Genomic DNA, 57,671 nt, shown 5'->3' with positions numbered 1-57,671 from the left:
TGCTGGCCGGTGGCGCGATAGCTCAGTGCGTCTTCGTCCCAGCGCGTCACCTTGTCGGCTTCGGCGTGTGGAATGCTGGTGCGGCAACCATAGCGCGCCTGCAAGGCGGCGTTGCCGCCGCAATGATCGGAGTGCAGATGCGTATTGATCACGCGGTCGAGCTGCGGCGCGCGGCCGCGTTCCTTGAGCACATGGTCGACCAGCGCCAGGGTTTGCGCCGCGTGGGTAACGTAGCCGGTGTCGACCAGCGCCGTCTCCTGCGTACCCAGAAACAGCACGTTGTTGGAGGATAGCCAGCCGCGTTCCAGCACATATACGCTGGACGGCAAACCGTAGGGATGGGCTCGCATCAGTGATTAGTGATCAGTGACCGTTCAGCCCGGCGTGAACGCCAGCAATTGCGCGCCTTCCGTCACCTGGTCGCCGACTGCGTACAGCAGCTCGTCGATGACGCCGTCAGCCGGCGCGGCAATCGTGTGCTCCATCTTCATCGCTTCCATGATCAGCAACGGCGCACCCTTGGTCACGCCATGGCCTTTTTCAACGAGCACGGCGACGATCTTGCCTGGCATCGGCGCGGTCAGGCGGCCGCCTTCGCTTTCAACGTGGCCGGCGTGCGCCAGCGGATCGTCCCAGGTCAGCACTGCGTGCCGGCCCTGATGGAAGACGTGGAAGATATCGCCGTCGCGCACCACGTTGCCGGCGACGATGTTGTCGTCCAGCGTGACGCGCAGGTCGGTGTCGCCCTGACGTTCAAAGCGCAGGCCATGTTGCGCGCCGTCGCGATGCAGGATCCATGTCTGATCGCCGCGATACTCGACGCCGATCCTGTACTCACCGGCGTCGCCCGCCTCATCGGCAAACCGTAATACGCGCAACAGGCTGCCGTTCATGCGCCAGCCGCTGGTCTGCGCCCATGGATCGCGAGCGTCGCCGGCGTCTCCGGCTTCCTGCGCCAGCAACAACGAGGTCGCCAGCGCCAGCGTGGCAGTCGACGCCGGCTGCAGTGTCGGGAACAGTACATCGTGATTGCGTTCGATCAGTCCGGTGTCCAGATCCGCGGTGGAGAAGGCTTGTCCTGCCACCAGTCGTTGCAGGAAGCCGATATTGGTGGCCAGCCCGACGATGCGGTACTGCGCCAGCGCCGCTGCCATGTTGGCCAGGGCGGCGTCACGATCCTTGCCCCAGACGATGAGCTTGGCGATCATCGGATCATAGAACGGCGAAATGGCATCGCCTTCGCGCACGCCGGAATCGATGCGCACGGCAGCCGGCGTCTGCACATGGCTATCAACGCGGAAGTGGACTGCCGGCGGCGTGTGCAGATAGCGCAGCGTGCCGATAGCCGGCAAGAAACCTTTCTCCGGATTCTCCGCGTAAATACGCGCCTCGATGGCGTGGCCGTTGAGTTGCAATTGTTCCTGGCGCAGCGGCAGGTTTTCGCCGGCGGCCACGCGCAATTGCCATTCGACCAGATCAAGGCCGGTAATCATTTCGGTGACCGGGTGTTCGACCTGCAGGCGCGTATTCATTTCCATGAAATAGAACGAGCCATCCTCGCCGTTGGAATAATCGGCGATGAATTCGACCGTGCCCGCACCGACGTAACCGACTGCCTTCGCTGCGGCTACGGCCGCGTCGCCCATGGCGCGGCGGCGTTCTTCGCTCATGCCCGGGGCCGGCGCTTCTTCCAGCACTTTCTGATGACGGCGCTGTACCGAGCAATCACGCTCGAACAGGTAGACGCATTCGCCGTGGCTGTCGGCGAAGACCTGAATCTCGATATGGCGCGGGCGCGTCAGGTAGCGTTCCACCAGCACCTTGTCGTCGCCGAAGCTGTTGATGGCTTCGCGCTTGCAGGACGCTAGCGCAGCCTTGAAATCTTCCGATTTCTCGACGATGCGCATGCCCTTGCCGCCGCCGCCGGCGCTGGCCTTGAGTAGTACCGGATAGCTGATGCGGTCGGCTTCTTTCTGCAGGAAGTCAGCCTCCTGGTTGTCGCCGTGATAGCCAGGCACCAGCGGCACATTGGCTTTTTCCATCAAGGCCTTGGCCGCCGACTTCGATCCCATCGCATGGATCGCCGACGCCGGCGGGCCGATGAAGACCAGCCCGGCCTTGGCGCATGCTTCGGCGAAACCGGCATTCTCGGACAGGAAGCCATAACCGGGATGGATCGCCTGCGCACCGGTGGCCAATGCCACCGCGATGATCTTGTCGCCGAGCAGATAGCTCTCCTTGGCCGGCGCCGGGCCGATCAGCACGGCCTCGTCGCAGGCCGCGACATGCTTGGCGTGCGCATCGGCTTCGGAATACACGGCAACTGTCTTGATGCCGAGCTTGCGCGCAGTCTCGGCCACCCGGCAGGCGATCTCGCCGCGATTTGCGATCAGAATTTTGCTGAACATCTTGTCTCCTTTTTTGCATCTTCTGGATAGAAGAATTATTTTCCCGGTTCAGTCGGGGGCATTATTTTTTGTGCCGCCGCCGTCTTCGTATTTCGATGAGACGCAATTTCCGCCAATAATTGCCGACGCATCAGCTCCCGTTCGGCGGCATCTGTTTTCCAGACGATGTGATCATCGATTGCGTAGGGATAGCAATTTGATTTCGCCAGATTCTGGCAAGTGATCAGCGCAGAAGCGAGCGCGTCTTTTCCCGTGCGATACGCCCAATGTCCATTCTCGGAAATGACAAAGCTGCGTGGCAAAGGACGTGTGAGATAAAGGGCGTAGCTGTCTTTGGCAAATTGACCGACATAGGGGATGGCCTCGGCGTTGGCCAGTTCAGCAAAGCCGGTATCGAGAGGAAGTGCGAATTCGCTTTGAAGCGGTTGTTTCGCCGCTTTGCGGCTGGCCTCAATCTTTTGCTTGTTTGCCTGGCGGATATCCGTGAAGTCGGTCTTTCCCATCATCTCGGCAACGGCCAGTTCCGTGAACTTGTTGTAGAGCCAGTTGATGCGTGTACTGTCTCCTCCAGCTATACCACCCAGGCCATACGAGGCCGTAACGTCGAAGGCATGGACTTGTTTATTGCCGCTGTCGAAGATGCGGACCTTGCCGTCGATCGAATCCGCCCCTGCCATGATGCCCCACATAATTGCGTTGAACGCAGAGCGGATCCGGAAACGGTTAATGGTGATTTCTGCGCGATAAGGCGAGTCAGCTTTCACCAAATCCAAGCCGCCGAGTTTGCGTTCGATGAAATCCAGTAACTCCTTCTGGCTGAAAATAGGATTTTCGGCTTGCAACAACGTTGCCTCTTCCGACAATTTCAGTTCCACGGAATTGATGGAGGTCGTAGCGAAAGTAGCTTTCATGGAGCCGTTTTCCCTCTGTATCGTGCCGGCGCAGCCGGACAGCAATGCGACGCACAACAAAATCAGAGCCCAGTAATTTTTCATTTTCCCCTGCCTTTGTTATTGGATTTTGAGTATTCATTCTACATACGAAACACACCGAACTTCGTCTCTTCAATCGGCGCATTCAACGCTGCGCTCAGTCCCAGCCCAAGCACCGTGCGCGTATCGGCGGGGTCGATCACGCCGTCGTCCCACAGGCGCGCCGAGGCGTAGTAGGGATGCCCCTGGTGTTCGTACTGTTCGCGGATGGGCGTCTTGAAGGCGGCTTCCTCTTCCGCCGTCCAGCTGCCTCCCTTGGACTCGATGCCGTCGCGCCTGACGGTCGCCAGCACGCTGGCGGCTTGCTCGCCGCCCATCACCGAGATACGCGCGTTCGGCCACATCCACAGGAAGCGCGGCGAAAAAGCGCGACCGCACATGCCGTAGTTGCCGGCGCCGAAACTGCCGCCGATGATCATCGTCAGCTTCGGTACGGCGGCGGTCGACACCGCCGTTACCATCTTGGCGCCGTTGCGCGCGATGCCTTCGTTTTCATATTTCTTGCCGACCATGAAGCCGGTGATGTTCTGCAAGAAGATCAGCGGGATCTTGCGCTGGCAGCACAGTTCGATGAAGTGCGCACCCTTGAGGGCGGACTCCGAAAACAGGATGCCGTTGTTGGCGATGATGCCGACCGGCATGCCGTACAGATGCGCGAAGCCGCACACCAGCGTGGTGCCGTAGCGCGCCTTGAATTCATCGAACTCGCTGCCGTCGACCACGCGTGCAATCACCTCGCGCACGTCGAAGGGTTTGCGCGTGTCGGTCGGGATCACGCCGTACAGTTCGCGCGCCGGATACTTCGGCTCACGGATTTCGCGCATGGCCAGCTGCTGCGGCTTGGTGCGATTGAGGTTGCCGACGATGCTGCGCGCAATCGACAGCGCATGCAGGTCGTTTTGCGCCAGGTGATCGACCACGCCCGACAGGCGCGTGTGGACGTCGCCGCCGCCCAGATCTTCCGCCGTGACGACTTCGCCGGTGGCCGCTTTCACCAGCGGCGGACCGGCCAGGAAGATGGTGCCCTGGTCCTTGACGATGATGGATTCGTCGCTCATCGCCGGCACATACGCGCCGCCGGCGGTGCAGGAACCCATCACCACCGCGATCTGCGGGATGCCTTTGGCCGACAGGTTGGCCTGGTTGAAGAAGATGCGGCCGAAGTGATCGCGGTCGGGAAATACCTCGTCCTGGTTCGGCAAGTTGGCGCCGCCGCTGTCGACCAGGTAGATGCAGGGCAGGTGGTTGAACTCGGCGATCTCCTGCGCGCGCAAATGCTTCTTGGCGGTCATCGGATAGTAGGTGCCGCCCTTGACGGTGGCATCGTTGCAGACGATCACGCATTCCTGGCCGGCGACGCGGCCGATGCCGGTGATGATGCCGGCGGAGGGCGCCGCATCCTTGCCTTCCTTCTCCTGATACATGGCGTAGGCGGCCAGTTGCGAGAACTCGAGGAAAGGCGTGCCCGGATCGAGCAGCATCTGCACGCGGTCGCGCGGCAGCAGTTTGCCGCGCGCCAGATGTTTGTTGCGTGCGGCCTCGCCGCCGCCTTGCGCGATGACGGCGATTTTCTCTTTCAGATCGTCGACGATGACTTGCATCGCCGCCATATTGCTCTGGAAATCTTCACTGCGCGTATTCAGTTTGCTGTCGAGTTGCGGCATGGTGATCCCTTTGTCTCAATATATTCTTATTCGTCGTCGGGAAAGGCGCCGTCGACGTAATACCAGCGCGCCACGCCGGCGGCGTCCGGCTGGCGTACAAAACTGCTGACTTCATGCAAACGATGTCCGCGGCCGCCGACCTTGAAGCGGGCGACGAATTCCACCGTGGCTTCATCGGTGTCTTTCACATGTTTGTGCTTGATCACGTCGAGCCCTATCCATTTGACGTCGCTCTCGGCGGTGATCGGCTCGTCCGGCAGCGTGTCGGGATGCCAGGTCGCGCGCAGATATTCTTCCTCGCGCAACGAGAACGCCGTATAGCGCGAGCGCATCAATTGCTCCGCCGTCGCCGGCACCGCTTCACCTGCAATGAAGCGCCCGCAGCAGGCGCCGTAGACGCCTTTGCCGCAAGGACAGGCTTGTTTGTCTGCCTTTCCAGCCATCAGATTTTGCCGTTCTTCAGGAATGCTTCGAGCTGGTCGAAGCGGTCGAAGCCCCAGAACGATTCGCCGTCGACGATCACGAACGGCGAGCCGAACACGCCGCGTTCGATGGAGGCGGCGACTTCCGTTTTCAGCGCGTCCTTGACGGCGTCGTCATTGAGCGCCGCCGTCAGCTTGCCGATGTCGATGCCGTTATCGCCGGCGATGCGCACGACGGTCTCGAGTTTGCTGATGTCGATGTTTTCGGTGAAGTAGGCGCTGTAGAAGGCATGGATCAGGTTGATTGCTTTGGCCGCTTCGTTTTGCTGCACCCACAATATTGCGCGCGCCGCATGTTGCGTGGCGATCGGCATGACGTCGGGATGGCGGAACAGGATGTTGTGGAAGCGCGCGCTGCGCTCCATGTCGTGGCGCGCATAGTCGCCTTTCAACGGCACGTTGGCGATCGGCGCGATGTTCATGGTCTTGAACACCGGGCCGAGCAGGATGGCGCGCCAGTTGACCGTACGGCCATATTTCGCCGCCAGTTTTTCGATCTCCAGGGAGGCGAAATAACCGTACGGCGAGCTGAAGTCGAAGTAGAAATCGACGGGTGTTTTTTGATCGCTCATTGTTGGTCCCGGAGTGAGTTACAGCAATTCAATCGCCAGCGCCGTGCCTTCGCCGCCGCCGATGCACAGGGAAGCGACGCCGCGCTTGCCGCCGGTTTTCTTCAATGCGCCGATCAGCGTGACGATGATGCGCGCACCGGAGGCGCCGATAGGATGGCCCAGCGCACAGGCGCCGCCGTGGATATTGACCTTGTCGTGGGGGATGCCGAGTTCCTTCATGGCGGCCATCGGCACGGCGGCAAAGGCCTCGTTGATTTCAAACAGATCGACGTCGGCGGTGCTCCAGCCGATTTTCTTGTACAGGTTGTTGATGGCGCCGATCGGCGCGGTGGTGAACCAGTTCGGTTCCTGCGAGTGGCGCGCATGGCCCACGATGCGGGCGATCGGCGTGCTGCCGAGTTTTTTCGCGGTCGATGCGCGCATCAGCACCAGCGCGGCGGCGCCATCGTTGATGGAGGACGACGAGGCAGCGGTGATGGTGCCGTCTTTCTTGAAGGCGGCTTTCAGCGTCGGGATCTTTTCGATCTTGGCCTTGCGCGGACCTTCGTCGGTGTCGACCACGACGTCGCCGGCGCGCGTGGCCACGGTGACGGGCGCGATTTCCCATTTGAACGAGCCGTCGGCGGTGGCTTGCTGCGCGCGCTTGACCGAGGCGATCGCGAACGCATCCTGGTCTTCGCGCGTGAAGTGATATTTCGCCGCGCAGTCTTCGCCGAAAGTGCCCATCGCACGGCCTTTGTCATAAGCGTCTTCGAGGCCGTCGAGCATCATGTGATCGTAGATCATGCCGTGGCCGATGCGATAACCGCCGCGTGCTTTCGGGATCAGGTAGGGAGCGTTGGTCATCGATTCCATGCCGCCGGCGACGACCACGTCATTGGTGCCGGTGAGGATGGAGTCGAAGCCGAACATGGTGGCCTGCATGGCCGAGCCGCACATCTTCGACAAGGTCACGGCCCCGGCCGAGACGGGGATGCCGGCCTTGATCGCCGCCTGGCGCGCAGGCGCCTGGCCTTGTCCCGCCATCAGGCAGTTGCCGAACAACACATCCTGCACCTGGTCCGGCGCGACGCCGGCGCGTTCCAGCGCGGCCTTGATGGCGGCGGCGCCGAGATCGCCGGCGGTCAGCGCCGACAACTCGCCCTGGAAGGCCCCCATGGGAGTGCGCGCGGCGCCGACGATAACGATGGGATCTTCAATGCGGTCTTCAATACGGTCTTGCATGTTCTTCTCCTGCTGGAATGGATGAGTCAAAAAAAGCTTACATGGTCTCGGCAAACAGTTCGCGGCCGATCAACATGCGGCGGATTTCACTGGTGCCGGCGCCGATTTCGTAGAGTTTGGCGTCGCGCCACAGGCGGCCCACCGGGTATTCGTTGATGTAGCCGTTGCCGCCCAGCGCCTGAATCGCTTCGCCGGCCATCCAGGTGGCTTTTTCTGCTGAGTAGAGGATGGCGCCGGCGGCGTCCTTGCGCAGCGCGCGCACCGCGTCCGGCGTCTTGGCGCGATCGCAGGCCTGGCCGACGGCATAGACGTAGGCCTTGCAGGCCATCATGGTCGAATACATGTCGGCGATCTTGCCCTGCATCAGTTGGAACTCGCCAATCGACTGGCCGAACTGCTTGCGGTCATGCACGTAGGGCACGACGACGTCCATACAGGCTTGCATGATGCCGAGCGGTCCGCCGGACAGCACCGTGCGTTCGAAGTCGAGACCGGACATCAGCACGTTGACGCCGCGACCGATGCCGCCCAGCACGTTTTCGGCCGGCACTTCGCAGTCCTGGAACACCAGTTCGCCGGTGTGTGAGCCGCGCATGCCGAGCTTGTCGAGTTTTTGCGCGACCGAGAATCCCTTGAAACCCTTTTCCACCAGGAAGGCGGTCATGCCGCGCGCGCCGGCTTCCAGGTCGGTCTTGGCGTACACCACCAGCACGTCGGCGTCGGGGCCGTTGGTGATCCACATCTTGCTGCCGTTCAATACGTAGCGGTCGCCTTTCTTGTCGGCGCGCAGCTTCATGCTGACGACGTCGGAGCCGGCGTTGGGTTCCGACATGGCGAGCGCGCCGATGAAGTCGCCGGAGATCAGCTTCGGCAAATACTTGTTCTTTTGCTCGGTGCTGCCGTTGCGCTTGATCTGGTTGACGCACAGGTTCGAGTGCGCGCCGTAGGACAGGCCGACCGAGGCCGAGGCGCGCGAGATTTCTTCCAGTGCGACGATGTGCGCGAGATAACCCATGGCGGCGCCGCCGTATTCTTCGTCGGCGGTGATGCCGAGCACGCCGAGGTCGCCCATCTTCTTCCACAAGTCCATCGGGAACTGGTCGCTGCGATCGATTTCCGCTGCGCGCGGGGCGATTTCAGCCTGGGCGAATGCGGCTACGCTCTCGCGCAATGCGGCAATGTCTTCACCGTGATCGAAGGTCAAACCTGGCAGATGGATCATGTTGTGTCTCCTCGTTTGGATAATGTCGTTATGGTTTGGATGCGGTACGTGGCGCTTTACGTTAACGTCAATTCAATTGCGAATTATGCCTAAATAATGGGCAATGCGTATTCATGGGGTCAGGCGGATTTTCGTGCGGCGGCGGTGCGGGCGCTGCGTTTTGCCGGCGCTTTGAGCGGCAGGTCGGTTTCCAGCAAGTGCAGGCATTCGGCTTCGTGCGCTGCGATTTCTTCCAGCGTCACCTCGAGGTCTTCGCGCTGGCGTTCCAGCTTTTCGCGATGTTGCGCGAGCACGCCGAGGAAGCGCTGCAGTTGTGCTTCGGTATCCTTGGGCGACTCGTACATGTCAACCAGGTTCTTGATCTCCGAGAGGGTCAGGCCGAGACGCTTGCCGCGCAGCGTGAGCTTGAGGCGGGTGCGTTCGCGCGCGGCATAGACCCGGTTGCGACCGCCGCTGCCTTCGCGCTTCGGGCTCAGGAGGCCCTGGTCTTCATAAAACCGGATCGCGCGCGGCGTGATGTCGAATTCCTTGGCCAGCTCGGTAATGGTGTAGGTCGGCATGATCTCTTTGGGATGACGCGTTGCGGTTTCTGGATCGGTCGTGGCACTTTACGTTAACGTAAAGTATATTGTAGGCTTGTCTGCAAAAAATGAAAATATTTCTTCGTGTTTTGCCAGTTTGATAACGCCGGGCAATCTTCCGATCACAGTCAGGACCCCATGAACGCTCTTGAATCCCAGCTTGAATACGCCTTCGGCGACACCTTGCCCGCCGTGGGCGCCACCCTGGAAGTCGCGCCCGGCATATTGTGGCTGCGCATGGGCTTGCCGTTCGCGCTGGACCACATCAACCTGTGGCTGCTGGAAGACGAGATCGAAACGCCGCCCGGACGCGTGCGCGGCTGGACTGCGGTCGATTGCGGCATCGCCACCGACGCCACGAAGGAAAGCTGGGAAAGCATTTTCGCCACGCAATTGCGCGGCTTGCCGATCATCCGCGTGCTGGCCACGCATTGCCATCCCGACCACGTCGGCCTGGCGGACTGGCTGTGCCGGCGCTGGAATGCGCCGCTGTGGATGAGCACCGGCGAATATGGTTTTGCGCGGCTGATGTCGGCCGGCTTGCCGGGTGCGGACGGCACGTCGGCGGCGCCGCATTTCCGCCGCCACGGCTTGGTCGATGAAGAGTTGATCGCCAAGCTGTCCGGTCGCAACAACTATTACCAGAACCTGGTGCCGAGCGTGCCGCTGGCATACACCCGTATGCAGGACCAGCACACGGTGCGCATCGGCGCACGCGACTGGCGCGTGATCACCGGCTTCGGCCATTCGCCGGAACATGTTTCGCTGTACGCCGACGAGGCGCGCCTGCTGATTTCCGGCGACATGGTGTTGCCGCGCATCTCGACCAACGTGTCGGTATTCGCCATCGAGCCGGAAGCCAATCCGGTGCAGCAATATCTCGATTCATTGAAAAAATATACCGGCCTCGCCGACGACACGCTGGTGCTGCCGTCGCACGGCAAGCCGTTCCGCGGCTTGCATACGCGCATCACGCAACTCAACGATCATCACCGCGCGCGCCTGGCGGAAGTGCTGGAGGCATGCGCCACGCCAAAGACGGCGGTCGAGATCTTGCCGGTGATGTTCAAGCGTCCGCTGGATACGCATCAGCTCAGTTTCGCGCTGGGCGAGGCGGTGGCGCATTTGCACAAATTGTGGTTCGACGGCGTGCTGCAAAGACGGCTCGGCGAGGACGGGATTTTCCGCTTCAGCGTCGCCTCCTGATGCAATCAAAAACGGCCCGCAATCTGCGGGCCGTTTTGATGATGCGCTGACGCTCGGGTGAAGACCCGAATCCTTATCCGCGCTTCAGTTCGCGCTCTTCCTTGAGCATCTTGGTCTTGATGCGATTGCGCTTGAGCGGCGACAGATATTCCACGAAGACCTTGCCCTTGAGGTGATCCATTTCATGCTGGATGCAGACTGCCAGCAGGCCGTCGGCTTCCACCTCGAACTCCTTGCCGTCCGCGTCGAAGGCGCGCGCCTTGACGCGTGCCGGACGCTCGACGCCGTCGTAAATTCCCGGCACCGACAGGCAGCCTTCGTCGTAGACCTGCTTCTCGTCGCTGGCCCAGGTAATTTCCGGATTGATGAACACGCGCAGTTCGTTGTTGGTGTCGGACACGTCGATCACGAGCACCTGCTCATGCACGTCGATCTGAGTTGCCGCCAGGCCAACGCCGGGCGCGTCGTACATCGTTTCAGCCATATCGGCGACGAGTTTCTTCAGCCGCTCGTCGAATACGGTGACGGGCTTGGCGACCTTGTGCAGGCGGGGGTCCGGGTAACGGAGGATATTCAATAAGGCCATACTTTTCTGCTCACTGCGCTATCTGCGCTCTACAGCGATAGCTGAGGGTTGTTCTTGCCAGTTCAAGGAATTGTCGGCAGAATCAGTGTTTGTTGTCTTTGTGTCAACATTGTCGTGTAGACCGATTCCTCTGATTTGCCGCGATTCGTCGCTTTTTGGGCGCGATTTTTGAAAAATTTTATCATAGCCGCCGTACTCCTCCTCTCGCCGGGCCTGTCCGGGGCGGTCGCGGTCACGCTTTCGGAGGACGATGAAACAGTCGTGTGGCTGACGCCCGCGGTGCGCCCAAGCGTGTTGCCGCAGATCGCGCAGGGTGTGCGACACCCTGTTCCCGTGGCGCCGCTGCTGATCGACACCGTGCAACTGGCGCAAGCCCCGCGCATCGTTGCAACGCCCGACCGGCGAGCACTGATGGGCAAGGGCGACCGCATCGTCGTGGAAGGCGATCTTCACGGAGTCGCCGAATTCCGCATCGTGCGGCCGTCGCTGAAACTGCGCGATCCGCTGAGCGGCGAGCATCTTGGCGATGAAGTCATCCCGCTCGGCAAAACCCTGCTGCAACGTGAAGGCGCAGGCGGCGCGCACAGTTTCATCATCACATCATCGACACAGGAAATTACGCCGGGCGACTTGCTGATCCGGGATGCCGCACCAGTTGCAAATTCCATCGCCATCCGATCCGGCGCGACGGTGGATGCACGGATTATCTCCATAGCCGGCGGCGTTGTGCATGCGGCGCAGAATCAGGTAGTGGGCATCAACAAAGGCGGACGCGACAACGTCGCCGCAGGCATGTCGCTGGCGTTGTACGCAACACCGGAGCCGCAGCGTGCGGCCGCAAAAAATGCGCAGCAGCAAGCATCAGGGCCGCCGGAAAATGAGAGCGGCCGCTTGCTGATCTTTCGCGTCTACGACCGCGTTTCGTACGGGCTCATCACCAGCTCCGTCGAAGCGCTGCAGGTAGGGGACAAGGCGCTCGCGCCATCAACGGAATACACACCACATTGACCATTGCCAATCTCAATGACGCAGCCGAGCTGCGTGACTGGATCCGCTTCATGCAAACCGATGGCGTCGGCGTCGACATGGCGCGCAGATTGCTGTCCACCTTCGGCCTGCCGGGAGACATTTTCAGCGCCGGCTTCGACGAGCTGCGTGCGGTCGCGCCGGAACGCATCGCACGGGCGTTGCTGCAAGCGCCGACCGCGATGATGCAGAACCGGCTTGAACTGACGCTGGACTGGGCCGCTCAACCGGGCAATCGCATTCTCACGCTGGCCGATGCCGATTATCCGCAAGCCTTGCTGAATATTGCAGACCCGCCGATCCTGCTCTATATAAAAGGCCGCAGCGAACTGTTGTCGGCGACGTCGCTCGCCGTGGTCGGCAGCCGCAACGCCACGGTGCAGGGCGTACAGAACGCCGAGCGATTTTCCGAAGCGGCCAGCCATGCCGCGTTGACGGTGGTGTCGGGGCTGGCGCTGGGCATCGACGCGGCCGCGCATCACGGCGGCCTGCGCGGCAGAGGTTCCAGCGTCGCGGTGATCGGCACCGGCATCGACATCGTCTATCCGATGCGCAATCGCGGGTTGGCGCAACGCCTGGCGGACGAGGGTTGCATCGTCAGTGAATATCCGCTCGGCATGCCGCCGGTGGCGGCCAATTTCCCGCGTCGCAATCGCATCATTTCCGGACTGGCGCGTGCGGTGCTGGTCGTCGAGGCGGCGGCGCAATCGGGTTCGCTGATCACGGCGCGCACGGCGGCCGAGCAGGGCCGCGACGTGTTTGCGATTCCCGGTTCGATTCATTCGCCGTTGTCCAAAGGATGTCATCAACTGATCAAGCAGGGCGCCAAACTGGTCGAGTCGGAGCAGGACATCCTCGAAGAACTCGGCAAGCTGCCGCTGCTCGCGCGGCAGTCACCGGCGCCCGCCATTACATCTGCAGACAAGCACGCCGACGACTTGCTCGGCGCCATGGGTTTTGATCCGGTCGATGCGGATGCGCTCAGCATGCGCAGCGGTCTCGACGCGGCTGCGTTGAGCGAACGATTGCTCACGCTGGAGCTCGACGGGGCGGTGGAATGCCTGCCGGGAGGACGCTACCGGCGCGTGAATTGAAGCGGATAAATCGCGCTGACATCGGCGCCAAAAACCGACGTCAAATAATGACTCGCACAATCAGATAACGGTCAGACAACAACTCACAAGATATTCTGCGCAAATCTCAAAATCCTGCCATACTGGATTCGTAGACTTGTGTTGTGTCAACCTTCGCGATAGAGTAGAGCCATGTTTGACGTCCTTGTTTATCTGTACGAAACCTATTATCGCCCTGATGCCTGCCCTGAACCAGCGGCCTTGGTCAAGAAATTGACCGCCATTGGTTTTGAGGACGAGGAAATTACCAGGGCGCTCGGTTGGCTCACCGATCTGGAAGAAGCCAATCACGAGTTCGCTGATCAATATCCGCAGCAAACCGCCTTCTCCTTCGGTATCCGCATTTACGCCCAGCAAGAGATGGATGTGCTCGGCACCGAAGCTGTCGGCTTCATCCAGTTCCTCGAATCCGCCAAGATGCTCAACGCCGTGCAGCGCGAAATCGTTATCGAACGCGCTCTCGCGATCGGCGATGCGCCGGTGTCGCTGGAGAAGCTCAAGGTCATCGTGCTGATGGTCTTGTGGAGTCAGGGCAAGGAACCGGACGGTCTGATGTTCGACGAGCTGTTCTTGGACGAAGACGACGCCGAACCGCGGCTGTTGCATTGAGTCTTTTCTCGCCTTGCATTGAATGCAACAAAAAGACAGCGTCCATTGCGGCGCTGTTTTTCATGGTGCGGGCGCTTCATGCGCCGGTTGCAAAGCACATTGGCGGATGTACAGCGCCGCCTCGGATCGCGCTTGTTTTTTGCGGATTCGCCTGCAGATTGTCCAAAACCTGCTCGTCCCCGGGGAACCACGGCCTCACTGCGGCGCTTGCCGTTTGTTCTGCAACGCGCTTATCATTCCCCCGCACTGCTCAAATATTAGCTACTATATAAAAAGCATATTGCCAATATGCAATAGAAATTGCGCTTCAGCGCCACATTTTGGCGCGGCCGGGCAGCAGCCTACGACCCCTTTGCATCCTCTTTTGAGACCACATTTATGAGCAAGACCCTCATCATTGCCGAGAAGCCCTCTGTCGCGAACGACATCGCGAAGACGCTCGGCGGCTTTACCAAGCACGATGAGTATTTCGAATCCGACGAATACGTACTGTCCTCCGCCGTCGGTCACCTGCTGGAAATCGCGGTGCCCGAGGAATACGACGTCAAGCGCGGCAAGTGGACCTTTACCCATTTACCGATGATTCCGCCGCACTTTGCGCTCAACCCGATCGCCAAGACCGAGTCGCGCCTCAAGGCGCTGAACAAGCTGATCAAGCGCAAGGACGTCACCGGCCTGATCAACGCCTGCGATGCCGGGCGTGAAGGCGAACTGATTTTCCGCCTGATCGCGCAATACACCAAAGCCAAGCAGCCGGTACAGCGCCTGTGGCTGCAGTCGATGACGCCGGGTGCGATCCGCGACGGCTTCGCCAACCTGCGCAAGGATGAAGAGATGCTGCCGCTGGCCGATGCCGCCCGTTGCCGCAGCGAAGCGGACTGGCTGATCGGCATCAACGGCACGCGCGCCATGACCGCGTTCAATTCGAAAGAAGGCGGTTTTTATCTGACCACCGTCGGTCGCGTGCAAACGCCGACCTTGTCGATCGTGGTCGAGCGTGAAGAGAAGATCAAGAAGTTCGTCTCCCGCGATTTCTGGGAAGTACGCGCCGACTTCGTCTGCGCCGCCGGCATCTACGAAGGCCGCTGGCTCGACAAGCAGCACAAGAAAGACGAGAACGATCCGGAGAAGCGCCCCGAACGCCTGTGGAGCAAGGCTGCCGCCGAATCGATCGTGGCCGCCTGCCGCGGCAAGATCGGCAACGTCACCGAAGAATCCAAGCCGACCACGCAAATGGCGCCCGGCCTGTTCGACCTGACCAGTCTGCAACGCGAAGCCAACTCGCGCTTCGGTTTCTCTGCCAAGAACACCCTCGGCCTGGCCCAGGCTCTGTACGAAAAGCACAAAGTGCTGACCTATCCGCGTACCGATTCGCGCCATCTGCCGGAAGATTACGTGCAGACCGTCAAGGACACGCTGGACACCCTGTCCGAGAGCAACAATTATCATCAGTTCTCGAAGCAGATACTCAAGCAGGGCTGGGTCAAGCCGAACAAGCGCATCTTCGACAACGCCAAGATCAGCGATCACTTTGCGATCATTCCGACCACGCAAGCACCGAAGAATCTGTCCGAACCGGAACAGAAGCTGTACGACCTGGTGACGCGCCGCTTCATGGCGGTGTTCTTCCCGGCCGCGGAATTCCAGGTCACGACGCGCTTCACCGAAGTCTCCGGTCATCAGTTCAAGACTGAGGGCAAGGTCATGACCAACCCCGGCTGGCTGGCGATCTACGGCAAGGACGTGGTCGACGAGAAAGACGAAAACAGCGGCACGCTGGTCGCCGTTGCCAAGGACGAAAAGGTCAAGACCGACAAGATCACCGCCAACGGCCTGGTCACCAAGCCGCCAGCACGCTACACCGAAGCGACGTTGCTGTCGGCCATGGAAGGTGCCGGCAAGCTGATCGACTCCGACGAGCTGCGCGAAGCGATGGCCGGCAAGGGGCTCGGCACGCCAGCCACGCGTGCGGCCATCATCGAAGGCTTGATCAACGAAAAATACCTGCTGCGCGAAGGCCGCGAAATGATGCCGACCGCCAAGGCGTTCCAGCTCATGACGCTGTTGCACGGCCTCGGCGTGGACGAACTGACCGAACCTGAACTGACCGGCGAGTGGGAACAGAAGCTGGCGCAGATGGAACGCGGCAAGATCAGCCGTGAAGAGTTCATGCGCGAGATTGCGCAGATGACGCAAATCATCGTCAAGCGCGCCAAGGAATACGACAACGACACCATTCCCGGCGACTACGCGACGTTGAAGACGCCGTGCCCGAATTGCGGCAGCGTGGTGAAGGAAAACTATCGTCGCTTCGCCTGCACCAAGTGCGAATTCTCGATGAGCAAGACGCCCGCCGGGCGTCAGTTTGAAATCCCTGAAGTGGAAGAATTGCTGGCCAATCGCACCATCGGCCCCCTGCAAGGTTTCCGCTCCAAGATGGGCCGTCCGTTTGCAGCGATCCTGAAGATCTCGCGCGACGAAGAAATCAAGAACTTCAAGCTGGAATTCGACTTCGGCCAGAATGACGACGAAGGCGGCGAACCGGTCGACTTCAGCGAGCAGACCCCGCTCGGCCCTTGCCCGAAATGCGGCAGCGGCGTGTACGAAATGGGTCTGGCCTACGTCTGCGAAAAGCAGGTCGCGAAACCGAAGGCCTGCGATTTCCGCAGCGGCCGCATCATCCTGCAGCAGGAGATTCTGCCGGAGCAGATGGCCAAGCTGCTCAACGAAGGCAAGACCGACTTGCTGCCGGGCTTCATCTCGCAACGCACGCGCCGTCCGTTCAAGGCCTTCCTGTCGCGCGGCAAGGACGGCAAGATCAGCTTCGAGTTCGAGGAGCGCAAAGCCAAGGCGCCGGCCAAGGGCAAGGCGGCTGCGGCAGAAGCAGAGGGCGACGACGCTGCAACCGCGACCAAGGCGAAGGCCAAGCCGGCAGCAGCTGCGAAGAAGCCAGCCGCCAAGAAACCTGCGGCTAAAAAGCCGGCCGTGAAAAAGGCCGCGCCCAAGAAGACCGCCGCCGCTTGATCAAACATCGGCGCACAAAAAAGCCCTCGGCGACGAGGGCTTTTTTACGACCGTTGTGAACGCAAACGTTCATGCCGGAGCCGGGTTCACTGCTTGTAATCGATCGTCAGCGGAGAATGGTCCGAGAAGCGCGCGGTCTTGTAGATCGCCGCCGTCTTGGCCTTCTTGGCGATGCCGGCGGTGGCGATGTGATAGTCGATGCGCCAACCCACGTTGTTGGCCCAGGCCTGGCCGCGATTGCTCCACCAAGTGTAGGCGTCGCCGGTGGTTTCCGGATGGATGGTGCGGTAGACGTCGACCAAGCCTAGTTCGTCGAACACGCGCGTCAGCCAGGCGCGCTCTTCCGGCAGGAAGCCCGAGTTCTTCTGGTTGCTCTTCCAGTTCTTGAGATCGATTTCCTTGTGCGCGATGTTCCAGTCACCGCAGATCACGATCTCGCGGCCGCTGTTCTTGAGTTCCTGCAAATGCGGCAGGAACACCTCCATGAAACGGAACTTGGCTTGCTGGCGCTCTTCGCTCGACGAGCCGGAGGGGCAGTACAGCGAGATCACGGTGAGGTCGCCGAAGTCGCATTCCACGTAGCGGCCTTCATCGTCGAACTCTTGCACGCCGAAGCCGATGCGCACCGCATTCGGGGTGCGCTTGCTGTAGACGCCCACGCCCGAGTAGCCTTTTTTCACGGCATAGTGGAAATGGCCGACGTAGCCTTCCGGGGCGAGGAACTCCGGCGACATGTCGGCTTCCTGCGCCTTCAGTTCCTGCACGCAGATGAAGTCGGCGGATTCCTTGGCCATCCATTCGAAGAAACCCTTTTTGGCGGCGGAGCGGATGCCGTTGAGATTGGCGGAGACGATTTTTGGCATGGAGAAACTCACGTAAAAGTCAGGCGCGTAGCATACCTGATTCATTTAAAATGTGGGTTTTGCAGGCCGCTGCATGCATTTGAAGCGCTTCTTCCCCGCAGAGCCGGTTTGCATATCATTTTCCAGGAATGTATTTTGAGCAACTTACGACAAGAATTCATTGAGTTTGCCGTGTCCGCAGGCGTATTGCGCTTTGGCGAGTTCGTCACCAAGGCCGGCCGCACTTCGCCTTACTTCTTTAATGCCGGGCTGTTCAACGAAGGCGCGGCGCTGGCCAAAGTGGCGCAGTTCTACGCCCAGACCCTGCAGGAGTCCGGCCTGCAATACGACATGCTGTTCGGCCCCGCCTACAAGGGCATCACGCTGGCCTCGGCCACCGCCGTCGCACTGGCTGGCCAGGGTCGCAACGTGCCGTTCGCCTACAACCGCAAGGAAGCCAAGGACCACGGCGAAGGCGGCACCATCGTCGGCGCCAAGCTGCAGGGCCGGGTGGTGATCATTGACGACGTGATTTCGGCCGGCACCTCGGTGCGCGAATCGGTGGACATGATCCGCGCTGCCGGCGCCACCCCTTGCGCGGTCCTGATCGCGCTCGACCGCATGGAACGTTCGGGCAAGGACGACGCCCTGTCGGCGCTGTCGGCGGTGCAAGAAGTGGGCAAGGCCTACGACATGCCGGTGATCTCGATCGGCAACCTCAACGATCTGCTGCAATACCTGGGGCAGGCCGGCGCCGATGCACAGCTGTCGCAGTACAAGGATGCCGTGGCGGCTTACCGCACGCGTTACGGCGTGCAATAAAAGCAATTCACGCCATCTGCGGGAAATAAAAAATGCCCCGGGTCATTGCGACTCGGGGCATTTTTATTGAAGGCTTTTGCGGCAGCGTCAGACGGTGCTCCCGACTACTGCCGTCGTACCGACGCCCAGGCGTTGCAGGCGATCATCCAGTTCGCCGATCTGTGCCGCCACCGCGTTTTCTGTCAACTGGCCGCGTTGCTGGATATCTTGCTGCACCGATTCGATCTTGTTGGTCAGCGCGCTCAGATGGGCGTTCTGGCGTTGTTGCAGCTGCTGCAATTCGCTTTGCAGGTAACCGCGCAATTCGATGAAGCGCGATTTTTCGGCCTGGTCGGCCAGCTCGCGCTGCGTATCAAGCTGCTTGGTCAGCCGGCGCGCTTCGAACAGCGCGCTGGTTTGCAGCGCCATCACGTACAGCAGGAACGCTGCAGTGAGGACCACCACCACGCCCAGCATCACCAGGCCCAGCGGCGCCTGGAAGTCGGTAAACACCAGCGTCAGCGGCGTCGGCGCGAGGAAGGCTTGCCAGTTGACGGCGGCGAAGATGGCGACCAGCGCCAGCACCACGATCATAAAAGTTGTGCGGAATTTCATGAGCATTCTCCTGTTGTTGTTCGAATAAGAGGCGCCCGGGCGGATCGGGCGCATCGTCCAGGGTTTGGACCTGCGACGCGCGACGCCGTTCCTTATCGATTCGAAACAATGCCGGACGGGCAATAAAAAACCCTCCAGCAACTATGCCGGGTAAAACATATAATATTTATGATGCAAGTGAGTGTCTCCGCGGGTTACATGGGATTTTTTATTTGTTATATACAATAATATTTGTACACTTTGATTTTCTTTCAAGTTCGACTGCACGATGGGGGAAATCTTCGATTTGGCGCAGTCTTACTGCAGGCGATGGTAGATTCTGGATGTGATTGAGTCGAAATCTGACTCTATTATTTGACGCACCCATCAGATCCAATTTTTAGAAGTTGCTAGGCGATCAATCATCCATTTTTAGGATTTTTCTGATGCCAGCTTCTCTACGGCTAAGATAGTCTGCCGTAAATCCTTCAGGCTTAAGTCACCCGCTAGCAGAATTAATTTCGCTAAGCGGTCGTTAGGCTCGAATAAATAGCTAACTGGAATTTTGAGTGCAGATGCAATACGAATAACTAAACCAAAATCTGGTTCATGCACTCCTTTTTCATACTGATTCATTCTGGCGCTTGCCGTAAACTCATCAATTCCAGCCAACACTCCCAGCTGAAACTGCGAAAGCTCAGCACGTTTTCTGGCCTGCTTAAGGCGCTTCGAGAATATTGACGGACTCTTAGTAGGAGATTTCATACTAAGAGTCTCTTAATAAGTTCTTGACTGTGTACTAAGAGTTACTTAGTATTTTCGTCCATAAGAGGCCTGAATCGCTTATTATTCGGGGCTTATGGAAGAGATAGAGGTTTTTTTAGCTGAAGGTACGGCGCTGGACTCAGCAAGCATTGAGGAATGAAAAAATGAAGAAAAGCGACATTCGGCCATTTTCCATCTACATTGGACATGGCGGTGTCACTAGAAAAGTGAAATTCATCTACATGGCGGTAGATGGAAGTCTGTTCGTCCAATGGCGGCTGATCCGGTCTCGAGGCCAATCGGAAGAACAAAGTGAATCCGTACAGCCGATTGATGAATTCGCCAGATGGGCTAAGGCATTGAAGCAGACACTATCAAGAGATCTCGAGCATCACCTGAGCAAGCAATAGGTACGCCTCAACACATGCTCATACGCCCTAGGAAAGTGACCAAGAAAAATGGATAAGACCCAATGCCCGCATTGTGAGAAGAATTGCGTTCCCAAGCTATGGCACTACCGCCCGGCCTTTGACGCCCTCCGATACATGGCAACACAGCATCTCTGCCCGTTTTGCGGCGGCGTCATGTATCAGTCTGGAGGGCAATTGACGATCTTTGGCTGGCTAGTGGCTTTAGTGGCCGGCGCTATCTTCGGCATAGGCTTCATCGCTCAGTTATTTAAAAGTCGGGACATTACCGAGGTATTTATTGGCTTAGGCTCGTTAGCCTTCTGGGGGTTTATCGCCTACCAGCTCCATAAGCGATTTTCGGGACGCAGACGGTAGGGAGCAAGACCTGTGAGGCTGGAAATTACTCCAACTGCGAGCGGACTTAGTCTGCGGCCGCCCAATCAACAATTGACGAGCCTAATAACTCACCACCAGAGCATGATGAAAAACATAATGTGTCGCCTACTAATGTGCACCGTTTGCTTACTTGCGGTCACTGCTTGCAAAAAAGACGGCAAACCATCCGACGATACTGCAAAGCTGACTTTGGATCAGTACTACGCAAAACGCGGCGATCTTTGTCTCTATGTCGGTCAGTTCCCGGTCGATATCAGTCCTCGAGACCTAAATCCTTCCATTATGGAGATCATGAACGATGGCTTACCCGCACAACTAAGCGCATTGGAAAATGCGGGCTTAGTGGGTCGCAATTCGACGAGCGTCAGCGCCGGCGGGAACTTTGGTGCTCAAATGTCGGTGGTGCGCTTCACGATCACGGATCTTGGGAACAAGTTTTTCGGTACGAAACCTCGTGAAGCCTACGCGATGGGGGCATGGATTGATGTGAATCGACCTGAGTTCTGCTACGGTAAGTTCGTCTTGGATAAGGTCGAATCAATCACAGAAACTGAGGGTAAGGACGGTAGGAAAACGGCCGAGGTCAAGTACATCGTTCGTACTGATGGCGTGGCCGGCTGGACATCCAATAAGAAAATTCAGGATGCCTTTCCTGAAGTCAAAAGCTTGCTGAAGAGCGTCACAGTTGAGGTCACTAAAACACTCGTCCCAGTTGACGGTAACTGGAAAGTCGAAGATTAATCAGTGCCCAGTTCAGCCCAAAGCTCCGACCTTGACCCAATACATTTCATTTACATAGGCACTTGGGTCCGCACCTGAAACAGGCATTTATTAGCGTGGTTTTCCTATGAACATCCCATATGTAGCGCCAGAGGTGCGCACTACACTTCCTGTTTCAAGATGGGCTGTTAGCGAGTTAATTTTGCGTATGCAGAATCACGGAAGCAATGGTGACGTCCTAGGCGCGCTCGAAGCTCATTGCTTATATGGGATACAAAAACATGGCGCGGATGTCATCTCCGACTTCCCTGCATGGCAATTTATTTGGCCGGCGCCTTACTTGATCAAAAAAGTCTTGCCTCATCTTTCTGAAAAGCCAGGATCTGAGATACACATATTCTGGACCGTTCAACGCGATGAACTCAACGAACTGTCGCCGGCAGAGGTTCTCGCCGGTATGCCATATGAAACGCGAGACTCTGTCGATGAATGTCAAAGAAAGTACATGGTGCAAACGAGCCAAGAGCGCATAAAACGCCTACTTTCCGTGATTAAGAACTTAGACGTCTATTTATAGAAAGGAGGCTGCATGAGGCACTTCCAGCTTGAAGATAGCTGCCGTCAATCCAATCGAGGACACTATGGATATTGATTTGGACATCGCTTTTAAGAAGCTGCGCCAATTGGAACTACAAGACGGCGACCTCGGTGCCGTCTACTGGCATGAGGTAGCAATGTTGTTACGAGATGCCAATCAGCATCGCGAGCGAGCGCTTGCAGCGGAAGAGCAAGTCAGGAGAATGCGTAGCCGGAAAACCAAACCTGTACTCTGTTCACGTTCTGCCCCGCCCTTAGGATCCGAACGCTATTTGCTTAAGCGATTTTCACCGTAAAACGAGGATTGTCAGCCATATGCACTCTGTGGATTTATTCTTGTATTAATGACTATAAGAAGAGTTCGACCGCATCCGGGGCGTATTTTCCGTGATTGGACACGCAGATCGGCGCCGTGGACACTTCAGTTGACCTTCCTGGCTATCTGAATGTATCAAATAAATTAGCCCGCATATGCGGGCTAATTTATTTGTTCGAACGTCAGTTTCTGGCCGATTGCGAACCTCGGCGCTTCGTTTGTGGCGCAACCCGATCAAGAACAGCTCCGTATTCGCTAGGACACCGCTCCGACAATCTGGGTAGCCCATCCGGCCTGACCAGCGACTTCCTCCCCTTAACCCACATTACTGAACAGCTTGGCTGTCCAATCAGCGAACGCTCGCATCGCCGGAGAGAGAAAGCGGTGATGAGGGTAGACCAGAGATACCGGCACAGGTGCCGGTCGCATGCCGGCCAGTACCTCGACTAATTCTCCGTTCCGCAAATGGTCCGCCACCAAAATCTCAGCCACCTGTAACAGGCCAAGTCCGTCGAGGCCCAGCTTGATGTACAACCCAGTCTCGTTAACGGCAACCGTGCCGGGAACCGGAACATTGACGCTGTCTCCGGCCTCCATGAAATGCAACTCGCCTCCCCGCCGCGTCGTGCTGGAAAAGTAGTGAACCGCCCGGTGACGTTGCAGATCCTTCAGATCCTCGGGAATACCCTTTTCGTCTAAGTAGGACGGTGATGCGCAGGTGATCCAGCGCAACTCGCCCAGGCGGCGTGCGACCAACGTCGAGTCATGGAGGCTGCCGGTACGAATCACGCAATCGACGCCGTCCTGGACCAAGTCCACCTGACGATCATTTACGCCGATCATTAGGTAGATATCGGGGTAACGTTGTTGGAATTTCTCCAACTGAGAAAGGATGACGACATGTGCAATGCCGCCAGGCATATCCACTCTCAGTCGCCCTTGCGGCCGCTCAGCAGACCCTTGCAGACTGGATTCCGTATCGTCAATCAGGTCAAGTATCTCGCGGCAGCGGTAAAAGTATCGCTCACCCTCTGGCGTCAAGCTGAGGTTTCTGGTGGAACGGTTGAGTAGGCGTGTTTGCAAATGTTTTTCTAGCCTCTTGATGATGCCGGTGACTGATGACGCCGGTAAGCCCAGGGTCTCTGCTGCGCGGACAAAACTCCTGCTCTCCACCACGCGAAGGAATACCTGCATTGCTTGTACGCGATCCATGCATTGCCCTAGTAGCGATAGATAAAACGGCACTATAACCCAAGATTGTTCGCGTTTTTTGCATGATGAAAACCTCCAGGGCTACTTTTCCCGCGTCATCAAAATAGCTACAGTTCAGGCACTCAAACTTACAGGAATAATCAACCATGTCTAATCAAAACCGCCAATTGCTTGTACCGCTAACGATGAACCAAGCAGATCCTAACGCCATGTCTCAAAACATTCTCGTGCTCGGTGCCGGTGAACTCGGCCTACCGGTGCTACGCAGTCTTGCGCACCGCGCGAAGGGCATCGACGGTGTGAAGATCAGTGTCCTGCTGCGCGCAAGTGCCGTTGAGTCCAGTGCACCAGGCAAGCAACGTGATATCGCGGAGATTCGATATCTTGGGATCGAGATTGTCGTAGGAGATCTTGTGAAGAGCTCCATTGATGAGCTCGCCGTAGTATTCGCACAATATGACACAGTACTCGGTTGCGCGGGTTATGCGGCGGGAATCGACACGCCAATGAAGTTAGCGCGCGCTGCCTTGCAGGCACGAATCCCAAGATATTTTCCATGGCAGTTCGGCGTGGATTTTGACGTGATCGGACGCGGCAGTCCGCAGGACATTTTCGACGCACAGTTAGACGTGCGAGAGCTTTTGCGTAGTCAGCATCAGACTGAGTGGGTGATTATTTCGACCGGCATGTTTATGAGCTACTTGTTTGAGCCCGAATTCGGCGTTGTTGATCTACAAAACCATGCAGTCCATGCACTGGGCAGCCTCGACACCGCTGTGACACTGACGACTCCCGATGATATCGGAGCGCTAACTGCCGAAGTCATGTTCGCAAAACCTCGAATCCAGAACGAGATTGTCTATCTAGCCGGCGATACCGTGACTTACGGAGAGGTCGCCGACAAGTTGGAAGTGTCCCTCGGCCGCCCCTTTACCCGTTCGGAATGGAGCGAGGAGTATTTGCTGGGCGAACTGGCCCGCGACCCGCACAATATGATGCGCAAGTACCGTGCAGCCTTTGCTCAAGGACGGGGTGTCGCTTGGGATAAGAGCGGCACGTTCAATAGTCAACGCGCCCTCGCAGTTACCGACGTGGCGTCGTGGATCAATGTAAACCTGATTTCCGGCCGCAGCAAGTAATCGTCATCCAGAGGGCTAGACTCCTGGCCCTTCCTTTTCTTAGAGTTTTCCCAATGTCAGCAACTGGCCGGAAGCTGCCATCCGCTAATTAACTTGTTGCCGATAATCTCTACTGGAAATAGCTACTGAGTTTCCATCTGGGTCTTTAGCGTTAGCGAATTGATAGCCATTTGCCTGATGGATGCTGCCAAACTCCAGACCTCTTTTCGCAGATTCGACCTTGAACGATTCAACGTCGGAAACACTGAACATCAGTTTGACTACCGCCTGCCCAAATTTCAGGGATTTGGCGGCCTGATGAACCAAGAGGTTGATGCCGACGGCGGGACTATTCAATTCAATGAGGCCATCGTGCATCTCACCAGTCGTCTTAAATCCAAAATGTTCTTTGTAGAAAGCACTGGTAACTGCAGGATTGCGGGCGTATATCAAAATCGTATTGAGCGATGCAGTCATGGGTTTTAGTAGAAGAGTCAAGCAGGTGAAAGTTCAGGGGGGCACTGTATCAAAAACCGCTATTTTTTTCAGTGAATCTTCGACTCGCCATGGAAGACTGCTTCTGGCCGATTGCGGTCGTTGAGACTCTGGTGCACTGGATCCTGCATCAAGTTGCATCGTTTTTTGAAATACATAAATTGGCAGATGAGTTCTTTCTCAGGCGGGCTTCTTTCAGAGATTGCAAAGTCTCTCGGATAGAGGCCGATTTCTTATCTGATATACCCACGATTCTTCACGAAGAGTTATACGGGTATCACTCATGTTTTCACTTACGATCAGAAGCGCGAGATGGACTACGAACCGTGACGCAAGTCAATTGCGTCACCCGATGTTTATAAAAAAACCGAGTGCGTTTAGTTTATACAATTTACTTGACACGGTATTTTGTTGGAACGATACTAAAACCCATATTAATTTTGTGACTATAGAAGTTACGAAATTTTCACTCTGTTTTTTGGCAGCAATATTGCTGCATAAATAGTGGCTATACAGCCTTCGATCTGCGCGTCAGCGCATCGAAGGCTTTTTTTTTCAAATTCACGGTTGTGGCAGCAGTACTGCTGCTTTACATATACCGGGCTATAAAGCCCCCGCTTTGCGCATGCGCGCATTCGGGGGCTTTTTTTTTGCGTTAAAGGCGGCTATGGCAGGGCATGGACAAAAAATCGAGACAGTAAAAATCGCTTGCATACAAATGGAGCCGCATATCGGCGACGTCTCCGGCAACCGGGCGGCGGGCATCTGGCTGATTGAGGCGGCGGCGCGCCAGGGCGCCAAGGTGATCGTGCTGCCGGAGCTATCCAATTCCGGCTATGTCTTCAACAGCACTGAAGAAGCGTTCGGTCTGGCTGAAGAGGTGCCGGACGGGGCCTCTTGCGAGGAGTGGATTGCCGTGGCGCAGCGTCTCGGCGTGCATATCGTGGCAGGTATCGCTGAGCGTGAAGGAGGCGTGCTCTACAACAGCGCCGTGATGATCGGGCCGGATGGCTACATCGGAAAATATCGCAAGCTGCATCTCTGGAACCAGGAAAACACTCACTTTTCGCGCGGCAATCTCGGCGTGCCGGTGTTCGACACGCCGTACGGGCGCATAGCCGTGGCGATCTGTTATGACGGCTGGTTTCCCGAGGTTTATCGGCTTGCCGCGTTGCAAGGTGCGCAGCTTGTTTGCGTGCCCACCAACTGGGTGCCGATGCCGAGTCAGCCCGCCACGCGCGATCCCATGGCGGTCACCCTGACCATGGCGGCCGCGCACGCCAATTCCCTCTTCATTGCCTGTGCCGATCGTGTCGGCGTCGAGCGCGGTCAGGAGTTCGTTGGCCGCAGTCTCATCACCAATTGCAGCGGCTGGCCGGTGGCCGGGCCCGCCAGCGTCGCGCAGGAAGAAATCATCTACGCAGAAATCCGGCTGGCCGATGCGCACGAGCAGCGCCGCCTGAACAAATTCAATCAGCTTTTACAAGATCGACGCGACGATGTCTATGGCAGTTATGACATCGCTGACGCGACAATCGCCGCCGCCGAAGTATTGAAACAGACATTCGGAAAATGAAATGTCGGGGCGAGGTGGCATGCGTGGGGACGGAAGTGGTTTGAAGGGTAGCGAACAGGGAGTTCTTTCATTTTCAATCATGGGGAAAACAATGAAAAGTTTCATGAAGAAAAAGTCGGCAGGGATGGTGCCGGCAGCAATTGTGGCGGCAATGGTCGCTGGCTTCGCATCGCCGACGAAGGCACAAAGCAACGTGACGATCTATGGCAATCTCGACACCGCCATCGGCAAGACCAGCAACGGCGCCGTGACGATGGGGCCGGGATATTTCAACTGGCTTGGCTTCAAAGGCACGGAACAACTCGATGGGGACCTGAAAGCCGTGTTCAATCTGCAGATGCGTTTCAATCCCGACACGGGTGGCTTGTCCAATCCAGGTACCTTTTGGCAAGGCGAGTCTACCGTCGGCCTGCAAAGCGCCACGTTCGGGACGGTGCGTCTCGGCCGGGCGATGACGCCGATGTGGAATTCGCTCTGGTTGTTCGAACCGTGGGCCAATGGCGCGACTTTTGCTACGTTGTCGGGATACCAGACGGGCAGCTACAGCAGTGATGGGGTAACCGACACGGCACAGAATTTTGCAACGTTTGCGCGTATTAACAACGGCGTCTTTTACGATTCGCCGAGTTGGTCCGGCGTCCACTTTTCCGCTGCGGGCGAGGCGGAACTGGCGCAGGGCGCGCGTGCGCGCAACAAGGGCCTGGCGTTGAACTATGACGGCGGGGCGTTGACGGCAATGGTGTCGTACGAAAAGAACCACCAGTACGATGAAATTGCCTATGCGGGCGCCACGTATGTGCTGGGAGGACTCAAGGTGTTCGGCAGCTATGCGCATACCAAAGTATTGAACGTGAAACCGGAAAACCTGTATCTGCTGGCCGCGACTTATGCCCTGAATGCCAGCGATTCGCTGCGCGCCGGCCATGGTCGCAACAGCGGACTGCGCAGCCACAAGACCAGTCTGGGTTACGTACATGCTTTCTCGAAGCGCACCAGCGTGTATGCCGACGTGTGGAATGAACACATCGCCACCGGCGTCAACGGCTACGTAGTTGGTATCAGTCATTCGTTTTAAGACCGGCGCAAACGGTCGGCGAGGCAATTAATGTTCAACGCTGCTTGCGTCACATGCGCAAGAGGGCGTTCAATGAAATCATCTTAGGGAGTTACATCATGTTCAAGCACATTCAACGTCACACGCAACTGCATACCCTTGCCCTTGCCGTCGCCTGTCTGGCGGCAGGTTCCCCGGCGCTGGCGGCGGACGCCATCAAGATCGGCGTGCCAATCGGCCTGTCCGGCGCCAACAGCGTGGTGGCGCCAGGCGTGGTGCAGTCAGCACAATTGGCGGTCGATGAAATCAACGCCGCCGGCGGCGTGCTCGGTCGCAAGCTGCAGCTGGAAATCGCCGATGACGGCTCCGGTGCCGTCGGCGCACAAAAGGCCTTCGATTCGCTGGTGTTTCAAAAGAAGGTCGACGTCGTGATCTCGATGGAAACCAGCGCCGCCCGCAATGCCGGTCTGCCCATCGTCAACCGTGGCAAGGTGCCGTACATCTACACCTCGTTCTATGAGGGACATTCGTGCAGCCCGTGGTTGTTCGTCAATGCCTGGGTGCCCGAGCAGCAGGTGCCGCCGGTGGTCGATTACTTCATGCACTACAAGAAGGCACAAAACTTCTTCCTGGTCGGCAGCGACTATTCCTTCGGTCGCGGCATGCTGGCGTTCACCCGCAAGTTCATTGAAAGCCAGGGCGGCAAAGTGGTCGGTGAGGAATATCTGCCGATGGATGGCACCGACTGGACCGCGATCCTGAGCAAGCTGCGCGCCAGCAAAGCCGATGCACTGATCACCTCGACCGCCGGCGGCGCACCAAACGTGTCGCTGACCAAGCAGCTGCGCGCCACCGGCCTGAACATGCTGTATGGCAATCTCGCCGTGGATGAAGGCACGGCCAAGAGCATGGGGGCGGACGGCCAGGGCTTGTATATCTCGGCGTCCTACGTCACTGGTATCGACAGCCCACAAAACAAGAAATACCTGAGCGACATCACGAAGAAGTTTGGCACTGACCTGAAGGTGCCCAATGACTTGTCCGTGCCGCAATACGAAGCCATCTATCTGTACAAGGCAGCGGTTGAAAAGGCCGGCGGAACCCAGGCCGACAAGGTACGCCTGGCGCTCAGCGAAGTGTCCTATGACGGTCCGCGCGGCCACGTGCAAATGTCCAAACAGCATCATGCGCCCTTGAACATGTATCTCGGCCAGGTGCAGGCGGACGGTAGCGTCAAGGTGATCCAGAACTTCAAGAATGTCAGCCCCGGAGAGCAATGCCCCAGTAATTGAAGCAGTGCAGGCTGCATGGTAATGACGCAGGTTCGCGCACCGGCCTGGCCGGTGCGCGGCGGCAAACCGGCAAACAAGTATAAGGAGGAGAGATGTCGTTGTTTTTGGATATTGTGAGTTCAGCCGCGATTTTGTATCTGGTGGCGGCGGGGCTGCTGATGATCTTCGGCGTGATGAAGATCATCAATTTTGCGCATGGCGCATTTTTGACGATCGGCGCCTATGCCAGCCTGGTCGTCACGCAACTGGGACTCAGTCCCTGGCTGGCGCTGCCGGCGGCGATGGTCACCGGCTGGGTGTTCGGCATGGCAATCGAGTATTGCATCGTGCGGCCCTTGTATGCGCGTCCGCTGGACGCCATCCTGGCGACCTGGGGATTGGGCATCGTGATTGCCCAGGTCATCACGCTGGTGTTCGGCCGCGAAGGGCAGTTCGTCAACAGTCCTCTGTCCGGGCCGCTTGACGTTTTCGGTACCGATTACTCTGCCTACCGTCTGCTGCTGATCGTGTTGGCGGCGATCCTGGCGCTGGCCATGAGCCTGCTGCTGACCAAAACGCGCTTCGGCCTGGTCACCCGCGCCGTGATCATGAATGAAGAACTGGCACGTGGACTCGGTATCCACTCGGGCCGCGTGCGTTTCTTCACGTTCAGTCTGGGTGCTGCGCTGGGTTGCCTGGCAGGCACGCTGATTACGCCACTCTCGGGCGTAGATCCGAATATGGGCATCCCTTGGCTGATCAATGCCTTCATGCTCGTGATGGTGGCGGGTTCTTCCATGTTCGGCCTGGTGGCGGCAGCGTTGCTGTTCGGCGGCATCCAGATTTTGTTGAGCACTTACGTCAGTCCGGTGCTGGGCGGGATCGCCATTGTGCTGTTGTCGGCGATCACACTGCGTATTCGTCCCAAGGGTTTTTCTCATGACTAACAGTATTTCCACGAGCGGCCTCACACGCCAGGCACGAGCCAGTCGGTCCTTGTTGCCGGTGGCAGGTGTCTCGATCGCAGCACTGGTGCTGGTGGCAGTGATGCCGTCCGTGTTGGACACTTACCTTCTCAACATTCTGATCCGCGCCTTTTGCTTTGCCATGGTGGCGCTGACGGTCGACATCCTGTGGGGCTATACCGGCGTGCTGACTTTCGGCCAATCGGCGTTCTTCGGCATCGGTGCTTATGCCGCCGGGCTGGTGTTTACCCACATGGGCTTCAGCCCTGCCCACGCCTGGCTAGCGCTGGGCATCGCCGTGGCAGGCGCTGCAGCCGTTGCGGTGCTGGTCGGCTGGCTGTCGTTTTATCAAGGCGCGACGCCGCTGTATGCCTCGGTGATCTCGCTGGTGTTGCCGATCGTGATGACGCAGTTGCTGTTCTCGGGCGGCACCTTCACCGGATCGAGTTCGGGTCTGACGGGCTACACCATGATCGACCTGTCGCTGGAAGCCTGGTTCTGGATCGCCGGCGTGACGCTGGTGCTGGTCACCGCCGCGGCCTGGGTGTTCGTGCATAGCGACGCCGGCAAGATCCTTATCGGCATTCGCGACAATGAATCGCGTTGCGAATACCTTGGTATCAATCCCTCGCGGGTGAAGATCGGCTTGCTGGCCGTTACGGCCGTGGTCGCCAGCGTGGCCGGTTTCGGCTACGCCTCGTTCAGCGGCGTGGTCGCGCCGGAACTCTCGGGCTTTGTGTTCGGCACCGAAATCATCATCTGGGTTGCACTCGGTGGACGCGGCACGCTGATCGGGCCGGTGCTCGGCGCAATCTTCATCGAAACTACCAGCGCCTACCTGAGCGGCAGTCTGCCGTTCTTGTGGAAGTTGCTGGTCGGCGTCGGTTTCGTGCTGGTCATCATTCTGTTGCCGCAAGGGCTCATGCCGCTGGCGCTGCGACTGCGCCGGTTCTTGCCGCGCCGCCTGGCCGGTGGCGTCAACGCGGCGGCGCCGACATTGCTGGAAGCGCCTGGACAGAAACCCTACAGCATCGATCGTTCCACCCCGGCCATGCGGCTCGAACATGTCGCCAAAAATTTCGGCAGCCTGAAGGTGCTGGAGGGCATCGACATCGTGGCCTATCCCGGTGAACTGGTCAGTCTGGTGGGCCCCAACGGCGCCGGCAAAACCACCCTGATGCGTTGCATGAGCGACGGTGCAGAGAGAACTTCCGGCACCATCAGGATCAATGAACATGATATCCGCCGGTTGCCCGCCTACCGCTGCGTGGGATTCGGTATCGGCAGGAAATTCCAAACCGCCAACGTGTTTGAATCGCTGACGGTGGCCGAATGCCTGCGTATCGCCAGGGCCAAAGTCGAGCGGCCGTCGTTGCTGCGGCAAAAAAACACGCTGTCGCTGCCGTCGTATGCACTGGCGGTGTTACGCGCCACCGAGCTGGATCGCAAGCTTGATCAGGTCTGTCGCAACTTGTCGCACGGCGAGCAGCAGGCGCTGGAACTGGCGATGGTGCTGGCGCTGGAGCCGCGCGTGATTTTGCTCGATGAGCCGACGGCGGGCCTGACCAAGGCCGAACGCACGAAGATCGGTCATATTCTTATCGAGCTGTCGCGCGACTACGGTCTGTGTTGCCTGCTGGTGGAACACGATCTTGATTTTGTGTGTGAAATATCGTCGCGCGTGGTGGTGCTTCATCAAGGAAAAATCGTCATGCAGGGCACCGTGAAAGAAGTGGTCGAATCCGAACTGGTGCAATCGGTGTACGCGGGTAACGCAACGCCGGTATCCCAAGCCTTGCAGCCGGCAACAGCATCGAAAGGAGCGACGGCATGAGTGAAGCAGCATTGACCCTGAGCGACATGTCGAGCGGTTACAAGGATTCCATCGTCGTCAGAAACGTGTCCTTGTCGGTTCATCCTGGCGAAATTGTCGCGCTGGTAGGCAAGAACGGCATGGGAAAAACCACGCTGCTCAAGTCCATCATGGGCTATTTGCCGAAGCAGAACGGGTCCGTACGCCTGTTCGGCAAAGACGTCACCAGACAGCCCGCGCATCGGGTGGCGCGCAGCAACATCGCCTACGCTCCGCAGTCGAGATCGCTATTCCACGATCTGAATATCCGCGACAACCTGCGCCTGGGGCTATCGAAGGATAAACTCTTCGACGAGCGCTTTGCCGAAGTGGAGGACTTGTTTCCTTTCCTTAAGGGGCGCATGGCGCAACGGGCCGGCACCCTGTCCGGCGGTGAACAAAAGATGTTGCTCATTGCCCGCGCCCTGATGGTGCGTCCGGCGCTGATTCTGATCGATGAAGTGACCGAGGGCATGCAGCCGTCGGTGATTGATCGGGTCGCCACGGCCTTGCTGCATCAACGCAAGACGCATGGCACCTCGATACTTTTCGTGGAACAAAACGTGCCGTTTGCGGTGGCCGTTGCCGATCGTTACACGGTGCTCAAGCTCGGTGAAATCGTGGAAACCGGTGACACCGCCGGTGCCGACTGCCAGCGCGATATCATGCGCCATTTGAGCGTATGACGCCGCTTTGAAGGGAATAAGGACGATGGAAAAAAATTCAGGAGTGCAGCTCGCGCGGCGCATTGCTGCCGGCGAGTTGCCGGCGCAAGACGCCATGGCCGAAGCTTGTGAACGGATTGCCGCATCGGAGCCGGAAATCCAGGCCTTTGTGGCGACGCTTGACCGCGCTACAGCGCTGTCCCATGCGGCACAGGCGCGCGGACCTTTGGCTGGTCTGGCGGTGGCGGTCAAGGATATTTTCGACACTGCCGATCTGCCCACCGCCTATGGCTCGAGCATCTATGCCGGCTATCAACCGGGCAGCGATGCCGCCATCGTGTCCTTGATCCGGCGTGCGGGGGGAACCGTGATCGGCAAGACCGTGACCTGCGAATTCGCCTACATGGCGCCGACGCAGACCCGCAACCCGGCAGATCTGCGGCGCACAGCGGGGGGCTCCTCGTCCGGTTCCGCCGCCGCTGTTGCCGCCGGCATGGTGCCGTTCGCCATCGGCACCCAGACCGGCGGTTCGACGATCCGGCCGGCCTCATTCTGCGGCATCGCCGGTTACAAGCCGAGCTACGACTTGTTTCCCACACCGGGCATGAAATATTTTTCGTGGTCGCTCGATACGGTAGGCTTGTTCGCCGCCACGGTCACGGACGTGGCGTGGTTTGCCGAGGCGCTGATTGGACGGTCGTTGGCACGCTCCCCGCTGGACATGCGCCAGCTGGTGGTCGGCATCCCGCAAGCCTATCCCTGGGAAGCGCCGTCGGCCTCCGCCACACAGGCCGTGCAGCAAGCTTCAACAGCGATTGAGGCCGCCGGCGGCAAGGTAAGGCAGATCGCGCTGCCGGCCTGGATCGGCGAGCTCTACCGCGCTCACGCGCCCTTGCAGGAATACGAGGCGACGCAAACGCTGGCGTTTGAATTTGACCGTCATCGCGGCAGCCTGTCACCCATGCTCGGTGACTTCCTGCAACGTGCGCAGCGCATCTCGGTGGTGCAATACGACGCCGCGCGCAAGTTGATCGATGACGCCAAAATGCAGATGGATAGTCTATTCGAGGGTATCGATGTCTTGCTCACGCCCAGCGCACCTGGAGAAGCACCGATGGGATGGACTTCAACCGGCGACCCTGCCTTCAACAAGGTATGGACATTGCTTGGTACGCCGTGCGTCAGCGTTCCCGGTTTGTCGGGCCTGGAAGGATGCCCGATGGGCGTGCAAGTGATTGCGCCCCCGTGGCAAGACCAGCGCTGCCTGGCTGCAGCCGCCCTGGTGGAGGCAGCGATCAGGACATGCCGATTCTGACGCGTGCGCCGGCAATCGCCCGCAGCGGGCGCGATTTGATTTGAAACGAGCAACCAATATGACGGCCATGCAGAGAACCACAGAGAACGCAGCAAGGGAAACACCGTTGTCGGAATCATCCACCGAGCCGTGGCGTGTGGGCATCCTGTTTTCACGCGCCGGCATTACCTCGGTCACCGAGTCTGAGCATTTCTTTGGCACCGTGCTGGCCATCGAAGAAATCAATGCGCGCGGCGGCGTGCTGGGACGCCCGCTGGTCCCGGTTGCACTCGACCCCAAGGGCGACCTTGCGGAGTATCGCCGGATGGCGCATCAGATGCTGTCGCGTGAAGATGTCAACGTCATTTTCGGCTGCTCGACTTCATCCAGCCGCAAGGCGGTGCTGCCCGAAATTGAACGCAAGAACGGCTTGCTGTGGTATTGCTCGCTGTATGAAGGCTTTGAATATTCGCCCAACATCATTTACACCGGCGCGGTGCCGAATCAGAACAGCTTGCAGCTGGCCGCCTACCTGCTCAAGAATTGCGGAAAACGCATCTACCTGATCGGCTCGGATTATATTTATCCTAGGGAATCGAATCGCATCATGCGCGATATCGCCGAGCAGCATGGCGGCGAAATCGTCGACGAAATCTATTTGCCGTTCAACGTCAGCAGCGCAGAAATAGAACTAGCCGTCCGGGAAATCAACAAGGCGCAGCCCGAGGCCTTGTTTTCCACCGTTATCGGCAGCCCCTCGCGCGAGTTCTATCGCGTGCTGCACGATCTGCGCATCGATCAGAAACCGTTACCCGTCGCCAGTCTGACGTTGGGCGAGACAGAACTCAAGCTGATCGGACCGCAATTTTGCAAGGGCCACATCGTGTCGGCTACCTATTTCAGTTCCTTGCCCTCGGAGGAAAATCAGCGCTTCGTTGCCTCCTATCGCCAGCGTTTCGGCAAAGATGCCACCGTCAGCGCATGGGGGCAGGCGGCCTACGGCCAGGTCTGTTTGTTCGCAAAAGCACTCGAACGGGCTGCATCGATGGACACGCAGAAATTGGTCGAAGCCGTTCTTGAAGAACGCTACGATGCGCCGGAAGGCGCCATCTCCGTGGAACCTGAAAATCATCACCTATGGTTGCAGCCGAAGATAGGCGTGGCGCGTGAGGATGGTAATTTCGACGTGGTCTGGCAGGCAAAAGAGGCTGTCAAGCCCGATCCTTACCTGACGACCTATGAGTTTTCTGAATTCTGGCTGGAGTAGGAACGCGACATGAGCAGACTGTTTGAAGACTTGCGCCATTTGCGGGTGGCGGTGATTCATCCCCCCGGGGAGGATCGCGATATTTTGCAAGGTCAGCTCAAGCGCATCGGTTGCCAAGTGCGTTGGATATGGCCGTTTTGCGCGACACGTCCGGCCGATACCGACGTCATATTCTTTCTGGTCGACAGGGAACAAACCGTCACCGCCGAATGGTGTTGCACCGAGACGGATGCGGCATTGATTGCTCTGATCGACTATGAGAATCCGACAGTACTCAGCGCCTTGCTGGAAACCAATGCCAGCGCCGTCATCACCAAACCTTTCCGCTCGTTCGGCATTCTGAGCTCGCTGGTGCTCGCGCGCTCGTCCAACGACTACAAGAAGCGCCTGAACAATAAAGTGAAACGGCTGGAAGACACCTTGCGCTCACGCCGTGAAATCGAAAAAGCCATCGGCATCCTGGTGGCGCGCAAGAGCATCACTGCCAGTGAAGCCTACGAAGCCATCCGCAAACAGGCAACGTCGCAGCGCATACCGGTCGTGCAGGTGGCGACCGATTTGATCCGTGCCAACGAAGCCTTCGACAAGATGGGTTTGCTAAGCGGGGATAAAAAAATCTAGTTGTCAAGCCGTACCGGCGCCAGGGCTCATTGCCGCGGCAATGAGGGGGGACTGTTGCGTCCGTAATTTGCAGCGCAAGGCGGCTGCGTGCTCATGTGAGAATCTGTGCCATCGTGCACTTTTTGGAATCGGGATGCTATGAAAATGATATCTGACATCAAGATCGGCGTGCGCCTGGCTTGTGGATTCGGGCTGGTGCTGCTGTTCGCCATCGGCTTGCTGGCGCTGGGCATGCTGAGGATGAGTCAGCTGCAGCACTCGACCGACTTCATCGTCAACACCAAGGTCGCCAGCCTTGATGCGGCAACCGAAATGCGCGAGCAGGGCCGCGCCCTGGTGCTGGTGCTGCGCAGGATCACCACACCCGTCAATCAGGCCGAGGCGGACCGCGAAGCCGCCAACCTGGCGCTCACGCTGGCCGCCTATGCCCGGGCCGAGGCGCTGGCGAAAAAACTCATTGCCGATGAAGCAGGGCGCACCGCATTGGCAAAAACTGTCGCCGACAAGAGTTCCGTGCTCCAGGTCGTTGACAAGATCCGCAACATCGTCTCGCAAGGAAATACCTTCGACGCCGCCACGCTCTTGCAAAATGACTTCGACACACCGCATGGAAAATGGATGCAGGCATTGGGCACGCTGGCGCAAGAGCAGCACGGTGCAATGCAAGTTGCCTACGATGAATCGCTGCGCAACTATCACAGCGCGATGATCGGCATGGCCGCCATCGGAATTGGCATCGTGTTGCTCGGAAGTCTGGCGGCATGGATCATCACAAGGACCATTTCGGGGCCGATCAAGCGCGCCGGCGTCATTGCCGACCACATTGCAGGTGGCGATTTGTCGCATCGGATCAAGCTCGAAGGAGCCGATGAAATCACCGATTTGCTGCGCTCCCTGCAGGCAATGCAGGCCAATTTGCTGATAATGGTATCCAACATCAAATCGAGTACAACTAACATGGTCGTCGCCTCTCAGGAAATCGCTGCAGGCAATCTGGATCTTTCGCATCGCACCGAGTCGCAAGCCAGCTCGCTCGAAGAGACGGCCAGTTCAATGCATGAGCTGACCAACGCAGTCCGCAAAAACGCGGACAGTGCGCAAGCAGCAAATCAACTGGTCCTGTCTGCCAGCGATGCTGCCGCTCAGGGTGGCGTGGTGGTGGGTCGGGTGGTGGAGACCATGAGTTTGATCAAGCAACATTCCCATAAAATATCCGACATCGTGGGCATGATCGACAGCATTGCATTTCAGACCAATATTCTTGCGCTCAATGCAGCGGTAGAAGCTGCGCGTGCAGGTGAGCAAGGGCGTGGTTTTGCCGTGGTCGCGGCAGAAGTACGTAACCTGGCGCATCGCTCCGCCAATTCCGCCAAAGAAATCAAAGACCTGATCGGCAACACGACAGGAAAGATAGACCAGGGCAGCAAACTGGCGGAAGAGGCTGGTGCATCGATGGCGCGCATTGTGGTCGGCGTTCAACACGTGGCCGACATCATGACGGAAATTAGTTACGCCAGCCGCGAGCAAAGTGAAGGCATCGAACAGATCAATCTGGCGATCGGTCAAATGGATGACATGACACAAAAAAATTCGGCGTTGGTCGAACAGGCTGCCGCTGCAGCCGACAGTATGGAGAAGCAGGCTGCCGGGCTTGGACGTGTTGTGGGTACGTTCAAAATCGCGATCGATGGCAAGCCGGATACAAGGTCAGCCGTGTTGTTATCGCTGCCATAAATTTGCGCTGCAATGGCTTTCCGGTTAGAACCATTTCCGGGTATACGGCAACACTTGCGGCCAGTAATGTTTCTTGTTCGATGGCTGCTTCTGGCCGATTACGGACACTCGTTGTCTAGGTTTTTCCATTGTTTCAAATGTTCATCAACCGACGCCTCAATGAATTCTGAAAAAGATTCCCAAGGTTTAGTTGCCACACTTTGTCCTTCAAAAAACTGAAACACGGGCGGATCATCAGCTACAGGGGAAAAGTAGTTAATTTCATAACCCTGATGCATGCAGAATACCTTCGCATCCGCGGGGATGACTGAGGACTTTTTAAGTCCTTGAAGTAGGATTAGCGCCTCTGACTGAAGCTGCAATACACGGGGATAAAATATATCGGTTCCAGCGAACAATTTTCCAGCCCGCCTTCCAGCGATGGCGATGAACTCCCTGTACGTTGCTGGCAACGTACAACCAAAATGGCGCTCTAATGCGGCAATTTCCTGATCTGTGCAACCTAACATACTCGAGGACAAAATAGTCCCACGCTGCACTAATCCATCAAACAACATCCCCACGGTACGTTTCTTCAAGATTCACCATCATAGAAATTTTTTTATCAGCTTCCGCCGATTACGGACCTCGGCAGTCATTCGTAGATTTTCCCCATAAAAAGGATATCGGCAAATCTACGCCAATGATTTGACGGCACATCGTAGAAGCGCAGTCCATTCTTTGAACTCTCTGCCCAACTGGCAGATGCTTCTAAAAAAGCACCAATATTGCCATTTTCCCAGCCTAATGCTCCCGCAGAATATGGGGCTTGAGGCGGAATAGCGTGCAATTCATTTTCTGTAAACCAGTCTGTCGATAGCACATTTACAAAATGAATAAAGCTTGCTTCGTCAACCACAGCATCTCGAGCAAGTTCAAGCTGCATTGCCATTTCTTCCTTCATATCTGCGTGAGGCATCTAGTATTTTCCTTTATCTTCCTCAGGAATTTGTCTCTCTTGAAGTCTGCTTCTTGCCGGTGCGGACTATCGAAAACTAAACTCTCGCGATAATCTGCTTTATCTCGCATCCTAGTATTTGGCTCAATTTTTTCAGGGCATTGTCTTCAATGCCAACGACATTGGGATTCATAACTTCCAAAACGTATTTAGCAAAGGCAACTGGCCATATGTAGTAAAGTTCATTAAGGGATACGTTCTTGTCGCAACATTGAGTACGAATAATTAGGTCTGAAAATTTATTGCTGTGCACTTGTGACATTGCATCACTCCACCACGGCTCCATATCCGTGTCGCAAATTGGGCAGCGAACTCCATCCCAATTCTCCCCTGCATCGATAAATGAAACCTCCAAATGCTGAGTAGCAATAATCGACTCGGCTAGTGGGAATAGCGACGCCAGCATTTCTTTTGCCGCTAGCGTGGCCTCGTCATCAGGAACGTAGTGCGGGTCAGCCGGAACAAAACACAGAAAGCTATCTGACATGGGTGAGCTAGAGTAGAAGAAATAAGGCTGTTCTTGTCGGGAAGCGAAAATGGCAAGCCGAATTGCGTTAGCAAGCTAGCGCATGCACAGATAACAGTTTGTCTATCTGAGATGCCTGCTCCTGGCCAGACGCTACCAGTCAATGTTCGAACCGGCAGGGTCGTAACGCCCTTGTTTCAATCTTGGCCACCTGAAATCGACAGAAAAATCCAACAATCCGCAAGGGACGAACGATCGAGAGAGATTACAGCCCGTGATTAATTGCTATTGAATCTATGATGGTCTTTGTGAAATTTTCGTCGTAAGATTCTTTCGCATCGAAGGACTCTTTCGGCGCAACTACTACAAAACTCACCTGCTGTCGATTTACTATGAATTGGAATGTCGTATGCCTCCAAACCACATTATTTTCTAAATTCAGATAGTCCACAATATACTGGCACCCGTTGATTGAGCCATTATCGTAGGGATGTATATCGATCAGAGTAAATTGGAATTTCTCTGACCGTCCGGGGCTGTTAAATGGTGGGAGGCAATTGCGCACAGTTCCTGGGGTAACTGGATGAACTTCATAAAACACTGTGTCTAAACCAAACTTATAGGAATTTCGAGCATCCCTTTTCCACCCCTGAGGAATAGCGAATGTAAACTGCCTTCCGGTTTCAGTGACCGACTTGAAACCTTCTGGAATTGGTCCGTCTGTTGCGCAGCTTGCCAAGAAAAGCGATAACGCAGAGATAAATATGACATTTAGCAGACGCATAGATAGGTTTACTTTTTAGTTTGAAAATAGATTTGAAAACGATCATCGTAAGGCCACAGTTACGCGGTCGATTCGGTATTGCAAATAAGCGAGAATTAACGCGAAACCGCTAAATCCGAGAGACCAATTCCTGAGTTGCAAGAGCGACGGTTCCATTTGAACGCCGTGCAGCAAAAAGTATTTGCATAAATATGTTTGTAGCAAATACACAGCGAAAGTGATCGCCAGGATGTTTAGTCGCGACAAGGCCCCGGGACTTTTCCCAACCCATTCCGCAATAAGAATGACCGGCAAGGCAAGAAACGCAAGTTTGTCGCGGCCAACTGTCTGGGGATAAATCACGGTAATCCCCAAGACAACCGCGTTAAGACTCCAGAATACAAAGACGACGGCCAATAAATATAAACACCTACCGCATCGTCGTCTGTTGGATGCTCTCGGACGTCGCATATTGGCAGATCTGAAGTAGCTCTTGGCATCATCGCAATAGAGAAAATAAATACATACCGCAAACAGCGGAACACAAATCAGCAGTTGCGAAATGAAGTTCAATTGAGCTTTCCAATTCAGGAAGGTAATCAACAAGAGGCCCGAGGCTCCCCAAATGATGTAGGCAACACGAGCCCATCGATGCGCCCAAAGAAGCCCCACCGAAGTGAAGAAAGAGGCGCAGCATATCGCGGTGAACAATTGCCATTGCACCTCGGCCGATACAGGTGCATCCGGGATAAGCGCAACCTGCTGCAAATAGCGTCCAAACAGTAGGAAGTAGATTGCGAGGTTGCCTAGTCCAAAGAGCTGCAAATAGACAATTATCGTGATGCTCGCGGGGCGAGGTGGAATCGAAACGTCGGCATTGGGTGCCGCCGGTACATCCAAATGTTGAAAGGGGAAATTATATTTTTCTGATGTCATGTTAATGAACCCGCACTTGCACTTGCATCAAGCCTGAATCGGCTTCCATCTCAAACCACACAAAATAGTGACGAACCGTCGGCGTACGCTACCGTCGTCGTCATGCCACTCTCGGTGAGGGCGCCTGTCGCGTATGCGTTTGATATTTGTATAAATACCGTACACAAGGCTATACGCCTAGAGCAGATAAAAGATGAGGACCCCGTCCCAACTTCCTAGATTATTTCTTGTATGACTTAGCTCTGGAAATTCGCGCAGGTAGAGCCGTAATTCTTCTCAGGAAACTGCGGTAACTGCAGCTCTCTTTTTGTCAAAAACCAAACGTGCAAAGTTGGCTTTGTTTATACAGAAACATTTTCCGCATGGAAATGCCTGAATTGCAAGAAATCGCAAGATACTAAGAATATGAAGCAAACTACATCGCTACTTTTTATCTGACTTTGGATATCTGAGTAGTCCCGCGGCCAATCAAGAAAAACGGATCAACGTGCCTTTATGTGATATTGGGCGACCGCTTCCGGCCGATTGCTGCCAGTCAAACTCCTCAAACTCCTTGCACAAAACTCGGTGAGATCAATGAAACTTTACGTAGTGAGCCATCCTTGGAGAATTCAAACCGAATTGAATAGAGTTCGTTCTCATACTTTAGCCACTTGTGCATGTATCCCAAGAGGGGCATGTTTTTCCCTCCACCCGAACTGAAAGGTAAGCCCAATGCCGCAACGACTGTTGACTCTATTGAATCGAAATTAAAATCGTAGGTAATCGGCCCCGCATAGCATTCGTATTCATCCTCAGCTTGGACAAAGAAATGGATGTGATGTAGTTTTTTCTCTCTCCAACCAATTTCCACACCCGATCTCTCAAACTTGTAAAACGTTGTTTTACCTAAAGGGTCGCTATCTTGATCGGGTGAATTTGTGACAACTGGAACTTCAGCTATCTGAGAGAGAAGAGAGACAACAGAGGACTCTGTTTCCATCTTTCCAAGCGCCTGAGTAAATGAATCCCAATTTAAAAGCATTTTGTAATCTATGGTTGAAATTTAGCAAAAGCGCTCTGTAGACGTCTTCTTCTGGCCGATTGCGGACTTTTCGAGTCCTTATCTTTTTTGCGGTGAAGTGACGGAATCCGGATTTAATTTTTTGAAGCGGATTGTATAGAAATACTCCGCCGTTCCTGTGGGTATTCCCAAAAGTGCGTTCATATGTACTTGGGATATTTGCTCACGGACTAAATTTCCATCTTCGTCTTTGTATATCTGATACATCCCGCTGGAATCGTTTTTCCCCCATTCTGAACTACCCGAATTTTGACTGCGTCCTCCGCCAATCAGACGATTGTTCATGCAAACAAATTTAGACTTGTCTGTCAGGTCAGTATGATATTCGCCAGCAAGGCCGTCGTCGTAGAACACACTCAATAAATAGACTCGCTCGCTTATTTGCGTAATTTTCCCATAGCGCGGACGTTCTTGAAAACGAGTACCTTCCTTCGTCCGATAGCCCCGAATCATTTTTGTCCACTCGGTCGCGTATCCAGAAATTGGGAGTACAGAGTCAAGTCCATGGGTTCTTCCATATATTTTTTCGTTCTGGTCGCCTTTTAGAAGCGAGGCAATGAACTCATACTCACCACTTAAATCCGGGCACGGAGAATTCGAATTAGCTAGCGGGTCAACTCCGGAGGCCGGAGAGCCAGGATAAATTTCCCGGTCGTGCACACAACCTGTCAATCCAACCGCCACCAATATTAGAAACAATAAATTCTTCATTTTGTATTTATGCGCTAAATGAATACTAAGGAAGGAACGAGTAATGTGGAATCAAATTAGGGTCGTCAACATCAGCTTCTGGCCGACTACGGACTTCCGTGCAAGTCAGTGGGAGCCATGCCGTGTGGATCATCGACTCAACAAGGTGACGCAATCGCTTGTGCATCGCTCTAAAAAAGAGCTGCGTGCTAATCTAACCACGCCTATGTAATCGGAACGTTTGGCATTGGTGTACATGATATGAATTTCTGAACCATAAGGAGGCCCACCAAAGTCCCAAGCCCAATATGTTCTGCCTTGATTTGCCTGAAATAAGAAAAATTCCCCTTGCTTTGGAAGCGTGATTGTTTGCTGTAGCTGGGAGCTCAGCGTGGCGCTTTGCTGATTCAGAACATTACTCAAACGCTCATGTTGATGCCCGGGCAACACGCGTCGACCGGAGCCCTTTTCCGCTTCAGCGTGCAATTTCTGATCAACTGGCGGCTTTTCCTCGCCTAGTCCTAGAAAATCCCAGTATATATTCTCGAATGCATAGTCTTCTCTGCCAATGCGCCATATCGTAGACGATTGCCCGGTGTTGTCGAAATCTCCATCTGCCTCTTCGAAGTAGGTCGCCAGACCGGCCGGCGCAAAGTATTTGTGCGGCCATTCCACGTCGATAAATCTCGCATTCGAACTCTTGTTGGCCATTTGGTGTTGCAACTCCTTGCAGGCCGGATGTCGGCACTGCGCATCCGGCGTCACAACAGTGGTCATATTGCAAAGCGTTCGCAGCTGATACTCGCCGTTTTCAAGTTTCTCTATCTGACTCACGCGCAGGCCTTCCTGGTCGCCGGTGTCTGTCGACACCAGGTAATTCACGCCTTTGAAGCGTATGAAATGCGGTGTCACAAGAACGCCGGAAGAGATGCTGCCCTTGGAAACGAGGTGATCGATATGGCCATTTTTCTCCGACGTCATCTCGAAGATCTCTATTGTTGCAAATCGCCCCGTTCCATCGACATTCCATACAAAAATCTCGTTCTTTCCATCGTTATCGGTATCGACGACAGAAGCGCCCATGTCATAGTCAGTACGGGAAAGCAACTCGATATCCGATTTTTTAATGAGTTGCTGTTCTAGCGGGTTTGGCGTGCGAGCGGGATCCGGCAATGCCAATTTGCCCGGATTTGCCAGGTATTCTGAAAGCCCCGAGCAAATTCCATTTGCGGAAGCAGCCAACGCAGGAGCCGCACAGAGGGTCGAGAAAAATATCACAATGATTTTTTTAATTGTGTTATTCATTTTGATGAAAGATGTGCGTTATGCGGTTGCAACAAATGTTGATGTCTGGCCGTTCACAGTCAAGCAATTTACGTTGCTGAAATTCGCGTTCGCACAAATTTTCCGAATCATCGCTAAAGCCAGGTGATGCCCATCATTTTCGATGTCGGCTTCTGGCCGATTGCGGACCTTGAGCGCTGATTTAGCGCTGTCCGATTTTGGCATGGCGTGTATCCAGCCACCTAACTAATTCGCACGTTGCTGATTAGTCTATTCCCTGTTTCATGCCGCCTCAAAATCCAGCTTCACGCCACGCCACCGAAGCCGCAGTACGCAAGAATCTGAGCGCCGGTACTTCCCATTTGCCGGCGATCGTCACTTTCCCACGCCATTCCTGTTGTTCGGCCGGGAGCGGTTCCGCGACGTGAAGCGCCACCCGGAACACCGCCTGTTCGGGATAAATCACACCGCTCTTCTCTCGCGCCAGGACGTCGCCGCCGAACATGGTCGCCAGTTCCGGCTCGCCCAGCGTGCGGGTGGCGTCGCGGTCGATGCTGGCTACCGTCAGAGACAATGTGCGACTGCCAAGTCCATCCGCGATGAACAGCGCCCGGTCGCCCGGCGCGATGCGATGCACGGCGTCTTCGCCGACGTAGGTGACGACCTGCCACTTTCCTGCCGCGACCAGCGAACCGAGGTACTCGCGATTTGTTAGCCATTGGCCCACGCGTAAATCGGGATCGACGTCGACCAGCACTCCGGCATACGGCGCGGTCGGCCGGTAGCGTTGGAAATCGGCGCCGACCGCGGCTTGCTCGGCCTGTGAAAAAACCAGCTGATCGTTGAGCACCTGCCAGTCCTTGCGCGTGGCGGCGTCAAAACCGGCTGCCGCCGATTGCCACGACAAGGATTGCTGGCGCGCGTCAGTCTCGCCGGTGCGCAAGTCCAGTTCCGCAGAACCTAGGCCCAGCAAAGTCTGGCCGGCCGGCACCTGTTGCATGTTCGAGACCGGCAGCGACTCGACCTGGGATTGCGGCGGTGCATACAGCGCCATATGCGTCTGCGGCTGCAGCATGCCGGACGTGCGGATGCGATCCGGCCACGGCAGCAGGAACAGCAGCGCCAGCGCTACTGCCAGCACGGCGCTGCAGCGTGCCCGGCGGCTATGCCTGAGCGCCGACCTACGCCGACGCCAAGCCTGCATTTCGTTCCAGAGCGGCAGCGACACGAACCAGACCATTTCCACGATGAACAACAGGATGCCGACCGCCTTGATGAAGAAATGGTAGACCAGCGCGGCGATGCCGAGAAACAGCACCAGCCGGTAAATCCACACCGTCCAGGCAAACAGGATCAAGCCGATCCGGCGGTGTGGCGGGAACACTTCCGGCGGCGGCTCGCCGAGCGCGAACAGGCGCTCGCGCAGATCCCAGCGCGCCAGCGCGAAACAGCGATTGTGTAAATTGGGCAAACCCAGGTAGTCCGACAGGATGTAATATCCGTCGAAGCGCATGAACGGACTGGCGTTGATCGCCAGCGTCGAAATCCATGTGGTGGTGGAAAGCAAGAAAGCCGCTTGGCGGATGCCGCCTTCAGGCAGCCAGACCCAGGCCAGCGTGGCCCAGGCGGCGATGCCCATTTCGGTGACGATGCCGGCGCCGGCCACCGCCAGACGCTGTCCGCGGCGCGGCAGTTTCCAGACCTCGTTGGTGTCCGTATATGCCACCGGCCACATTACCAGGAACGCCAGCCCCATGGTCGGCACGCGGCAGCCATAACGTTTGGCCGTCAGCGCGTGCCCCAGTTCGTGACAGGTCTTTGCAAACACTACGGCCACGCCATACATCGCAGCGCCTTCCCAGCTCAGCGTATCCATCAGCGTGCCGGCGAAGCGATCCCATTCGCGATAGGCGCCGAGCAGTCCAAAGATGCCGGCGGCGACCGTCAGGCGACGGAAGGTCGGGCTGAACAGAAAGGCCAGGCGCGGTTGCAGCCAGGTCAGCCAGGCATCCGGGCGCACCAGCGGAATGCGGAAGAACAGGTAGTTGTGCAGCAGCCACTGGAACAGGCTGCCGCGCTGTCTAGCGCGCGACGCGGCAAAGGCAGCAGCCGATCCGGGCGTCACCTGCAACAGGTTCTGCTCGCGCAAGAACAGCAGGAAATTTCCGAATGCCTCGTGGTCGAGTTGCAGGGCGGTGTCGCGATTGATGGCGTCGACGATGGCTGCGGCGTCGTTCAGATGCCAGCGGCTCAGCATTTCGAAACTGGGCCAGTCGAGCTGAAAAAAAACATTGCGCACCGGATCGTGCAAGGTCCAGCTCGGCTGGCCGTCGAACAGACGCGGCCCGGGGCTGATCGATAATTCTTCCCGCAGGTCGGGAAGCTTGCCTGGCATCACGGTCACAGGGCAAGAAACTGCCGGATGCTGGCGAGCGGCCGTCGCAGCATCCAATACACCAGCGGTACCCGATCGCCCACCAGCTTTGCAGTGCCTTTGAGGCCGATGCGCTGCGCGGTGGCACCGTCAATTTTGGCGCGCACCCGGTACGCGTAGGTGCCGTCGGGACGCGCGGTGGCGCGATGTCCCATGTAGCGCAGCGTGCCGGATAGCGGCGTCATCGGCGCCGCGGACAGATACAAATGCAGCGGCGCCTTGTCGGGCAAGGGAATGGCGTCGCCGATCGGCACCCAGGCTTCGATTTCGACATCGTTGGGCGCGGCAATTTGCATGATGCGCTCGCCGGTCTGGACCGGCCGGCCTATCCATTCGGAAGGATCGTCGAACAAGGCAATGCCGGCCTGCGGCGCTTGGACCCGCGAGCGTTGGGCCTGGCCTTCCAGAAATGCCGCCTGCGCCTGCTTTTCGGCGACCCGGCCGAGCAAGCCTGCCAGTTGCGCCTTGGCGCGCGGATCGTTGAGCACCAGCTGGGCCGCTTGCCGGTATTCGGCTTGCGCAGTCGCCAGCGCTTCGCGCGCGACGTCCAGCTTGCTCGCGACCGGCGCCTGATCGAAGGAAAACAAGGACTGGCCTGCCGTCACCGTCTGATTGGGGCGCACTGCAAACTCCGCGATCACGCCATCCAACGGCGCGCGGATGGTCGCCGGATTGGCCGCGACCAGTTCACCCGGCGCCAGCACACTCAGATGCACCGGGAACAGTAAGATGCCCAACACCGCGGCAGCGACCACCGCGCGGCGACGCCAGCGGGTCGAGCGCAGCGGCACGCGCCACCAGTTGCGCAGCGCTTGCGGCAAGTCGGCCGCCGACCAGCGTGCGGTCTCGGGCGAAGTGCGCCAGGCATGCTGCCAGATGTCCATCCATTCGGCCAGCAAGGCCAACTGCTCGGCGCCGAGCGCGCTGTCGCCCGCCAGCAGCAAACCGGCGCTGCTGGAAGCATCCACAGAGGCGGTTGCACCACGCACGCTCCGCAGCGGTACCCACGCAACGTATTGCGGCAGCCACTCGTCCCACGCCGCGGTCACGGTGGTCGGCAACTGCGCAGGATCGACATTCACCGGCGTCGCTGAACCGTGCTGCTCCGCCAGCGCGCGACACAGTTGTGTGAGCCATTGCACGTAGGGCGCATTCGATTCGACCGCGACCACGCCGGACAGGGTATGGATGCCGCCGACGCCAAACCACAACGCCGACTGGCGATACGGCGCCAGCGCACGGCTGTCGTTGACGGCCAGGAACGCCAACTCATTCACGCTGCCCGCCGCACGGGCGCGTTGCGCCAGTTCCAGCAAGCTCAGCAGTGGATTGAAGACCGGACCTGCGTTCATGCGCGCAATCTCGCCGCTCCGTGCTTGGACGATAACAGCGCCAGACGGTCGGCGCCCGCAGCATGCGCCGATCTGAGTTGTTCGCTCAGTCCAGCGCGACCAACGGGTTCGGACACGCCGCGTTCCAGCTGCGCCCGTTGTCCGCCGCGCCCGTCTTTGCTCACCACAATCTTGAATACCTGGACCGCAACGCGGCCCTGGGCGTCGCGCGCAGTGACCGAGAAACTCAGCGTGCCCTCGAAGCCAATAGGCGGCGTGCCTTCAAAACGCCTTTCCTTGGCGTCGAATTTGAGCCAGCCGGGCAAGGGCTTGCCGTCCGCCTGGACGGCGCTCAATTGCACGCTGCCGGCGTCGCCGCCGTAGGTGAAGGCGTCAGCCGCCACCTGATAGGAAATGCGTGCGCCGCTCGACGCACTGAGGTCGGGCAGCGGCGTGTTGCTGATCAGTACACGATCGTTGCCGATCAGATCCGCACGACCAGTCGCAACATCCACGATATCGGGCAGCGCTGCGGCATCAGGCAAGGATGCTCCCTGTCCCAATCCACTGCCCCAACCGCCCGGTGACATCGGCACAGAGGTGAGGACAGAGGCGGCCGTGATCGGGGGCACAGGCGGCGTATCACCCAAGCCTGTCGTTGACGGTAATTGTGGAAGTTGCGTCTGCGTGGGCAGTGGCGGCGGCAACTCAGGGGTCGTCGATGGCGGCAGCGCTTGCGCAATCGTCCCCACAGTAAGTTCATTGGCACTGGCGTCGCTGGCGACGTTTCCGGCGAGGTCGGTGACGGTGGCCGTGACCTGGTAGCGGCTGTTCAGCACCAGTCCCAGCGCACCGCTGGCAGGCACGGCGGTCGCCAGATCCAGGCTCCAGCTGCCGGCCACCGGCACGACGTCATAGGTGGCGCCGCCGACGGTGACCGTCAGGGTTTCGCCGGCGGCCAGTGTTGCGTGGCCGGTCAGTGTGGGGGTCAGGCTGCCGGTCTGCAGTGTGTCGACCGTCGGCACAGTCGCCACGGTATCGTAGACATAAGCCTGGCTGCTCACGGCGCCATCGTTGCCAGCGGCATCGGAGACCTTGACCAGCAGCGTGTCGCTGGCGGTAAGCGTCTGTCCGGCCAGCGACCAGGCACTGGTGCCCACCACGGCGGTGGCGGCGGCCCAGGTGGCGCCGTTGTCGAGCGAGACCTGGACGGTTTCGCCAGCCGCCAGGTTGGCCGACAGCGTGCCGCTGACGGTCTGCGCGGCGGTTTTGGTGATGAAGTCGCTGGCCGACGCGCCGCTGTCGGCCGAGAAGACGACGCTGGCGACAGAGGTGACGGGACCGGTGGTGTCGAGCACGTAAGCCCGGTTGGTGGCGGCGCCATTGTTGCCGGCGGCGTCGGTGACGCGCAGCTGCAAGGTGTCGCTGGAGGCCAATGTGACGCCGTTCCAAGTCAGCGTGGTGCCGCTGACTTTGCTGGTGACGTCGGTCCAGGTGGCGCCATTGTCGAGCGAACCGTATACCACATCGCCGGCGGCCGGTGCGCTGCTCAGCGTGGCGGTGATGGTTTGCGCCGCAGTGTTGGTGATCAGGTCGCCGGCGACGCCGCTGTCGGCCGACAGCGCGATGCCGCTGAAGCTGATTGTCGGCGCCGTGGTGTCGAGCACATAGGATTGGGTATAGGCGGTGCCCTGGTTGCCGGCGTCGTCGCTGACGCGCACCTTCAGCGTGCCGCTGCCGGTCAAGGTCACGCCGGCCAACGACCAGCCCTTGGTGCCGACGGTGGTGGCGGCGAGATTCCAACTGCCGCCGTTGTCGAGTGAGACATAGACGTGTTCGCCGGCCGTCAGGTTGGACGCCAGCGTGCCGCTGACGGTCTGGGCCGCGGTCTTGGTGATCAAATCGGTGCCGGAGGTGCCGGTGTCGGCCGAGAAGATGGCGGCGTCGACGACGTTGGTGGGCGCCGTGGTGTCGATGATGATGTCGCGGTTGGCGCCCAGCGAGCCGGCCGCGCCCGGCGTGAGCAGCGTCACCGAGGCGTTCTGGTGGGCGCCGCCGGCTTCAATGATGGTGGCGCCGTTCAGCGACAAGGCGCTGGTGCTGCTGACATCGAGGTCGGCGCTGTTCTGACCGGCGCCCACCACGTAGGTAAAGCTCAGCGTGGTGCCGCCCGAGCCGCCGGTGTAGGTGGCGCTGCCGCCGCCGTTGAGCGCCAGGGTCGGCGTGCCGCCGGTGGTGTCGACATTCACCGCGCTGCTGAAATCAACGGTGATGGTCACCGTCTGGCCAGTGCCGTAGGCGCCGTCCGAGGTGCTGGCGCTGACGTTGGTGATGCTCGGTTGCGAGCCGTCGACATTGACGCCGGTGGTGGCGCCGACCGCGTTGAGAGTGGTCACCGCGTTGTTGCCGGCGGTGTCCTTGATGCTGCCGCTGTTGAGCGAGAGCGCCCCGATCGTGATGCCGTCGGCGTCGGCGTCGCCATTGACCACGGTGTAGCGGAACAGCAGCGCGCCGGTGCCGGAACCCGACACGTACACCGCCTGACGGGTGGCGCCGCCAACCGTGATGGCGATGCTGGGCATGCCGCTGGTGGTGTCGACGGTGACCGCCTCGTTGAAGTTGACCGTCAGGTCCAGCGCACCGCCGGTGTAGTAAGTGCCGTTGGTCGGCACGCCGACCGTATTGACGACCGGCGCGGCGGTATCGACCGTGATGACCAGCGCGGCGGAGGCGGCCGAGGTGTTGCCGGCGGTATCGGAGGCGACCGCCGTGATCGTATGGCTGGCGTTGCTCAGCGCGCCCGAGGTGAAGCTCCAGTTGCCGGCGGCGACGGTGGCGGTGCCCAGCAGCGTGACGCCGTCATAAATGGTGACGGTGCTGCCGTTCTCGCCGGTGCCGGTGAAAGTGGGCGTGTTGTCGCTGGTGATGCCGTCGCTGTTCGAGGCGCCGCTGTCGCTGGCGCTGGCCAGCACCGGCGTACCCGGTGTGGCCGGGGCGCTGGTGTCGAGCACATAGGCCTGGCTGCGCACCGCGCTTGTATTGCCGGCGGCGTCGACCACCTTCAGTTGCAGCGTGTCGCTGCCGGTCAGCGTGACGCCGTTCCAGGCCAGCGTGGTGGTGGAGACCTTGCTGGTGATGTCGGTCCAGCTGTTGCCGTTGTCGAGCGAGCCCCACAGCACATCGCCGGCGCTCAACGCGCCGCTCAGCGTGGCGTTGATGGTCTGGCTCGCGACGTTGGTGATGAAGTCGCCGGCGGTGCCGCTGTCGGCCGACAGGGCCAGGCCGCTGAAGGTGGTGGTGGGCGCGGTGATGTCGTAGACATAGGCCTGGTTCTTGACGGTGCCGTCGTTGCCGGCGGTGTCGCTGACCTTGACCTTGAGCGTGCTGCTGGTGGTCAGCGTGCGGCCGCCCAGCGACCAGGTGCTGGTGCCCACCGTGGCGGTGGCGGCGGCCCAGCTGGCGCCGTTGTCAAGCGAGACCAGTACGGTTTCACCGGCCACCAGGTTGGCCGACAGCGTGCCGCTGACGGTCTGCGAAGCCATGTTGGTGATGAAGTCGCCGGCGGTGCCGCTGTCGTTGGAGAAAGCGACGCTGGCGATGGTGGTGGTGGGGGCGGTGGTGTCGAGCGTATAGGCCTGGAGGCTGACGCCGCTGTCGTTGCCGGCGGCGTCGGTCACCTTGAAGCGCAGCGTCTGGTTGGTGGCGTCCAGCGTGGCGCCGGTCCAGGTCAGCGTGGTGCCGCTGACCTTGCTGGTGACGTCGGTCCAGGTGTTGCCGTTGTCGGTCGACCCCCATACCAGGTCGGTGCCGGCCGGCGCGCCGCTCAGCGTGGCGCCGATAGTCTGGCTGGCGGTCTTGGTGATCAGGTCGGCGGGGGTGCCGGTGTCGGCCGACAGCGAGTAGCCGCTGAAACTGGTGGTGGGCGCCGTGGTGTCGAGCGTGTAGGTGTGCGAGTAGGCGGTGCTGGTGGTGCTGCCGTTGGTGACGCGGGCAATAAAGGTGCTGCTGCCGGCAAGCGTGGTGGTGGTGCTCCAGGTGTTGCTGCCGACCGTGTAGGAGGTGGCGTCGCTCCAGGTGCTGCCGTTGTTATACGATACCTCGACCTTCTCGCCGCTGCCGAGGCTGGCCGACAGTGTGCCGCTGATGGTCTGCGCCGCCGTGTTGGTGATGAAGTCGCTGCTGGTGCCGGCGGCACCGCTGCCGCTGTCGGTGCTCAGGCTGGCGCCGTTGACTTTGGCCGTCGGCGGCAGCAGCTTGACGTCGGTGATGTCAAAGTTCTGGAACAAGCCGAACTCGCTGGAGCTGAACACAACCTGCTTGACGTCATTGATCGGCTTGCTCAGGCCTGCATTGGATAACGTTTGCCAGGCGCTGGCCAGCGAGTTGACCGTCAGGGTGTCCGTCGTACCGTCGGCATACGTAAAGTCTATCTTCAGGCTGTGGGACTCGACGCCGACATCAAATGAACTGAGGTCAAACGAGTAGCCGGCTGCGGCGGTAATGGTCAGCTTGACCTCGTTGACGGGGCCGTCATAGGCGTACACGCCGTCTGAACCATAAGAGCTATCTACGCCCAGGCCGCCGGCGGCGCCACCGCCTGAAAAGGTGATATTTTGGCCGTTGACCTGTTTTACGATAGTGGTCGAGGTGTAGTCGGCATCGGCGCCGGTGAGGCTGATCAGGGTGAGTACATCCTGATAGCCGGAAATGTCCAGGGTTTTGGTGTCGATCTTGCCTTCATGCACCTCCAGCGTCCAGTTGCCGCCTTTGGCCGCCGCGCCGGTCGCATCGCGGGACGCGGCAACATCGGCGCCGGTGGCGCGCGCCAGGTCGGCCAGCAGCGCGTTATGGTCGCCGGCGGCGACGTCGCAGCCGTACAGCATCAAGTCGCCGTCGGCGCTCAGCGCTTGTCCCAGTTGCGCCAGTTCCGCTTGCACGGTGGTCGACGACAGCGACGCGTCGGTCAGGCGCGCGGTGCCGAGGTTGACGGTGCCCTGCGAGCCGTGCGACAAAATATGGATCGCGTCCAGCCCGCTTTGCGTCGCCGCCCATTGCGCAATCTGCGCCAGGCCGTCCTTGCTGCCGTCGAACTCGACGATGCCGACGCCGTCGCGCACACCGGCTTCCAGGGTCTTGTAATTGGCCACGGAGGTATCGACCAGCACCACTTCCTTCTTGCCCTCATCCTTGGCCGGATCGGCGGCGCGCACGGTCACTGCCGGCGGTACCGGTGGCGGCGGCGCATCGTGCGCTTGGGCAGCGTGCGCCGCATCGGCGACGGCGCCGTCGAACATGAAGCGCTGCTCCAGCGACAGCAACTGCGACGCATGACGCAAGGGGCGACGGGTGGCGGCGGTGCCGGCGGCGCGACGCAGGGAAGAGATCACTGATTCCATGGCTTGCTCCTGAAAGAGGCGCATTGAAACTACTGAAAACGACGACTGAAAACCTAGACAATCAGCGCTGCGGCGGCGCCATCAGTACCTTGCCGCTCATGCCCGCGATCAGCTCGCTGAAGCGACCATCGATCACCGCCGTCAGTTTGACCGACTGGCTGACCGGATCGACGCGCGCGCCGATGCGCTGCACTTTGGCCGGATAGGTCTTGCCGGTCTCATCGATGTTGACCTGGAACACGGCGCCGTTGCGCAGCCATGCCAGCCAGCGCGACGGCACGATGAATTCCAGTTCCAGCTGGCTGTCGTCGATGATCTCCAGCAACGCTTGCCCGGCTTGCACGTACTGCTGTTCGCGCACCTTCTGTTCGGCGATGCGTCCCGCAAACGGCGCCGCGATCTGGCATTTTCCGATCAGCGTGCGGTTGGCGTTGACTTCGGCCTGCGCCTTGAGCATCTCGGCTTTGGAGATGTCGAGTTCCATTTTCCCGACCGAGTTGAGCTCGGCCAGTTTTTGATTGCCGTGCCACGCGGTATCGGCCGCCATCAGCGCGGCATTAGCCTTGGCAAGTTGCGCCTGCTGAAGCATGCAGTCGAACTGCACAAGTAGCTGCCCCTGTTTGAAGGCCGCGCCTTCGGTCAGCGGCAGGCGATTGATCTTGGCACCGACTTCCGCAGCCAAGGTGGTGTAACGGCGTGGAGACAACTGCGCGCGGATTTCCCGATTTTCCAGCGCGGTGCCGGTGGCGGCCTGCGGCGCAGCAGCAAACGCGGAGACCGAACATGCCGCCACGCAGGCCAACAGGCAGAGGGCACGCGGACTGGCTGAAGCCCGCATCATGGACGGCTTCCGGATTCAGGCAAGACGCCCTGATCCCAGGTTTGCAAGGACTTACCGATGGCGGCGGTCAGGGTGCTTAGGGGCATGTCGGCAGTCGCCTCTACGGTGGGTTCCATCCCCAGCGTGGCTTGCAGGCGAGATGCTGCCGCCTGCGCATTGGACAAGGCCTGGTAGCGGCGCAACTGCGACAGCACTGCGGTGCTTTGCTGCGAGATTCTGTCCAGCGCCGACTGCTTTTGCGCGCTGGCCTGATTCGCGACATGTTGCGCAAGACGCACGTCGACCTGGGCGATGGCGTCCGATCGTTCATACTGGCGCGCGGTGTTGGCATATTGCAGCCGCGCGATGTGCAGCTGGCTTAACACCGCCATCTGTATCGCCATGCGACGCCGATCGGCCAGCGCCACGCCGGCATCGGCCAGGCGCATCTGCGCCGGCGCCGACAGCAGCCCCAGCAGATTGAACGAGATCTGCGCGCCGGCCTCGGTCCAGTTCTGATGGATCAGGTAGTCGTCGTCGCTGCGCTTGTAGCCGTAGTTGAACGACAAGCCGGGGAAGAACTTGAGCAGCGTGCGCCGGGTTTCCTTTTGCGCGATGCGGGCGTTGTAGATCCCCTCGCGCAAATCGGGATTGCGCAGCAAGGCCACTTCTTCCATCTTGTCCATCGGTTGGCTCAGCCAGGCGGTGTTGATGTCCGTGGTTTCTTCCACCACGGTGTAGTCGGTGGCCAGCGGCAATGCGGTCAAGGTGGCGAGTTCAATACGCGCCGTCGACAGTTCCTGCTCGATGGTTTCCAGCAGACGCAGGTTTTCCAGCAACTGGCGCTGGTAGCGCAGCGGCTCCAGCGGCGAACGAATGCGGTCGTCTTCGGCTTTGCGCGCGTCCTTGAGCGCCTGCTCCGATTCGGTGATGGTGGCGCGCAAGGCCGGCATCAGTTTTTGTGCAGCGACCACGCGCCAATAGGCGGTGCGAACATCGAGGATCAGATTGTGCAGCGCCTTGCGCCGGCGCTCGCCGGCAATCAGCACGCGGTCGGCGTTCTGGCGGGCGGCGTAATAACTCTGGCCGAAGTCGAGCAGGCTCCAGGAAATCCCGACTTCGCTGGTGATCGCCGTGCGGCTGGAAGAAATATAGGGATTGGCCAGGGACGGACGGCCGGTGACGGAATCGGTGCTGCGGGTAATCAGATCATTGTTGCGGTTGCGGTAACCGGCCGAGGCGATCAGCTTGGGCAGCATGTCGAACTGGCCGGCTTCGAAGCTACCCATGGCGACTGCTTCCTCCATCGCCCGATAGCGACGATCAGCATTGTATTTGAGGGCGCGGGCAATCGCTTCGTTCAAGGTCAGCGGACCGGTCAGCGGCTCGACGTCGCGCGTCAGCACAGCCTTGTCCTCGGTCAACGTGGCCTGGATTTCCGCCGTCGACAGTCGCGCCGACTCGACATCGAACGTTGAACAACCGCTGAGGATCACCACGCTGATGGCGCCGGCTATTGTCGTTTTTAACAAAGACGCGCGATTGAATCTTGCGACGAAAACAGAGCGTCCACATACATGCTGCATACCATCTCCCAGTTTGGCATCATCAACAAACCATGTGCTGCTTGTGCCGATTTTTTGAATTTTACTGATCATCGCCCGCAGGTAATTTGCGGGGAAAACGCGAGGAGTATATGAATTTCAACCGTGTTTGTCTGTACTACAAACGTAGTACAGACGGAGGTCGTGTTTAAGAAAATGCAGAGTGAATTTCCCCTGTCGCCCGCTCCCCATACCGCTTATCGCCGCGATCCGTTCGACGCGCATTATCGCAGGAGGAACGGGCCGTAGTTGACCGCATGTCTCACTTTTTTAAAAAAAAAAATGAGTCATGTTTTTTTGACATCGCGAATCAGGCAATGATTAACAAATCGTCATCATGCAGTCATCGCACGGACATGGAGAGGAAAGCGATGCCGGTATAGATCGTTGACCTGCATTAGTCAGCCATACTGGAAAGGCCGCTTTTGGCCGATTGCGGGCTTTCTTTTTCCGTTAGCTTGAGAGCCCAATCACTCAGTCTTGACCACGTTGGGAGTCTTTCACGCAGAACAAACGATGATGTTGTTTTGTTTCGAAATAGATCCAGTCGTTCTATTGAGCTCCATCGACATGCGCCCTCAAGAGAATAAATTATTCGTTCATCAAAAACAAATCATCGGATTTTTATTTCACATACTAAGTAGTATTAGAATTTATTTTCCAAATGTTGTGCCTCATGCATAAAGTTAGTGCTATTTCTGACGTTGAACTGACAGCTGTCTTTTGCAACTAGCCCCCTTATCGCTCGCAAATCTTCGATCAGAGATGGCGGAATTGCTCAATAGTTGGAGACTTGATGTCTATTCAAATTGCCTCAAAAAATACTGAATCTACGGCCACTATTAAGGTGACTGGCGATAAGAAAGCTTCGAGCAGTCTTGCTGCGGGTCAAAATACATCCGAGACTGTAGCGGTTCAATCGGCTAAGGTAACCCTCTCCAGTCAAGGTATCGAGCTGGCTACGTCTGCCGCCAATGAGGGAGTTGAGCTTTCAAAATCAGTTGACGAAACAGCCGCCAAGCAAAAGTCGGCCGGAGTTTTACCTCCACCTGACATGGCGGCATTTGAGGCCGATGCAGCGCTACCGCGAGGAGAACTGTATGCCAAGTATGAGAAAGCAGTAGCAAGTTTGACTTTCCACAACCAAGCGGAGTTGGATCGTGCGAATGCGGAAGTGCCAAAGAGTGATGATTCTGCGCGGCTTGCGCAAGCGAAGCAAGCGACCGCTTATGTCATTGGCAAGGGGCCCAGCCCGTTTCCCGCCCTATCTCATAACGAGCTTGCGGCCATTTACTATGATTACTCTGGCCGCTACACGTCAAATGAGCGCCTTGCGGCGGCAGGTCAAATGAATGAAATGGACAAGAAGTTTTGGGACCCACTCAGTGTTAGGGCCGCCCAAACTGGAGATTGGCGTGCTGTGATGGAGGCAGGGTTGGCAGTATATGATGCCGCGCTTCCTATTGAGCAAATGAAATATCCGGCTAACTTTAAACAGTTGGCGCAGGAGCAGTTAGATGCGGATAACAATAAAGCGCGGCATCCAATAGATGAAAAGAAAAAGGAAACGCTTCTGGAAATGCTTAACGCTCTATATCACAAGCAAGGCCAGACTAAGAACGAAGGGAAAGTGCCAGGGACAGAACAGACCAAAAATTGGTCCGAGAAGCTCGCCGAACTAGCGAATGCACAATAAAACCAATACCAGAGTGGATCATCACAGAATTAGAAGAAATAGCCGATGCTTGAGCGAGTTGTAAGGAGAAAGTCTGCTCCTGGCCGATTGCGGACGCTCCGCATAAAGACTTTCCTGCTGTGCGTTTTCACTGCTAAATTAAGCGGCGATAGAAAAAGTCAGTTTCTGCTAAGAGATGAAAGATCTTGCAAAAACAGACTTTATCGCTTCAGAATTTTGGCCGCAACTCGAAATTCACGAGAGGAAAATGTAATGACTCTAAAAGAGAATCTGTTAAGTTTTTCCGGTTCGCTTTCCATCGCTACAACTGATGCTCCAGATGACTATCCCGAATGGCGATACATAACATATGAGATGCATATGGCAGACCTAAAAGAACTTTGGTCAAAAATTCGACCTGAACTTACAAAGGATGCGCACAGAATCGATTTTATAGATAAAAAATTACAGGAAGCATTTGCTGCTTTTGATGCTGGAGAAAAAAAGAAAGGGCGCGATGCAGTTTGGGAACTTTATAACTTGAAAATAGAAAATTTTCATTGATAGTCTGCATGCCAGAAACATCTCGAACGAGCCAAGATTTCACTTGGTCTGTTGTCTGCTTCTGGCCCATACTGCTATTTAAGGAGCGCGACTATCAAGCGACGACACTCGTTTTGCCAAGGATTCTGATTGAGATAAATGCTTAAAAAGAATGTGCACACAGGCTGCAACATCGTCAGTTCTGAGGAGCGTCATGTTATCTTCGTGCGTCAATTCGTTCTTCAAAGACGACGGTGATAATTCCGATGCTAGCTTACGAGAAAAGCCCCCAAAGCCACCGATTAAAAAACGTGGAATTCCTTTTTTTCTGGCAAGTTCCATTTCTTCGCCAACACCGGCAATTTTTCCATCATC

Annotated in this window: 52 protein-coding genes (2 of these 52 cut by a window edge); 24 read left to right on the top strand and 28 right to left on the bottom strand. The window is 57.7% G+C overall.

Annotated features, from left to right (window positions below; all coding sequences use genetic code 11):
• The 9 genes from DXT88_RS20025 to DXT88_RS19985 all read right to left on the bottom strand — a co-directional run.
• A protein-coding gene (locus DXT88_RS20025; RefSeq protein ID WP_265215747.1) for an MBL fold metallo-hydrolase crosses the window boundary here: on the bottom strand, positions 1-350 show its 5' portion. It extends 586 nt beyond the left edge of the window; the window shows 350 of its 936 coding nt (coding positions 1-350); the start codon lies at positions 348-350; the stop codon falls past the left edge of the window.
• A gap of 24 nt (positions 351-374) precedes the next feature.
• Entirely contained in the window at positions 375-2,408 is a 2,034-nt protein-coding gene (locus DXT88_RS20020; protein WP_265215746.1) for an acetyl/propionyl/methylcrotonyl-CoA carboxylase subunit alpha, read from the bottom strand.
• A gap of 35 nt (positions 2,409-2,443) precedes the next feature.
• Positions 2,444-3,403 carry a DUF4410 domain-containing protein gene (locus DXT88_RS20015; protein WP_265215745.1) on the bottom strand — a complete coding sequence of 320 codons (960 nt, stop codon included), beginning with the start codon at positions 3,401-3,403 and terminating at the stop codon, positions 2,444-2,446.
• A gap of 38 nt (positions 3,404-3,441) precedes the next feature.
• Positions 3,442-5,064 (bottom strand): carboxyl transferase domain-containing protein, encoded by a 1,623-nt coding sequence (locus DXT88_RS20010; protein WP_016833761.1) that lies wholly within the window; start codon positions 5,062-5,064, stop codon positions 3,442-3,444.
• A gap of 26 nt (positions 5,065-5,090) precedes the next feature.
• On the bottom strand, positions 5,091-5,507 hold the full coding sequence (locus tag DXT88_RS20005) for a YchJ family protein (RefSeq protein WP_265215744.1): 417 nt from the start codon (positions 5,505-5,507) through the stop codon (positions 5,091-5,093).
• A complete protein-coding gene (locus DXT88_RS20000) occupies positions 5,507-6,118 on the bottom strand; it encodes a 2-hydroxychromene-2-carboxylate isomerase (protein ID WP_265215743.1) in 612 nt (203 codons plus the stop codon). The genes DXT88_RS20005 and DXT88_RS20000 overlap by 1 nt, the downstream gene beginning before the upstream one ends.
• A gap of 18 nt (positions 6,119-6,136) precedes the next feature.
• Complete coding sequence (locus DXT88_RS19995) at positions 6,137-7,342, bottom strand: acetyl-CoA C-acetyltransferase (RefSeq protein ID WP_265215742.1); 1,206 nt, start codon at positions 7,340-7,342, stop codon at positions 6,137-6,139.
• Positions 7,343-7,379: 37 nt separating this feature from the next.
• Positions 7,380-8,564 carry an isovaleryl-CoA dehydrogenase gene (locus DXT88_RS19990; protein ID WP_016833765.1) on the bottom strand — a complete coding sequence of 395 codons (1,185 nt, stop codon included), beginning with the start codon at positions 8,562-8,564 and terminating at the stop codon, positions 7,380-7,382.
• 119 nt (positions 8,565-8,683) lie between these two features.
• Positions 8,684-9,124 (bottom strand): MerR family transcriptional regulator, encoded by a 441-nt coding sequence (locus DXT88_RS19985; protein WP_265215741.1) that lies wholly within the window; start codon positions 9,122-9,124, stop codon positions 8,684-8,686.
• Between the two features lie 159 nt (positions 9,125-9,283).
• On the opposite strand from DXT88_RS19985, the gene DXT88_RS19980 reads away from it, so the two are divergent.
• Complete coding sequence (locus DXT88_RS19980; RefSeq protein ID WP_265215740.1) at positions 9,284-10,351, top strand: MBL fold metallo-hydrolase; 1,068 nt, start codon at positions 9,284-9,286, stop codon at positions 10,349-10,351.
• A gap of 73 nt (positions 10,352-10,424) precedes the next feature.
• Here DXT88_RS19980 and def read toward each other — a convergent pair whose 3' ends face one another.
• Positions 10,425-10,937 carry a peptide deformylase gene (def, locus tag DXT88_RS19975; RefSeq protein ID WP_265215739.1) on the bottom strand — a complete coding sequence of 171 codons (513 nt, stop codon included), beginning with the start codon at positions 10,935-10,937 and terminating at the stop codon, positions 10,425-10,427.
• Between the two features lie 135 nt (positions 10,938-11,072).
• Between def and DXT88_RS19970 the strand changes: the two genes are divergently transcribed.
• From DXT88_RS19970 to DXT88_RS19955, 4 genes are all read left to right on the top strand, one after another.
• On the top strand, positions 11,073-11,945 hold the full coding sequence (locus tag DXT88_RS19970) for a hypothetical protein (RefSeq protein WP_265215738.1): 873 nt from the start codon (positions 11,073-11,075) through the stop codon (positions 11,943-11,945).
• A 50-nt stretch (positions 11,946-11,995) separates the two neighbouring features.
• On the top strand, positions 11,996-13,057 hold the full coding sequence (gene dprA, locus DXT88_RS19965) for a DNA-processing protein DprA (RefSeq protein ID WP_083830891.1): 1,062 nt from the start codon (positions 11,996-11,998) through the stop codon (positions 13,055-13,057).
• A 171-nt stretch (positions 13,058-13,228) separates the two neighbouring features.
• The gene (locus DXT88_RS19960) at positions 13,229-13,705 is read left to right on the top strand and encodes a DUF494 family protein (RefSeq protein ID WP_016833773.1); all 477 of its coding nucleotides are present in this window, start codon (positions 13,229-13,231) and stop codon (positions 13,703-13,705) included.
• A 378-nt stretch (positions 13,706-14,083) separates the two neighbouring features.
• Positions 14,084-16,729 carry a DNA topoisomerase III gene (locus DXT88_RS19955; RefSeq protein WP_265215737.1) on the top strand — a complete coding sequence of 882 codons (2,646 nt, stop codon included), beginning with the start codon at positions 14,084-14,086 and terminating at the stop codon, positions 16,727-16,729.
• Between the two features lie 86 nt (positions 16,730-16,815).
• Here DXT88_RS19955 and DXT88_RS19950 read toward each other — a convergent pair whose 3' ends face one another.
• Positions 16,816-17,592 carry an exodeoxyribonuclease III gene (locus DXT88_RS19950; RefSeq protein WP_029363332.1) on the bottom strand — a complete coding sequence of 259 codons (777 nt, stop codon included), beginning with the start codon at positions 17,590-17,592 and terminating at the stop codon, positions 16,816-16,818.
• Positions 17,593-17,727: 135 nt separating this feature from the next.
• Between DXT88_RS19950 and pyrE the strand changes: the two genes are divergently transcribed.
• Positions 17,728-18,393 (top strand): orotate phosphoribosyltransferase, encoded by a 666-nt coding sequence (gene pyrE / locus DXT88_RS19945; RefSeq protein ID WP_029363333.1) that lies wholly within the window; start codon positions 17,728-17,730, stop codon positions 18,391-18,393.
• 87 nt (positions 18,394-18,480) lie between these two features.
• Here pyrE and DXT88_RS19940 read toward each other — a convergent pair whose 3' ends face one another.
• Both DXT88_RS19940 and DXT88_RS19935 read right to left on the bottom strand, forming a co-directional pair.
• Positions 18,481-18,987 (bottom strand): LapA family protein, encoded by a 507-nt coding sequence (locus DXT88_RS19940; RefSeq protein WP_265215736.1) that lies wholly within the window; start codon positions 18,985-18,987, stop codon positions 18,481-18,483.
• 411 nt (positions 18,988-19,398) lie between these two features.
• Positions 19,399-19,731, bottom strand: coding sequence for a helix-turn-helix transcriptional regulator (locus tag DXT88_RS19935; RefSeq protein WP_265215735.1), 333 nt, complete (start codon positions 19,729-19,731; stop codon positions 19,399-19,401).
• Between the two features lie 164 nt (positions 19,732-19,895).
• Here DXT88_RS19935 and DXT88_RS19930 point away from each other — a divergent pair, with 164 nt between their 5' ends.
• The 5 genes from DXT88_RS19930 to DXT88_RS19910 all read left to right on the top strand — a co-directional run bounded on the left by DXT88_RS19930 (position 19,896) and on the right by DXT88_RS19910 (position 22,150).
• Entirely contained in the window at positions 19,896-20,141 is a 246-nt protein-coding gene (locus DXT88_RS19930; RefSeq protein WP_265215734.1) for a hypothetical protein, read from the top strand.
• Positions 20,142-20,189: 48 nt separating this feature from the next.
• Complete coding sequence (locus DXT88_RS19925; protein ID WP_265215733.1) at positions 20,190-20,516, top strand: hypothetical protein; 327 nt, start codon at positions 20,190-20,192, stop codon at positions 20,514-20,516.
• A gap of 102 nt (positions 20,517-20,618) precedes the next feature.
• Positions 20,619-21,278: a hypothetical protein gene (locus tag DXT88_RS19920; RefSeq protein ID WP_265215732.1), complete on the top strand. Its 660-nt coding sequence runs from the start codon at positions 20,619-20,621 to the stop codon at positions 21,276-21,278.
• Positions 21,279-21,384: 106 nt separating this feature from the next.
• Positions 21,385-21,834 (top strand): hypothetical protein, encoded by a 450-nt coding sequence (locus tag DXT88_RS19915; protein WP_265215731.1) that lies wholly within the window; start codon positions 21,385-21,387, stop codon positions 21,832-21,834.
• Between the two features lie 28 nt (positions 21,835-21,862).
• Complete coding sequence (locus DXT88_RS19910; RefSeq protein WP_265215730.1) at positions 21,863-22,150, top strand: hypothetical protein; 288 nt, start codon at positions 21,863-21,865, stop codon at positions 22,148-22,150.
• 335 nt (positions 22,151-22,485) lie between these two features.
• Here the strand turns inward: DXT88_RS19910 and DXT88_RS19905 are convergent, their stop codons facing one another.
• The gene (locus tag DXT88_RS19905) at positions 22,486-23,382 is read right to left on the bottom strand and encodes a LysR family transcriptional regulator (RefSeq protein ID WP_029363674.1); all 897 of its coding nucleotides are present in this window, start codon (positions 23,380-23,382) and stop codon (positions 22,486-22,488) included.
• Positions 23,383-23,567: 185 nt separating this feature from the next.
• Between DXT88_RS19905 and DXT88_RS19900 the strand changes: the two genes are divergently transcribed.
• Positions 23,568-24,521, top strand: coding sequence for an aromatic alcohol reductase (locus tag DXT88_RS19900; RefSeq protein WP_029363673.1), 954 nt, complete (start codon positions 23,568-23,570; stop codon positions 24,519-24,521).
• An 84-nt stretch (positions 24,522-24,605) separates the two neighbouring features.
• Here DXT88_RS19900 and DXT88_RS19895 read toward each other — a convergent pair whose 3' ends face one another.
• Complete coding sequence (locus DXT88_RS19895; RefSeq protein WP_016835171.1) at positions 24,606-24,977, bottom strand: VOC family protein; 372 nt, start codon at positions 24,975-24,977, stop codon at positions 24,606-24,608.
• A 685-nt stretch (positions 24,978-25,662) separates the two neighbouring features.
• Here DXT88_RS19895 and DXT88_RS19890 point away from each other — a divergent pair.
• The 10 genes from DXT88_RS19890 to DXT88_RS23425 all read left to right on the top strand — a co-directional run bounded on the left by DXT88_RS19890 (position 25,663) and on the right by DXT88_RS23425 (position 37,294).
• On the top strand, positions 25,663-26,571 hold the full coding sequence (locus tag DXT88_RS19890) for a nitrilase family protein (protein WP_265215819.1): 909 nt from the start codon (positions 25,663-25,665) through the stop codon (positions 26,569-26,571).
• 40 nt (positions 26,572-26,611) lie between these two features.
• Positions 26,612-27,646, top strand: coding sequence for a porin (locus DXT88_RS19885; protein ID WP_265215729.1), 1,035 nt, complete (start codon positions 26,612-26,614; stop codon positions 27,644-27,646).
• 98 nt (positions 27,647-27,744) lie between these two features.
• Positions 27,745-28,917, top strand: coding sequence for a substrate-binding protein (locus DXT88_RS19880; RefSeq protein ID WP_265215728.1), 1,173 nt, complete (start codon positions 27,745-27,747; stop codon positions 28,915-28,917).
• A 92-nt stretch (positions 28,918-29,009) separates the two neighbouring features.
• Entirely contained in the window at positions 29,010-29,843 is an 834-nt protein-coding gene (locus DXT88_RS19875) for a branched-chain amino acid ABC transporter permease (RefSeq protein ID WP_265215727.1), read from the top strand.
• A complete protein-coding gene (locus DXT88_RS19870; RefSeq protein WP_265215726.1) occupies positions 29,836-31,695 on the top strand; it encodes a branched-chain amino acid ABC transporter ATP-binding protein/permease in 1,860 nt (619 codons plus the stop codon). The genes DXT88_RS19875 and DXT88_RS19870 overlap by 8 nt, the downstream gene beginning before the upstream one ends.
• On the top strand, positions 31,692-32,399 hold the full coding sequence (locus DXT88_RS19865; RefSeq protein ID WP_265215725.1) for a branched-chain amino acid ABC transporter ATP-binding protein: 708 nt from the start codon (positions 31,692-31,694) through the stop codon (positions 32,397-32,399). Before DXT88_RS19870 ends, DXT88_RS19865 begins: the two co-directional genes overlap by 4 nt.
• Before the next feature lie 25 nt (positions 32,400-32,424).
• Positions 32,425-33,693, top strand: a complete 1,269-nt coding sequence (locus DXT88_RS19860) for an amidase (protein ID WP_265215724.1) — start codon at positions 32,425-32,427, stop codon at positions 33,691-33,693.
• A 58-nt stretch (positions 33,694-33,751) separates the two neighbouring features.
• Positions 33,752-34,939 carry a transporter substrate-binding domain-containing protein gene (locus DXT88_RS19855; RefSeq protein WP_265215723.1) on the top strand — a complete coding sequence of 396 codons (1,188 nt, stop codon included), beginning with the start codon at positions 33,752-33,754 and terminating at the stop codon, positions 34,937-34,939.
• A 9-nt stretch (positions 34,940-34,948) separates the two neighbouring features.
• On the top strand, positions 34,949-35,560 hold the full coding sequence (locus DXT88_RS19850; protein WP_265215722.1) for an ANTAR domain-containing response regulator: 612 nt from the start codon (positions 34,949-34,951) through the stop codon (positions 35,558-35,560).
• A 144-nt stretch (positions 35,561-35,704) separates the two neighbouring features.
• Positions 35,705-37,294 carry a methyl-accepting chemotaxis protein gene (locus DXT88_RS23425; RefSeq protein WP_321161124.1) on the top strand — a complete coding sequence of 530 codons (1,590 nt, stop codon included), beginning with the start codon at positions 35,705-35,707 and terminating at the stop codon, positions 37,292-37,294.
• Between the two features lie 98 nt (positions 37,295-37,392).
• Here DXT88_RS23425 and DXT88_RS19835 read toward each other — a convergent pair whose 3' ends face one another.
• From DXT88_RS19835 to DXT88_RS19780, 12 genes are all read right to left on the bottom strand, one after another.
• Positions 37,393-37,872 (bottom strand): SMI1/KNR4 family protein, encoded by a 480-nt coding sequence (locus DXT88_RS19835; protein ID WP_265215721.1) that lies wholly within the window; start codon positions 37,870-37,872, stop codon positions 37,393-37,395.
• 56 nt (positions 37,873-37,928) lie between these two features.
• A complete protein-coding gene (locus tag DXT88_RS19830) occupies positions 37,929-38,252 on the bottom strand; it encodes a DUF7660 family protein (RefSeq protein WP_265215720.1) in 324 nt (107 codons plus the stop codon).
• 76 nt (positions 38,253-38,328) lie between these two features.
• Positions 38,329-38,778 (bottom strand): hypothetical protein, encoded by a 450-nt coding sequence (locus DXT88_RS19825; protein WP_265215719.1) that lies wholly within the window; start codon positions 38,776-38,778, stop codon positions 38,329-38,331.
• Between the two features lie 805 nt (positions 38,779-39,583).
• Positions 39,584-40,456, bottom strand: a complete 873-nt coding sequence (locus DXT88_RS19820; RefSeq protein ID WP_265215718.1) for a hypothetical protein — start codon at positions 40,454-40,456, stop codon at positions 39,584-39,586.
• 544 nt (positions 40,457-41,000) lie between these two features.
• The gene (locus DXT88_RS19815; RefSeq protein WP_265215717.1) at positions 41,001-41,480 is read right to left on the bottom strand and encodes a hypothetical protein; all 480 of its coding nucleotides are present in this window, start codon (positions 41,478-41,480) and stop codon (positions 41,001-41,003) included.
• 78 nt (positions 41,481-41,558) lie between these two features.
• Positions 41,559-42,230, bottom strand: coding sequence for a hypothetical protein (locus DXT88_RS19810; RefSeq protein ID WP_157137890.1), 672 nt, complete (start codon positions 42,228-42,230; stop codon positions 41,559-41,561).
• Positions 42,231-42,359: 129 nt separating this feature from the next.
• Positions 42,360-43,514 carry a hypothetical protein gene (locus DXT88_RS19805; protein ID WP_029363672.1) on the bottom strand — a complete coding sequence of 385 codons (1,155 nt, stop codon included), beginning with the start codon at positions 43,512-43,514 and terminating at the stop codon, positions 42,360-42,362.
• 271 nt (positions 43,515-43,785) lie between these two features.
• The gene (locus tag DXT88_RS19800; protein WP_265215716.1) at positions 43,786-45,888 is read right to left on the bottom strand and encodes an HlyD family efflux transporter periplasmic adaptor subunit; all 2,103 of its coding nucleotides are present in this window, start codon (positions 45,886-45,888) and stop codon (positions 43,786-43,788) included.
• Between the two features lie 5 nt (positions 45,889-45,893).
• Positions 45,894-47,279 (bottom strand): efflux RND transporter periplasmic adaptor subunit, encoded by a 1,386-nt coding sequence (locus DXT88_RS19795; protein WP_265215715.1) that lies wholly within the window; start codon positions 47,277-47,279, stop codon positions 45,894-45,896.
• Positions 47,276-52,654 carry a DUF4347 domain-containing protein gene (locus DXT88_RS19790; protein WP_265215714.1) on the bottom strand — a complete coding sequence of 1,793 codons (5,379 nt, stop codon included), beginning with the start codon at positions 52,652-52,654 and terminating at the stop codon, positions 47,276-47,278. Before DXT88_RS19790 ends, DXT88_RS19795 begins: the two co-directional genes overlap by 4 nt.
• A gap of 61 nt (positions 52,655-52,715) precedes the next feature.
• Complete coding sequence (locus DXT88_RS19785) at positions 52,716-53,495, bottom strand: efflux RND transporter periplasmic adaptor subunit (protein ID WP_265215713.1); 780 nt, start codon at positions 53,493-53,495, stop codon at positions 52,716-52,718.
• The gene (locus DXT88_RS19780; protein ID WP_238534027.1) at positions 53,492-55,006 is read right to left on the bottom strand and encodes a TolC family protein; all 1,515 of its coding nucleotides are present in this window, start codon (positions 55,004-55,006) and stop codon (positions 53,492-53,494) included. The genes DXT88_RS19785 and DXT88_RS19780 overlap by 4 nt, the downstream gene beginning before the upstream one ends.
• A gap of 868 nt (positions 55,007-55,874) precedes the next feature.
• Between DXT88_RS19780 and DXT88_RS19775 the strand changes: the two genes are divergently transcribed.
• Both DXT88_RS19775 and DXT88_RS19770 read left to right on the top strand, forming a co-directional pair.
• Entirely contained in the window at positions 55,875-56,774 is a 900-nt protein-coding gene (locus DXT88_RS19775) for a hypothetical protein (protein ID WP_016835172.1), read from the top strand.
• Between the two features lie 252 nt (positions 56,775-57,026).
• On the top strand, positions 57,027-57,317 hold the full coding sequence (locus DXT88_RS19770) for a hypothetical protein (protein WP_265215712.1): 291 nt from the start codon (positions 57,027-57,029) through the stop codon (positions 57,315-57,317).
• A 78-nt stretch (positions 57,318-57,395) separates the two neighbouring features.
• Here DXT88_RS19770 and DXT88_RS19765 read toward each other — a convergent pair whose 3' ends face one another.
• Positions 57,396-57,671, bottom strand: the end of a protein-coding gene (locus tag DXT88_RS19765) for a hypothetical protein (protein WP_265215711.1). The gene runs 456 nt beyond the window's last position; the window shows 276 of its 732 coding nt (coding positions 457-732); its start codon lies off the right edge, out of view; the stop codon is at positions 57,396-57,398.

The organism is Herbaspirillum lusitanum, from assembly GCF_026127345.1.
GTDB classification, from domain to species: Bacteria; Pseudomonadota; Gammaproteobacteria; order Burkholderiales; family Burkholderiaceae_D; genus Herbaspirillum; species Herbaspirillum lusitanum.
The sequence above is the reverse complement of the archived record's forward strand: the minus strand, read 5'-3'. Positions and strand labels throughout refer to the sequence as shown.

Coding starts and splice junctions, on each gene's coding strand:
- DXT88_RS20020 (WP_265215746.1), bottom strand. CDS start 2,408: ATGTTCAGCAAAATTCTGATCGCAAATCGCGGCGAGATCGCCTGCCGG.
- DXT88_RS20015 (WP_265215745.1), bottom strand. CDS start 3,403: ATGAAAAATTACTGGGCTCTGATTTTGTTGTGCGTCGCATTGCTGTCC.
- DXT88_RS20010 (WP_016833761.1), bottom strand. CDS start 5,064: ATGCCGCAACTCGACAGCAAACTGAATACGCGCAGTGAAGATTTCCAG.
- DXT88_RS20005 (WP_265215744.1), bottom strand. CDS start 5,507: ATGGCTGGAAAGGCAGACAAACAAGCCTGTCCTTGCGGCAAAGGCGTC.
- DXT88_RS20000 (WP_265215743.1), bottom strand. CDS start 6,118: ATGAGCGATCAAAAAACACCCGTCGATTTCTACTTCGACTTCAGCTCG.
- DXT88_RS19995 (WP_265215742.1), bottom strand. CDS start 7,342: ATGCAAGACCGTATTGAAGACCGCATTGAAGATCCCATCGTTATCGTC.
- DXT88_RS19990 (WP_016833765.1), bottom strand. CDS start 8,564: ATGATCCATCTGCCAGGTTTGACCTTCGATCACGGTGAAGACATTGCC.
- DXT88_RS19985 (WP_265215741.1), bottom strand. CDS start 9,124: ATGCCGACCTACACCATTACCGAGCTGGCCAAGGAATTCGACATCACG.
- DXT88_RS19980 (WP_265215740.1), top strand. CDS start 9,284: ATGAACGCTCTTGAATCCCAGCTTGAATACGCCTTCGGCGACACCTTG.
- def (WP_265215739.1), bottom strand. CDS start 10,937: ATGGCCTTATTGAATATCCTCCGTTACCCGGACCCCCGCCTGCACAAG.
- dprA (WP_083830891.1), top strand. CDS start 11,996: ATGCAAACCGATGGCGTCGGCGTCGACATGGCGCGCAGATTGCTGTCC.
- DXT88_RS19960 (WP_016833773.1), top strand. CDS start 13,229: ATGTTTGACGTCCTTGTTTATCTGTACGAAACCTATTATCGCCCTGAT.
- DXT88_RS19955 (WP_265215737.1), top strand. CDS start 14,084: ATGAGCAAGACCCTCATCATTGCCGAGAAGCCCTCTGTCGCGAACGAC.
- DXT88_RS19950 (WP_029363332.1), bottom strand. CDS start 17,592: ATGCCAAAAATCGTCTCCGCCAATCTCAACGGCATCCGCTCCGCCGCC.
- DXT88_RS19940 (WP_265215736.1), bottom strand. CDS start 18,987: ATGAAATTCCGCACAACTTTTATGATCGTGGTGCTGGCGCTGGTCGCC.
- DXT88_RS19935 (WP_265215735.1), bottom strand. CDS start 19,731: ATGAAATCTCCTACTAAGAGTCCGTCAATATTCTCGAAGCGCCTTAAG.
- DXT88_RS19930 (WP_265215734.1), top strand. CDS start 19,896: ATGAAGAAAAGCGACATTCGGCCATTTTCCATCTACATTGGACATGGC.
- DXT88_RS19925 (WP_265215733.1), top strand. CDS start 20,190: ATGGATAAGACCCAATGCCCGCATTGTGAGAAGAATTGCGTTCCCAAG.
- DXT88_RS19920 (WP_265215732.1), top strand. CDS start 20,619: ATGATGAAAAACATAATGTGTCGCCTACTAATGTGCACCGTTTGCTTA.
- DXT88_RS19915 (WP_265215731.1), top strand. CDS start 21,385: ATGAACATCCCATATGTAGCGCCAGAGGTGCGCACTACACTTCCTGTT.
- DXT88_RS19905 (WP_029363674.1), bottom strand. CDS start 23,382: ATGGATCGCGTACAAGCAATGCAGGTATTCCTTCGCGTGGTGGAGAGC.
- DXT88_RS19900 (WP_029363673.1), top strand. CDS start 23,568: ATGAACCAAGCAGATCCTAACGCCATGTCTCAAAACATTCTCGTGCTC.
- DXT88_RS19895 (WP_016835171.1), bottom strand. CDS start 24,977: ATGACTGCATCGCTCAATACGATTTTGATATACGCCCGCAATCCTGCA.
- DXT88_RS19890 (WP_265215819.1), top strand. CDS start 25,663: ATGGCAGGGCATGGACAAAAAATCGAGACAGTAAAAATCGCTTGCATA.
- DXT88_RS19880 (WP_265215728.1), top strand. CDS start 27,745: ATGTTCAAGCACATTCAACGTCACACGCAACTGCATACCCTTGCCCTT.
- DXT88_RS19875 (WP_265215727.1), top strand. CDS start 29,010: ATGTCGTTGTTTTTGGATATTGTGAGTTCAGCCGCGATTTTGTATCTG.
- DXT88_RS19870 (WP_265215726.1), top strand. CDS start 29,836: ATGACTAACAGTATTTCCACGAGCGGCCTCACACGCCAGGCACGAGCC.
- DXT88_RS19865 (WP_265215725.1), top strand. CDS start 31,692: ATGAGTGAAGCAGCATTGACCCTGAGCGACATGTCGAGCGGTTACAAG.
- DXT88_RS19860 (WP_265215724.1), top strand. CDS start 32,425: ATGGAAAAAAATTCAGGAGTGCAGCTCGCGCGGCGCATTGCTGCCGGC.
- DXT88_RS19855 (WP_265215723.1), top strand. CDS start 33,752: ATGACGGCCATGCAGAGAACCACAGAGAACGCAGCAAGGGAAACACCG.
- DXT88_RS19850 (WP_265215722.1), top strand. CDS start 34,949: ATGAGCAGACTGTTTGAAGACTTGCGCCATTTGCGGGTGGCGGTGATT.
- DXT88_RS23425 (WP_321161124.1), top strand. CDS start 35,705: ATGATATCTGACATCAAGATCGGCGTGCGCCTGGCTTGTGGATTCGGG.
- DXT88_RS19830 (WP_265215720.1), bottom strand. CDS start 38,252: ATGCCTCACGCAGATATGAAGGAAGAAATGGCAATGCAGCTTGAACTT.
- DXT88_RS19825 (WP_265215719.1), bottom strand. CDS start 38,778: ATGTCAGATAGCTTTCTGTGTTTTGTTCCGGCTGACCCGCACTACGTT.
- DXT88_RS19820 (WP_265215718.1), bottom strand. CDS start 40,456: ATGACATCAGAAAAATATAATTTCCCCTTTCAACATTTGGATGTACCG.
- DXT88_RS19815 (WP_265215717.1), bottom strand. CDS start 41,480: ATGCTTTTAAATTGGGATTCATTTACTCAGGCGCTTGGAAAGATGGAA.
- DXT88_RS19810 (WP_157137890.1), bottom strand. CDS start 42,230: ATGAAGAATTTATTGTTTCTAATATTGGTGGCGGTTGGATTGACAGGT.
- DXT88_RS19805 (WP_029363672.1), bottom strand. CDS start 43,514: ATGAATAACACAATTAAAAAAATCATTGTGATATTTTTCTCGACCCTC.
- DXT88_RS19800 (WP_265215716.1), bottom strand. CDS start 45,888: ATGCCAGGCAAGCTTCCCGACCTGCGGGAAGAATTATCGATCAGCCCC.
- DXT88_RS19795 (WP_265215715.1), bottom strand. CDS start 47,279: ATGAACGCAGGTCCGGTCTTCAATCCACTGCTGAGCTTGCTGGAACTG.
- DXT88_RS19790 (WP_265215714.1), bottom strand. CDS start 52,654: ATGGAATCAGTGATCTCTTCCCTGCGTCGCGCCGCCGGCACCGCCGCC.
- DXT88_RS19785 (WP_265215713.1), bottom strand. CDS start 53,495: ATGATGCGGGCTTCAGCCAGTCCGCGTGCCCTCTGCCTGTTGGCCTGC.
- DXT88_RS19775 (WP_016835172.1), top strand. CDS start 55,875: ATGTCTATTCAAATTGCCTCAAAAAATACTGAATCTACGGCCACTATT.
- DXT88_RS19770 (WP_265215712.1), top strand. CDS start 57,027: ATGACTCTAAAAGAGAATCTGTTAAGTTTTTCCGGTTCGCTTTCCATC.